Genomic DNA, 57671 nt, shown 5'->3' on the forward strand with positions numbered 1-57671 from the left:
GCCGTGTACACCCAGCCTGATCGCCCGGCCGGTCGTGGACAAAAGCTGATGCCCAGCCCGGTCAAGCAGCTGGCGTTACAACATGACATCCCGGTGATGCAGCCGCCAACGCTGCGTGACCCGGCGGCACAGGCTGAACTGGCCGCGCTCGCGCCGGATTTGATGGTCGTGGTCGCTTACGGTCTGATCCTGCCGCAAGTGGTGCTGGATATTCCGCGCCTGGGCTGCATCAACAGCCACGCGTCGCTGCTGCCACGCTGGCGCGGGGCGGCACCGATTCAGCGTGCGGTGCAGGCCGGTGATGCCGAAAGTGGCGTGACCGTGATGCGCATGGAGGCAGGCCTGGACACCGGGCCGATGCTGCTCAAAGCCGTGACGCCGATTACCGCGCAAGACACCGGCGGCACGCTGCATGATCGCCTGGCCGAAATCGGTCCGCCGGCGGTGTTGCAGGCTATTGCCGGGCTGGCGGATGGTTCGCTGGTCGGTGAGGTTCAGGACGACAGCCTGGCCAACTACGCTCACAAACTGAACAAGGATGAAGCGCGCATCGACTGGAGCCGTCCGGCCGATGAACTGGAGCGTCTGGTCCGCGCCTTCAACCCATGGCCGATCTGCCACAGCACGCTGAACGACGAAACCCTGAAAGTGCTGGCGGCCGATCTTGCCGAAGGGCAGGGCATGCCGGGGACCATTCTCAGCGCCAGCAAGGACGGCCTGATCGTCGCCTGCGGCCAGAACGCCTTGCGCCTGACCCGTGTGCAACTGCCGGGCGGCAAACCGTTGAATTTCTCTGACCTGTTCAACAGCCGCCGCGAGAAATTCGCCATCGGCACGGTGCTCGGCCAATGAATCCGCGTCTGGCCGCCGCCAAGGCACTGGCTGCAGTGCTCAGTGGCAAGGCGTCGCTGAACAGCTCGCTGCCCACGCAGCTGGACAAGGTCGAGCTGCGTGATCGCGGTCTGACCCAGGATCTGGCATTTGGCACAGCACGCTGGCAGCCGCGTCTGTCGGCGCTGGCCGCCAAACTGTTACAAAAGCCGTTCAAGGCTGCCGATGCCGATGTCGAGGCGCTGCTGCTGGTGGGCCTTTATCAGCTGTTTTACAGCCGCATCCCTGCGCATGCGGCCATTGGTGAAACCGTTGGCTGCGCCGACAAGCTGAAAAAGCCATGGGCCAAAGGCTTGCTCAACGCCGTGCTGCGTAATGCACAACGCGATGGCGAGGCGCTGCTGATAGAGCTGGAACACGACCCGGTGGTGCGCACCGCCCACCCGCGCTGGCTGCAAAAAGCCCTGAAAGCGGCATGGCCGGAACAATGGGAAGCCATCTGCGCAGCCAACAACGCGCACCCGCCGATGATTTTGCGGGTCAATCGCCGTCACCACAGCCGCGATCAGTACCTTGAGCTGCTGAGTACTGCCGGGCTTGAAGCCAGTGCCTGCACGTTCAGTCAGGACGGCATCGTGCTGGCCGAACCGTGTGACGTGCGCTCGCTGCCCGGCTTTGCCGAAGGCTGGATCAGCGTTCAGGACGAAGCCGCGCAACTGGCCGCCGACCTGCTGGAACTGGCCCCAGGCCAACGTGTGCTCGACGCCTGCTGCGCGCCGGGTGGCAAGACCTGCCATCTGCTGGAAGTGCAGCCCCAACTGAGCGCCGTGGTGGCCGTGGACCTGGAAGCCAAGCGCCTGGTGCGCGTGCGTGAAAACCTCGACCGGCTGGGCCTCGACGCAGAGCTGATCGCCGCCGACGCCCGCGACACGGCAAGCTGGTGGGACGGCACGCCGTTCCAGCGCATCCTGCTCGACGCGCCGTGCTCGGCCACCGGCGTGATTCGTCGTAATCCGGACATCAAGCTGACCCGCCAACTGGACGACATCGCCGCACTCGCAACCTTGCAGGGCGAACTGCTCGACGCGCTATGGCCTACGCTGCAAGTGGGCGGCATGCTGGTATATGCGACCTGCTCGACGCTGCCGACCGAAAACACCGACGTTATCGAAGCGTTTCTGGCCCGGACGTCGGGGGCCAGAGAGCTGGATATCGCCGGGCAGGCCGGGCAGCCAGCGGCCGGCATCAAGCAGGCGCATGGCCGCCAGTTGCTGGCCCAACAGGGTGGTCACGATGGTTTTTACTACGCCAAACTGATCAAGATCGCAGCGGCGCGGGAGTAAGCAGGTGAAAATCATCATTCTCGGTGCAGGTCAGGTCGGCGGTACGCTGGCCGAGCATCTGGCGGGCGAAGCCAACGACATCACGGTGGTCGACACCGATGGCGACCGCTTGCGCAATCTGGGCGACCGTCTGGACATCCGCACCGTGCAGGGCAAAGGCTCGTATCCGGCGGTGCTGCGCCAGGCGGGTGCCGATGATGCCGACATGCTGGTCGCCGTCACCAGCAGCGATGAAGCCAACATGATTGCCTGTCAGGTGGCCTACACGCTGTTCCATACGCCCACCAAGATCGCGCGGATTCGCGAGTCGGCCTATCTGACGCGCGCTGGCCTGTTCGACAAGACCGCAATTCCGGTCGACGTATTGATCAGCCCGGAACAAGTGGTGACCAATTACATCAAGCGGCTGATCGAATACCCCGGCGCGTTGCAGGTGATCGACTTCGCGGAAGGCAAGGCGCAACTGGTCGCAGTCAAAGCCTATTACGGCGGGGCGCTGGTGGGTCAGCAATTGCGTCAGTTGCGCGCGCACATGCCCAATGTCGACACGCGCATTGCAGCGATCTACCGGCGCGACCGGGCGATCCTGCCACGGGGTGACACGGTCATCGAAGCCGACGACGAAGTGTTTTTCATCGCGGCCAAGGCTGATATTCGTGCAGTGATGGGTGAATTGCGGCGGCTTGACGAAAACTACAAGCGCATCGTCATCGCAGGCGGCGGCAACATCGGTGAGCGCTTGGCCGAGGCCATTGAAAGCCGTTATCAGGTCAAGATCATCGAAATGAACCCGGCGCGCTGCCGCTATCTGTCGGAGAACCTCGACAGCACGGTGGTGCTGCAAGGCAGCTCCTCGGACCGCGACCTGCTGCTGGAAGAGAACATCGGCAACACCGACCTGTTCCTGGCCCTGACCAACGACGACGAGGCCAATATCATGTCTTCGCTGCTGGCCAAACGGCTGGGCGCTCGCAAGGTGATGACGCTGATCAATAACCCGGCCTACGTCGATCTGGTGCAGGGCGGCGAGATCGACGTTGCGGTCAGCCCGCAACTGGCCACCATCGGCACGCTGCTGGCCCATGTGCGGCGCGGCGATATCGTCAGCGTGCACTCGCTGCGCCGTGGCGCGGCGGAAGCCATCGAAATCGTCGCGCACGGCGATTCGAGGTCCAGCAAGGTGGTCGGCCGCGCCATCAAGGACATCAACCTGCCAACCGGCACGGCGATTGGCGCAATCATCCGCGACGAGCAAGTGCTGATTGCCCATGACATCACGGTGATCGAGTCCGGCGACCACGTGATCATGTTTCTTGTGGATAAAAAGTGTATCCGCGAAGTCGAGCGGCTGTTCCAGGTAGGGCTGAGCTTTTTCTGAACAGCGGCCAGACTGACTGAACCACTTGCCGACCGGGCCGGTCGGCAACGCTCGTCGATCAAGCCGAATTCTCTCTGGGTGCGTGTATCACAGACACACGCACCATGCCTTCACGGGCTTTATCAGGGAGAACACACGCAATGTCCGAATCCGAAAATTCCCGGGCCCCACTTCAAGGCTCACAGACCGACGGCTCGGCCGCTGGCGGCTGGCCCGCACTGAACGCAGTCAACAAGCATTTGCTGCATCAGCACGTGCTGCTCAAGGGCAACCGCACCCTGCTGTCCATGAACAAGCCCGACGGCTTCGACTGCCCCAGCTGTGCCTGGCCAGACCCGAAGAAGCCGCACACCTTCGAATACTGTGAAAACGGTGCCAAGGCGCTGGCCTGGGAGTCGACCAAAAAACGCGTCACGCCCGAGTTCTTCGCCCAACACACCGTCAGCGAGCTGGCGACGTGGAGCGATCACGACCTGGAAGACCAGGGCCGCATCACCGAACCGATGCGCTATGACGCGGCCAGCGACAAATACCTGCCCGTCACCTGGGATGAGGCTTTTGCCGAGATCGGTGAGGAGCTGCGCCATTTGAGCGACCCATGGAAGCTGGAGCTGTACACCTCCGGGCGCACCTCGAACGAAGCAGCGTTCCTGTATCAGCTGTTTGGCCGGATGTACGGCATGGCCAATTTCCCTGACTGCTCGAACATGTGCCACGAGACCACCAGCGTGGCGCTGCCCGAGTCGATCGGGGTCGGCAAGGGCACCACGACGCTGGAGGATTTCGAAAACGCCGACGCGATTTTCATCATCGGCCAGAACCCCGGGACCAACAGCCCGCGCATGATGTCCGAGCTGCACGCCGCCGCACGTCGGGGCGCCAGCATCATCTCGTTCAACCCGCTGCGCGAAAAAGCGCTGGTGCGCTTTGCCTCGCCGCAGGACCCGCGTGACATGCTCAGTCGCAGCGGCGTGAAGATCAGCTCTCAGTATCATCAGGTGAGAATCGGCGGCGACATGATTGCGCTGCAGGGCGTCTGCAAAGCGGTCATCGAAGCGGATGACGTGGCGCAGCGGGAAGGCCTGCCGCGCGTGCTGGACGTGGATTTCATTGCAGAACACACCCACGGCCTGGAGCGCTACGCAGACTACTGCCGACAGCTGCCGTGGGACACCATCGAGCGGCATTCGGGCCTGACGCGTCAGGCCATGGAAGACATCGCGGCGGTCTACATGCGTTCGGAGCGGGTCATTCGCTGCTGGGGCATGGGCGTCACTCAGCACAAACGTGGCGGCGACGCGATGCAGCAAATCATCAACCTGCTGCTGTTGCGCGGCAACATCGGCAAGCTCGGTGCGGGCGCCTGCCCGATTCGTGGCCACTCCAATGTGCAGGGCGACCGGACCATGGGCATCTACGAAATAGCAGGCGAGCCGTTTCTGGCCAGCATGAGCAAGGTGTTCGGTTTCGAGGCGTCGAGAAAAGGCGGGCATGACGTGGCCGAAGCCTGCGAAGCGCTGTTGCGCGGCGAGGTAGAGGCGTTCATTTCCATGGGCGGCAATTTCTTTCGCGCCATTCCGGACATCGACGTGATCTGCCCGACCGTCAGCCGCTTGAGAATGACCGTACTGGTCAACACCAAGCTCAACCGCAGCGCGACGGTGCATGGTCAGAAAGCCTTTTTGCTGCCATGCGTCGCACGTTCGGAACTGGACATACAGAACGGCGTGGCGCAAACCATCACGGTCGAAGACTCGATGTCGATGGTGCACGGGTCGACCGGCATGCTGGAGCCTGCGTCGAAACACCTGATTTCCGAAGTGGCCATCATCGCCGGTATCGCCAAGGCGACGCTTGCGCCCAACCCCAAGGTGGACTGGGACAGCTACGTGAACCACTACGGCCGAATTCGCGACAAGATCGAAGAAGTAATGCCCGAGCAGTTTTACGACTTCAATCAGCGCATCCTCGAGCCCGGCGGTTTCCGCTTGCCCAACGGCGCCAGCGAGCGTCAGTGGAACACTGAGTCCGGGAAGGCCAACTTTCTCTTCCCTGAAGGCATCTACGACGAAGACGACACGCCGCCGGGCGCCGAGCATCTGCAGTTGATGACGATCCGCAGTCATGACCAGTTCAACACCACGGTGTACTCCAACGATGACCGCTACCGGGATATCTACGGTGACCGCATGGTGGTGATGCTCAACCCGCAGGACATCGAGCGGCTGGGGCTGAAGGCCGGGGATTACATCGAGTTTCAGACGGCGCTGGACCTGAGCACGCCGCGGCGCGCACCGGGCTTCAAAGTCATCCCCTTCGATGTGCCGCAAGGCTGCTGCGCCGCGTACTACCCGGAAACCAACGGCCTGCTGCCCCTGGCCAACCGCGACAGCCGCAGCAACACACCGGCGGCGAAGTCCATCCCGGTGAGCCTGGTGCGGATGAGCTCGGAGGGCATGCAAGTGGCATTGGAGCGGCGTGGGTTGATAGCGGCGGCAAGTTAGCGCTCAGCGTTACAGCAAGGGTGGGTACATCCATAGGAGATGTACCGTCCCTGGCATCGCCTTCGCGAACAAGTTCGCTCCCACGCCCTTCGGGCAGAAGCCCACTCAACTATCGTGCGGCGCTCCGCGTCGCATGCCGTTCTGGACGCTCCGCGTCCGATTTTTTCTAATACCAGCGCGCCTCACCCGCCGGGCGCTTCTTGAAGCGTTTCATGGTCCACATGTACTGGCTCGGGTAGGCCCGCACGTATTTCTCGACCACTTTGCTCATCGCCGCTGCCGACGTTTCGGCGTCGGTGCTGTACATCGCTTCGGGAGCCGCCTCCAGCACAACCTTGTAGCCCGAGCCATCCGGCAGGCGCATGGCGTGCAGGAACACGCCGACTGCCTTGCCACCGGCGAGCATGTTCGGCACGAACTTGCTGGTCAGCGCCTGAGTGCCGCAGAACGGCACGAAGATACCGGCTGATTCTGCCGGCTCCGGATCGGCCGGAATACCCACCGAGCCGCCTTTGCGCACTTCCTTGATGACGCTGAGAATGCCTTCCTTGGTCGACGCCGCCACCCGGTTGCCCAGTTGCACGCGCTGCTTGCGTAGCAGGTCATCCACCGCCTTCAACTTGGGCGGACGATAGAAGATGATCGGCTTGCACTGGCTGCAATAGAAATGATTGAGCACTTCCCAGTTGCCCAGGTGGCTGGTAATCCCGACCACGCCCTTGCCAGACGCCAGCGCGTCCTTGAGCACATCGAGCCCTTCGACTTCACGCACCAGATTGATCGATTTCTGTGCAGGCCAGATCCATGCGCAGGCGCTTTCGGTGAGCGTCTTGCCGATGTCCATCAGGCTGCGGCCAACGAGCTTTTCCAGCTCGGGCTCGCTCAGCTCCGGAAAACACTTGGACAGATTGATCCGTGCCACTTCGCGCGAGCGGTTGGGCAGCTTCCACATCAACCAGCCGATGGCCGTGCCAACCCACTGCACGGCTCGCCAAGGCAGCAGGGCAAACAATCGCAGTGCGCCGACCATGACGGCGCCTTTGAACTTATCCACAGATGACTCCCAGATTCTCGAGGCGGGTAGTGTAACGTCAGCGGCTCAGGATCGCGTACCGATCACAATCGACTGTGTGGTCCATGACCATGCCGCTGGCCTGCATGTAGGCATAACAGATGGTCGGGCCGACAAACGTGAAACCGGCTTTTTTCAGCGCCTTGCTCATCGCCTCGGCTTCAGGGGTAATGGCCGGCACTTCGCTGCGCTCCTTGAAATGATTGATCTTTGGCTGCCCGCCGACAAATGACCAGAGCAGGCCGACCGGGTCTTCCAGCGCCAGCCAGGCCCGTGCATTGGTACGCACGGCCTTGAGCTTGAGACGATTGCGGATGATCGTCGGATCAAGCATCAACGCTTCGATTTCGGCGTCGCTCAATTGCGCCAGCCGCTCGACGTCGAAGCCATGCAGCACCTCGCGGTAACGCGCCCGACGCTTGAGAATCGTGATCCACGACAGCCCCGCCTGGAACCCTTCGAGCAAAAGCAACTCGAAGAGCATCTGCGCATCGCGCAGCGGCACTCCCCACTCCTGATCGTGATAAGCGATGTACAGGGGGTCTTCGTTGCACCAAAAGCAGCGTGTCATAGGGCTCCCAAGAGTGGACGTGCGGCCGAATCGGGTATACTCCCGCTCTTTGAATCGCAGCCCAGCACAGGTGAAATTTGTGAGCCAGCCTACGCCAGCCGTGCGTACCTTCCAAGACTTGATCCTCGCCCTCCAGCAATACTGGGCAGAACAAGGTTGCGTGGTACTTCAGCCCTACGATATGGAAGTAGGCGCCGGCACGTTCCACACTGCCACGTTTCTGCGCGCCGTAGGCCCGGAAACCTGGAATGCCGCTTACGTACAGCCAAGCCGTCGCCCGACTGACGGCCGTTACGGCGAGAATCCGAACCGCCTGCAGCATTACTACCAGTTTCAGGTAATTCTCAAGCCGAACCCGGACAACTTCCAGGAACTGTACCTGGGCTCGCTCAAGCACATCGGCCTCGATCCGCTGGTGCATGACGTGCGTTTTGTCGAAGACAACTGGGAATCGCCTACTCTGGGCGCCTGGGGTCTAGGCTGGGAAATCTGGCTCAACGGCATGGAAGTCTCGCAGTTCACCTACTTCCAGCAGGTCGGCGGCCTGGAGTGCTACCCGGTCACGGGCGAAATCACTTACGGCCTCGAGCGTCTGGCGATGTACCAGCAGGGCGTGGACTCGGTCTACGATCTGGTCTGGGCTGACGGCCCGTTCGGCAAAGTGAGCTACGGCGATGTGTTCCACCAGAACGAGGTGGAGCAGTCGACCTACAACTTCGAACACGCCAACGTCGACAAACTGTTCGAACTGTTCGATTTCTACGAAAGCGAAGCCGCGCGCCTGATCGAGCTGGAATTGCCGTTGCCGGGATACGAAATGGTTCTCAAGGCCTCGCACACCTTCAACCTGCTGGATGCCCGTCGCGCGATTTCCGTGACTGCGCGTCAGCAATACATCCTGCGCGTGCGCACGCTGGCCCGTTCGGTGGCTCAGGCCTACCTGCAAGCCCGGGCCCGTCTCGGCTTCCCGATGGCGCCGCCCGATCTACGCGATGAAGTATTGGCCAAGCTGGAGGCAGCGCAATGAGTGCTCAAGATTTTCTGGTCGAACTGGGCACCGAAGAACTGCCACCCAAGACCCTCGTTTCCCTGGCCGACGCCTTTCTGGCCGGTATTGAAAAGGGCTTGCAGGGCGCAGGTCTGACCTACAGCGCCAAACAGGTCTACGCCGCACCGCGTCGTCTGGCTGTGCTGATTACCGAACTGTCCACGCAACAACCGGACCGCAGCGTCAACCTCGACGGCCCGCCGCGTCAGGCCGCGTTTGACGCCGACGGCAATCCGACTCAGGCGGCACTGGGCTTCGCCAAGAAGTGCGGCGTCGACTTGAGCGAGATCGATCAAAGCGGTCCGAAACTGCGTTACAGCCAGACCATCCTCGGCAAGCCGACCCTGTCGCTGCTGCCGACCATCGTCGAAGACTCGCTGAACGACCTGCCGATTGCCAAGCGCATGCGCTGGGGTGCTCGCAAGGAAGAGTTCGTGCGACCAACCCAATGGCTGGTCATGCTGTTCGGTGATCAGGTCGTCGATTGCACGATCCTCGCCCAGAGCGCCGGTCGTCACTCTCGCGGCCACCGTTTCCACCATCCGGAAGACGTGCGTATTTCCTCGCCTGCCGGTTACCTCAGCGACCTGCGCGCGGCCTATGTGCTGGCCGACTTCAACGAACGTCGGCAGATCATCAGCAAGCGCGTCGAAGAGTTGGCCACCCAACAGGAAGGCACAGCCATCGTGCCGCCAAGCCTGCTGGATGAAGTCGCCGGTCTGGTCGAGTGGCCAGTGCCGCTGGTGTGCTCGTTCGAAGAGCGTTTCCTCGAAGTGCCGCAAGAAGCCCTGATTACCACCATGCAGGACAACCAGAAGTATTTCTGCCTGCTGGATGTCGATGGCAAGCTGCTGCCGCGTTTCATCACGGTCGCCAACATCGAAAGCAAGGACCCGGCTCAGATCATCGCCGGTAACGAGAAAGTGGTTCGTCCGCGCCTGACCGATGCCGAGTTCTTCTTCAAGCAGGACAAGAAGCAGAAGCTGGAAACCTTCAACGATCGCTTGAAGAACGTCGTGTTTCAGGCCCAACTGGGCAGCGTGTTCGACAAGGCCGAGCGTGTATCGAAGCTTGCCGCCTACATCGCCCCGCGCATCGGCGGCGACGCCCAGCGTGCGGCGCGCGCAGGTCTGTTGTCCAAGTGCGACCTGTCGAGTGAAATGGTCGGCGAGTTCCCGGAGATGCAGGGTATCGCCGGTTATTACTACGCCAAGGCCGATGGCGAGGCAGAAGATGTCGCGCTGGCGCTCAACGAGCAGTACATGCCACGCGGCGCAGGCGCCGAACTGCCGACCACGCTGACCGGCGCTGCGGTGGCCATTGCCGACAAGCTCGACACGCTGGTCGGCATCTTCGGTATCGGCATGCTGCCCACCGGCAGCAAAGACCCGTATGCCTTGCGCCGTGCGGCGCTGGGCATCTTGCGTATCCTGATCGAGAAAAAACTCGATCTGAACCTCGTCGAGACCGTGAAGTTCGCGGTCACGCAGTTTGGTACGAAGATCAAGCCAGCCGGTCTGGCGGAGCAGGTGCTCGATTTCATCTTCGACCGTCTGCGTGCGCGCTACGAAGACGAAGGTGTCGATGTGGCGACCTACCTCTCCGTGCGTGCCCTGCAACCTGCTTCGGCGCTGGATTTCGATCAGCGTGTTCAGGCGGTTCAGGCGTTCCGCAAACTGCCACAGGCCGCTGCACTGGCCGCAGTGAACAAGCGTGTATCGAACCTCTTGAGCAAGGCCGAGGGCAGCATTGCCCAGACCGTCGAGCCCAAGTATTTCGACAACGCCAACGAGTTCTCGCTGTACTCGGCGATTCAGCAGGCTGACCATGCGATTCAGCCAATGGCTGCCGAGCGTCAGTACAGCGAATCGCTGGCGCGTCTGGCGATGTTGCGTGAGCCGGTCGATGCGTTCTTCGAAGCGGTAATGGTCAACGCGGAAGACGCCAACGTGCGCGCCAACCGTTATGCCTTGTTGTCGCGTCTGCGCGGCCTGTTCCTCGGCGTTGCCGATATCTCGCTGCTGGGCTGACAAGGGTTCGATGGTGAAACTGCTGATACTGGATCGGGACGGCGTGATCAATCACGACTCCGACGCTTATATAAAGTCGGTGGAGGAATGGCTGCCCATTCCCGGCTCGATCGAGGCTATCGCAGACCTGAGCAAGGCCGGCTGGACGGTGGCGGTTGCTACCAACCAGTCCGGTATTGCCCGAGGTTATTACGACCTGGCCACTCTGGACGCCATGCATGCGCGTTTGCGCGAACTGGTGGCGGAGCAGGGCGGCGAGGTGGGTTTGATCGTCTATTGCCCGCACGGGCCGGATGAAGGCTGTGACTGCCGCAAACCCAGACCCGGCATGCTGCGAACCATCGCTCGTCACTACGCGGCCGAGCTCAAGGGTCTATGGTTCGTAGGCGACAGCAAAGGTGACCTGCAGGCCGCGTTGGCCGTCGATTCCCAGCCTGTGTTGGTGTTGACCGGCAAAGGCCGCAGGACGATGGACGGAGACGTGCCTGACGGCACACTGATTTTTGACGATCTGGCGGCGGTTGCCGCAGAACTTATCCACAACAGCGCTTCACTGAACAGCTGACCCATCAGGTTCGGAACGCTCCAGGAGCGGGCACCTGCCCGTACGGTAAACGTAACTATGTCGATCATGCAGGCAATCAGGACTTTCTTCTTTTACCTGTTGCTGGGCACCAGCTCGCTGCTGTGGTGCACATTGAGCTTTTTCATCGCGCCTTTTCTGCCGTTCAAAGCCCGCTATCGCTTCATCAACGTCTACTGGTGCCGCTGCGCACTCTGGCTGACCCGGGTGTTCCTGAACATCAAGGTTGAAGTGGCCGGTGCAGAAAACGTCCCGAAAACGCCCTGCGTGATCATCTCCAACCACCAGAGCACGTGGGAAACCTTCTTTCTCTCGGCGTATTTCGAGCCGTTGAGCCAGGTCCTCAAGCGTGAGTTGCTGTACGTGCCGTTCTTCGGCTGGGCCATGGCCATGCTGCGCCCGATCGCCATCGATCGTGAAAACCCGAAAGCGGCCTTGAGGGAAATCGCCAAGAAGGGCGACGAACTGCTCAAGGACGGTGTCTGGGTGCTGATCTTCCCGGAAGGCACACGCGTGCCTTACGGCCAGGTCGGCAAATTCTCGCGCGGCGGCACAGCACTGGCGGTCAACGCTGATCTGCCAGTCCTGCCGGTCGCTCACAACGCCGGCAAATACTGGCCTCGAGATGGCTGGGCGAAGAGACCCGGCACCATCCAGGTGGTGATTGGCGAGCCGATGTATGCCGAAGGCACCGGCCCCCGCGCTATTGCTGCCTTGAACGACCGTGTTCAGACCTGGAACGAAGACACGCAACGCGCGATGGGCACGCCGGTCACGCCTGCAACCACTGCAGAAAAAGTCCCGGCGTGATTTTGTGGATAACCTGTGCACGGTTTTTGGAAAAGCATTGTAAAACCGTTATAAGTGCCTAATTGTGCAGCTTATTTCTCAACGTGCTTAGCACGTCGAAAACGTGCATAAGTTTTAGTGATGTACAAAAACCGACCTTTTCGAGGTCGGTTTTTTAGTGGCGCGCGATTAACCGTTGCGTCGTTCATTCCAGAAAAAAAACTGGCGGGCCGGGAAGAATTTTCCTCAAGTAGGAATTTTCTTACATGTGTGTGGTCTGTTTCACGATGGTTACACCTGATGTCACTTAGCCGCTATCCGGCATGACGTTGACTGTCGTATCGACCAACCCCGAGTAGGCGTAACTCTCGCCTCCAGCGCTTTTAATGGAATATTTATGCTTGCCTCCAAAAGGACATGGCTGAGTCTGTGCGCGTTATTGTTGGCCATGGAAGCGTTGACGCCTGTTCAGGCCGCGACCCCCGGTGAACAGGACCTCATACGTGATCGCCAGGACCGTTTGCTCGAAGAGCAACGCCGCCGCCTGGAAGAGCTCAAGGACCTGCCCGGCAAACAGACCACGCCAACAGCGCCTGTCGCCCCGGCCGACACCCGCTGCTTCACGATCAACCGCATCGAACTCAAAGGCGCTGACGCACTGTCGCCCGCTGAACGTGATGCGCTGATCACACCGTTTCAGGGCAAATGCCTCGGCGTGGCCCAGCTCAACGAACTGCTCAAGGCCATTACCGACCATTACATCGAGAAAGGTCTGGTGACCACTCGTGCCTATCTGCCGCAGCAGGATCTGTCCAAAGGCGACCTACAAGTGCTGGTCATCGAGGGCAAGCTGGAAAAACTGCGCAGTGACGCTGACAGCGGTCTGTCGGATCGCGAACTGGCCATGACCTTTCCCGGACAGGAAGGGCACGTGGTCAACCTGCGCGAAATCGAGCAGATGGTAGACCAGCTCAACCGTTTGCCTTCCAATCAGGCGCAAATGGAGCTGACCCCAGGCCAGGCCGTAGGTGGCAGTGACGTACTGGTCAAGAATGCTCCGCAAAAACCCTGGCGCGCCAGCCTGTCACGCAACAACGAAGGCCAGCGCAGTACCGGCGAGCAGCAGTGGAACGTCGGCCTGGACTGGGACAGCCCGCTGGGCCTTGCCGACCAATTGAGCCTGCGCGGCGGGCATGACGCCGTCAGCGACCATCAACAGGGGTCGCACAACGGCCTGCTGTCGTACAGCTTGCCGTGGGGCTGGTGGACCTTCAGCTACCTGTACAGCGAAAGTGAATACCGCTCGCAAACCCAGGCTGACGGCTTCAAGTTCAAGCAGGATGGCGACAGCCAGAACCATCAGTTCCGTGCCGAACGCGTCATTCACCGTGACTCGGTCAGCAAGACCTCGCTCAACGCCGGTCTGGCGTACCTGCGCACCAACAACTATCTCGACAACAGCAAGATCGGCGTGAGCAGCAATCGCATCACCGAAGCACAATTCGGCATCAACCATGGCCGACGGGTCGGCTCGGCGTTCGTCAACATCGACCTGGGCATGCAGCAGGGCATCGGTTTGCTGGACGCGCAAGGCAATCACGATCCGGGGCCGGGCGAAGCTGATGCGCGTTACCGCAAATACACCGGCACCATCAGCTACCTGCACCCGTTTCAGCTGTGGGGCGAGAACCTGGCGTTCACCAGCCTGGCCACCGGACAGCGCAGTGAAGACGTGCTGTTCAGCCCGCAACGCCTGAGCCTCGGCGGATCGTCGTCGGTGCGCGGCTACAAAGATGAGTTTCTGTCCGGCGACAGCGGCGGCTACTGGCGCAACGAAATACGCCTGACCCGCCCGGTAACCCTCGACTGGTTGCGGCCAGTGTTCGTCGAGTACGGCGCTGCGGCGGGTTACGATCAGGGCGTGATCAGCAATGACCGTTACAACGGTCAGGAACACGGGCGGCTGTCCAGCAACTCGTTCGAGCTGTTTACCCGCGGCCAGCACGTCGCCGCGTCTGTCACCTTTGCTCACTCTCTGGAACGTCCCGACGTCATCGAGCGCGAAGCGCCGATCTATTTCCGCGTGGACTTTTTCCTTTAACAACGCCGCTCCTGATAACACTGCCCCGAGGTTACTCACATGGACGTTCATCAACTGGCTCTGCTGGCACGTCAGCCTTCTGCTGCGCTGACCGAACGCCCACGTTTCTGGGGTATCCCCAAACGCGGCATCGCGCTGATCCTCGCCAACGCACTGTTCTGGCAGCCGCTGCTGGTGCAAGCCGAAGGCATCGCGGTCAGCGGCACCACCAACACCTCGGTAGGCCAGGCTGGCAATGGCGTGCCGGTGATCAACATCGCCGCGCCCAACGGTGCCGGGCTGTCGCATAACCAGTACCAGCAGTACAACGTCGACAGCAAAGGCGTGATTCTCAACAACGCGACCAATGCCACCCAGAACACCCAACTGGGCGGCATTATCGTGGGCAACAAGAATCTTGGAGGCACTGCCGCCCGAACGATTCTCAACGAAGTGACCGGAGCCAACGCCAGCCAGCTCAGCGGTTACACGGAAGTCGCGGGGCAGTCGGCGCGGGTGATCGTGGCCAACCCCTATGGCATCAGTTGCAACGGCTGCGGCTTTATCAACACTCCGCAAGTCACGTTGACCACCGGCAAGCCGGTGCTGGACGCCAATGGTCAGTTGAATCGCTTCAACGTGCAGGGCGGCAGCGTGTCCATTGATGGCGTAGGCCTGAATGCGGACAACGTCGATCAGTTCGACATCATCACCCGCAGCGCGAAAATCAACGCCGAGCTGCATGCCAAACGCCTGAACATCATCGCCGGCCGCAACGACGTCGATGCGCAGACGCTCAATGCCACACCGCTGCCAGACGACGGCAGCGCCAAACCCGAGCTGGCGATCGACTCCTCGGCGCTGGGCGGGATGTACGCCGGGGCGGTGCGGCTGGTTGGCACTGAGGCGGGCGTCGGCGTTCGGCTTGCCGGAGACCTGGCGGCCAGCGGTGGCGATATCAATATTGATGCCAACGGCAAGCTGACCATGAATCAGACCGCAGCCAGCGGCAACATCGTTGCCAAGGCTCGCGATATCACCGTCACCGGTCCGGCCTACGCCGGTTCACAGCTGACGCTCAATGCGTCAGGCACACTGACCAACAGCAGCGATCTGGTAGCCGCTCAGGCGGTGAATATTGATGCCGCGCAACTGAGCAACACCGGCGTCATCGAATCCGGGATCAACGCCGACAACACACGCAACAGCACGGGCACCTTGAGCCTGCGTGCCCGCAACATCGTCAATCAGGGCACCCTGGCCGCCAGCAGCACACTCAGCGCCATCGTCAGCGAAACGCTGGATAACCGCGCCGGGAAGATCGTTTCGGAAGGCACGCTGACGGCAAGCGCGGCGCGCCTCGACAACAGCAACGGCCAGCTCTCCAGCGCCGGTGAGCAACTCGTCACCGCCAGCGAAAGCCTGGACAACTCCGCCGGGCAACTGGTGACTGACGGCGCGCTGACTGTAAGCAGCGCACGTCTGAACAACAACGGCGGCACGCTGAGCGCTGCTCAGGCCCTGAACATCAATTCGGCACAGCTCGACAACAGCGCGACCAGCCGGATCACCAGCGGCGCGGCACTGACGCTGAACACCACCGTACTCAACAACCTTGGTGGCCTGATTTCCGGCTGGCAGGGCGTGACCCTGACCGGCGACCGCTTCGACAACAGCGCAGGCACGCTGGTCAGCAACACCGACATGACACTCGCCCTGAATGGCGCCTTCACCAATACCAACGGCACCGTGGTCAGCACTTCAGGCATGACCCTTGACCTGCCGGGCGCGCTGAACAACAGCAATGGCACGATTGTCAGCGGTGCGGATCTACTGCTGCGGCGCGGCGGCACAGTGACCAACAACAATGGTCGGCTGACCAGTCAGGGCCTGATGACCCTGTTTGCCAATACCCTAGATAACAGCAACAACGGCACGCTTGCCGGCAGCGCAGTCTCGATCACGTCCAGTGGCGACGTGCTGAACGGCAACAACGGGCTGATCGACAGCCGCACCGGCACGCTCGGGCTGAACGCTGGCGCGCTGAACAACGACGGCGGCATCGTGCAAAGCGCTAACACACTGACGTTGGCGACCGGCAATGGCGCCGCCAGCAACGTGGGTGGCAGCCTCATCGCGCAGTCGGGTGACCTGTCGATCACCGGTGCCAGCGTCGACAACAGCGCGGGTGTGCTGGCCAGTCTGGCCGGAAACGTGAATACCGACCTTGCCGGCGTGCTGCGCAATGGCCTTTCAAACGCCAAAGGCGGTGTCATCCAGGGCCAGCGCCTGCTGCTGACCGCCCGTGGTGGCATCGATAACAACGGCGGCAGCATCGCCGCCCAACAAGGCGACGCACTGATTCAGGCGTCGACCTTCGATAACCGTAACGGCGCCTTGTCGGCCACTGGCCTGGTGCAAGTGCGCGGCGACAGCTTCGATAACAGCGGTGACCAAGGCGGCCAGGTGGCAGGTCGCGATATCGATTTCGACCTGTCCGGCGCATTGAACAACCGTCAGGGCATTATCGAAAGTGACAACAGCCTGCTGCTCAAGGCAGCCAGCCTGGACAACACGCAAGGACAACTGCGCGCGCTGGGCAGCGGTGGTTCCACCGCACTGAGCCTGAGCGGCGCGCTGGACAACAGCCGTGGCACGCTGGAAAGCGCGAGCAGCAATCTGCAATTCGCCCTCGGCAGCCTGGTCAATACCGACGGCTCCATTCTGCACGTCGGCCAAGGCGCTCTGGGCCTGAGCCTGGCCCTGCTGCAAAACGCAGGCGGCAGCATTTCCACCAATGGCACCCTGGCCCTGACCGGCGACAGCTGGACCAACAGCACCACGCTGCAAGCGGCCAACCTGGACCTGAACATCGGCAGCTTCACCCAGCTCGGCGGCGGGCAGTTACTGGCAGCCAACAGCTTCATCGGGCGCGGTGGCAACTGGACCAACGACGGGCGCATCGCCAGCGACGGTACGCTGGACGTGCGCCTGACCGGTGCCTACAACGGCGCAGGCAGCATGACCAGCCTGGGCGCTTCGACGCTGAAGGCCGCGCAACTCAACCTGACCGACGCCAACGCGCGGCTGGCCAGCGGCGCTGCCGGTGTCATCGATATCGATGGCATCCTCAACAACAGCGGGCGCATAACGGGCAACACCGACCTGCAAGTGAACGCGGGCACCCTCAACAACTTCGGCACCCTGGGCGCGGGCGGCAATCTGTCCGTCAGCACCCCGACACTGCTGAACCAGAACGCGCTGATCTTCAGCGGCGGCAATACCTCGCTGCTGGTCAATGATTTCACCAACCAGTACGCCGATGTGTACAGCATGGGCAATCTGCAGATCAGCCGCGATGCCGCAGGCGCGTTCGCCAACAGCATCGTCAACCGCTCTGCCACGCTGACCAGCGACGGCAGCATGCTGCTGGCCGCCAACACGGTTCAGAACATTCGTGACGTGCTGTCGGTCAAGGACTCCGGCATCTACAGCGCTCGCATCGACGAACTGTCCTGCTCCACTCCGGGCACCGGCAATCTGGATTGCGACGGCGGCAAGGAGCACCACGTCTGGAAGATCCAGCAACTGGAAAAGCTGGAAGTGACTGCCGCCAGCGCCGCCTCGAGCATCACCGCTGGTGGCAACATGACACTGGCCGGTGGCGACTTCCTCAACAGCAGCAGCTCGCTGGCCAGCGGCGGGGCGTTGACCGCTACGTTCAACAACTTCAACAATGTGGGCGTGGTCACCGGCCAGACCGAGAACGACCGCATCTTCGTCTCCCGCCGTACCCGCGACGATGACCGTTGGGATGAAGACGCCAGGCTGTTCAACCTGCGCTATTCGCAGGACAGCCCCCGCTACGACCCGAATAACCTGGGTGGCTTGCAAGCCGCGATGAGTAACTTCATCGCGATCACTGAGCGTGACGTCCCAGAGCTTGAAACCAACCGCCAGCTCGCCTCCGATGCCACGACCTACGCCGCCATCATCCAGGCCGGCGGCCCGGTCAGCATTACCGCAGGCAACAACTTCGACAACAGTGTCGTGCGCGGCGGCTTCACTTACGTCAGCGGCGGCACACGCACGGACACCACAGCGCCGGGCACCGACTATGCGACGGTCGTGACGCTCAATCGCCAATTGCCGCCCGACCTTGCGCAGCAGCAGGTCAACCCGACGGCGCTGCCAGGCTTCAGCCTGCCGACCGGGCAGAACGGCCTGTTCCGCCTGAGCGACACGCAAAACAGTGCGAGCCTGCCCGGCAGCGGCGCGCAACTGCTGAGCGCTGCCACGGCCCCCCAGCCCCATCCTTATCTGATCGAGACCAACCCGGCGCTGACCGACCTGCGGCAGTTCTTGAGCTCCAGCTATTTGCTCGACACCGTCGGCTACAACCCCGACGCCGCCTGGAAACGCCTGGGCGATGGTTATTACGAGCAGCGCCTGATTCAGCAAGCGGTCATCGCGCGTACCGGGCAACGCTTCATCGACGGTCTGACCAGCGACGAAGCCATGTACAAGTACCTGATGGACAACGCCATCGCCAGCAAAAGCACGCTGGACCTCAGCGTTGGCGTGGCGCTGACCGGCGAGCAGGTCGCGGCCCTGACCCACGACATCGTCTGGATGGAAGATCAGGTCGTGCGCGGCGAACACGTGCTGGTGCCGGTGCTTTACCTGGCCCAGGCCAACAATCGACTGGCCAACAACGGCGCGCTGATCCAGGGCGGCGACCTGTCGCTGATTGCGGGCAACAACCTGACCAACGTTGGCACGCTCAGAGCGACCAGCACCCTCAACGCCCGCGCTGGCAACAGCCTCATCAACGAAGGCCTGATCCAGACCAATGAGCGTCTGAACCTGAGTTCCGGTAACGACCTGATCAACCGCGCGGGAGGCGTTGTCGCCGGTCGTGACGTGACCCTCAGTTCCGTGAATGGCGACGTGAGCAACGAGCGTAGCGTTACCCGCCACCAGAGCGCGGTCGGCAACTCCACGTGGCGCAGAGACTTCGCCAACAACGCCGCCCGCGTCGAGGCCGCCAATGACCTGACCGTCAGCGCCGGGCGCGACGTCAACAACAGCGGCGTATTGCAGGCCGGGCGCGACGTGACCCTGCTGGCTGACCGCGACGTCGCGATCAACGCGGCACAGCTCCAGCAAGGCCGCACCGACGGACCGAATCACGTACGCACCAGCACCACCCAACTGGGCGCCAGCGTAAACGCCGGCCAGGACGTTGCCGTGCAGGCGGGTCGTGATGTAGGTGTCACCGCCAGTCGTGTGGACGCCGGACGGGATATGGCCTTGCGCTCTGCTGGCAACATTGCGCTGGAGTCGGCAGCCAACCAAAGCGAGTACATCTCGCGAAGCAAAAAAACCAAACTGGAAACCCGCACGGTCAATCAGCAGGCCAGCGACCTCAACGCGGGCGGTAACCTCTCGGCAGAGGCCGGGCAAAACCTCGACATCGTCGCCAGCCGGGTCACGGCAGGCGGAAACGTTGGGCTGGATGCCGCGCAGGACATGACCATCGCGTCGGCCAAGGACGAGAACTCGTACTTCTACTCGAAAAAGAGCAAAAGCTCGTTCGGACGCAGCAGCAGCAAACAGCAGGAGAGCTACGACAGCACCAACATGGCCTCCGAGGTCAACGCCGGTCAGGACCTCACCGTCAATGCCAGCAAGGCCGCCGACGGCAGCGTCAACATCAATGGCGGTCGTGACGTCAGTGTGATCGGCAGCAAGCTGTCGGCAGGCAACGACCTGGTACTGGGCGCCACCAACGATGTGGCGGTGCTCTCGGGCGTCGAAGAACACGGGGCGTACAGCAAGAAGACCAAGTCCGGTTTCCTCGGCCTGTCGAAAAGCGGAAAAAGCCAGCTGAAGACCAGCGCCACGCAGGTCGGCAGCGAGCTGAACGCTGGCGACGATGTGGTGCTTGCGTCCGGCAAGGACGTGCGGCTGCGCGCCAGTGAAATCGGCGCGGGCAATGACGTGGACGTCAGAGCCGGTCTGCTGGACAAGACCGGTGATATCAATCTGGTCTCGGCCAACGACCAGGCCTACAGCCGCAGCGAGGAGTACAAGAAGAAAACCGGCCTGTCAGTGTCTGGCGGTTTCCTCTCCATCTCGTCGGCCAAGGAAGCCGGCCGCGTCGCACAGAGCAGCACCAGCGTCGGCAGCCAGGTCAAAGCCGTGCGCGATGCCGATCTGCAAGCCGAGCGCGACATCAATGTCATCGGCAGCAGCATCAACGCAGGCGGCAACGTGCGCATGAGCGCCGGTCAGGACGTCAATGTGCTGGCCGCGCAGAACAGCACCTCCAATCAGGATTGGGAAAAGAACCGGCAGACCGGCATCGGTGTGTCCTCCAACGCCAACGGCGTGACGTTCTTCGCAGGCGTTGATCGCACTAAAGAGAAAAACCGCCTCGAACAACAGACCGCTGCCGCCAGCCAGATCCGCGCCGGTGAAAACCTGGCGGTCGATGCCAGGCGCGACATCAATCAGGTCGGCTCCGACCTGGAAGCCGCCAACAATGTCGACCTGAAGGCCGGGCGCAACATCAAAATCGATGCGGCGCGCGAGTCGCAACTGATCGAACAGCAGCGCGAAAGCTCGCGCAACGGCCTCAGCCTGAGCGTCAACCACAACTACGGCAGCACCCGGGATGCCGTGAGTGGCGCAGGCAAAGGCGACGACGCGGTCAGCAAGGGGTCGAGCACGCTCAGGGCAGTGGACGGGGTTTCGCAGTTCCTGTCAGGCCCCACGGCTGACGCCAAGCTGGGCAACAGCAAGCAGAGCACCAGCCAGCAGGTCATCGAAGAAACCAACCGCGCCTCGACCCTCAGCGCTGGCAACGACGTGAACCTGTCGGCGAACAACGCCGTGCAGGTCACCGGTGGCCAGCTTCAGGCCGGCCGCGACATCAACGTCACAGGCCAGGACTTCACCCTCGATGCCGCCAGAGGCCGCTACAGCCAGGAAACCCGCGAGCGTCAAAGCTGGGGTGGCATCCACGGCGGCACCAGCGGCGGCTTCAAGCTCGGCATCGGCGGCAGCAACGGCATCGCCAGCGGTGACCAGAGTCAGGAGTCTTCCACCGTCACCGCCCTGCAAGCCGGGCGCGACATCAACCTGCAAGCCCGCAACGACCTCAACCTGATCGGCACCCAGGCGCAGGCACAGCGCAACATCGACCTGCGCGCCGGCAATAACCTCAATATCCGCGCCGCCCAGAACAACAGCAGCACCGACAACACCCGCAAAAACGGCGGCGGCGAAGCCGGCATCGCGGTAGGGCCGGGCGGTATCGGCGTCTACGCCAGCGTCAACATCGGCAAGGGCGACCTGGAACGCGAAGGCTTGCAGCAACAGGAAGCCTATCTGTACGCGGGCAACCGCTTGGGCTTCACCAGCGGCCAGGACACCAACATCGGCGGCGCCACCCTGCGTGGCAACGACGTGGTCGGGCGCGTAGGCCGCGACCTCAACGTCACCTCACTCGCCAACACCGGCAAGGTCGAAGGCAAGGAATACGACCTCAGCGCCACCGTGGTCGTCGGCTTCGGCGGCAGTGTCAGCGGCTCGGCGGGCTATGGCCGCACCAACGGCTCGACCAACTGGATCGAGCAACAGACCAGCATCACCGGCAAAGACCAGGTCGACATCCGCACGCAGAACCACACCCAACTCGACGGCGCACTCATCGCCTCAGATACCGGCAACCTCAAGCTCGACACCTATACCCTCGGCTTCAGCGACATCGCCGGTAAGGACAAAGAACACGGCTACTACCTCAACGTCGGCGGCTCCTACGGCAACAGCAGCGGCGCCGTTCAGGACCCGAGCCAGGTCAGCAAAGGTAAACAAGGCCAGAACGGCTGGAGTGTGGAGGGCTGGAACTACGAGAAGGACCGTCAGCAGGTCGTGCGCGGTACGGTTGGGGCTGGGGACGTGGTGGTGCGTGGCGATGCAGCGACGGGCAAGGACTCGACTGCCGGGCTGAATCGCGATGTGGATAAAGCGTACGAGATCACGCGCGATGATGAGCATCGGACTGATTTGTATGTGACGAAGAGTTCGTTGGAGGCGGTTTCTGATCCTTCCGGAACTGTAGAAGCCTGGAAAAACGACATAAAGAATTACCCGGGCAGGTCCATTGACCTGTTGAATGCTACGAACGTCCTTGTCAGCGGACCCGTGTCGGCCGCCGAGCAGATCTGGAACAATATCCAAGCGCAGAACGTATCGCTAGAAGATGTTCCGGACGATGTCAGAAAACAATACGGTGACGAGCTTGCGCTTAACCTGACGAAAACTTTCGTACAAAACGGTAGGAATACTGACGATATTAAAAACCTGTCTCAGAACGATGTCGCTGTCATCCAGAGTTTTAAAAGCCGTTTTTCAGAGTTCAATGCACAGCAAGTAGCCTGCGATTCGACCGGCAACTGTGGTTCTGGCGCTGACGCGTCGGCTGGCAACATCAAGTACCTGCATTATCAAGACAAGGATGGCGTAAACAGAGTCGCACGACTACAGGATGTCAGCTCGAATACTCCGGGAGGAAAGTTACTGGACCAGGCCGAGCGCCTGCAGAGCTATATGGACCAGCTGCCTACAGAGCAAGCTGCGCTTCTTGGGTTAGGCGTTCAGGCGGTCATGGGGCCGGCAAAAATGGCCTTGGGAATGGCCGGTAACGTCGTGCTCGACAAACTGTTTGGTGAGCAAATCGCTGCGGCCAAGGACTCCATGGCCAAAACAGTAGCGAGCGAACTGAGCGGCAAGGATCGGGATGATCTGGTAAGCAGCGATGACAAGCTGAAAGAACTGTATGGCCTTAATGCGAATGATCAGAAAGGGGATGTCTACGTACGAGGCGCGACCACGCTGATCAACATCGCCCTCGGCACCGCAGGCGTTACGGCGGGTGTTGCAGGCGCAAGACTGATAAAAAATACAGCCGGAAACGGATCGAGTGTCGGCGCGAGCAGGCCAGATGACCTAGTCAAAGTAGGCGTTGATCCTGACTGGAACAAAGCATCCAGCCCCATCAAGACACCGGAACGGGCCAAGCTCCCGTCGTATTACCGCGAAGACAGCTCGGCCAACTCCGCCTTCAACAAGACTGGCAATTTGCCTGACGGCTACCGACGTGTGATCAATACACGGACAGGCAACGTTGAGGTTGTGGGGCCCGATGGCGTGTTTTACTTCGAGATGCCTGGAGGTGGACTCAAGCCCAAGGCTGGGGGTAATCTGGCCCAGTTGGTGAAGGCTGAGGCGGATATTGCTGGGGGGAAAGGATTCGCTAATTTCCCAGAGGGAATGAGCGTCAATCCAGATATAAAAAATCACTTGAGTAGCTTTGATGGGCTGACTCAGAAAAAAGGGATAAGTGGCACTCACAATCTTGAAGCTTTTTCCCAAGCTGTAACTCAGAACGGTGCCAAGGTCGTTGATCAGATTCCAGGGGCAGTAAATGGAATTTCTGAAATAAAATATCAAATACCAGCATATGACCGAGCCGGAAATGTGATTGGCTATAAGTCGGAGATATTTACTAAAACTGTTTACGATCCTAAGGTTTTTACTGACTCCCAAATGTTAGACCTTGGTCAGCAGGCTGCCGCAAGTGGCTACAACTCAGCAGTCTCACAGGGAGTAAGAGAGTACACGGCAACTGCAGGCGGTGTGAAATTTAGAGTTTACCTAGACGGTAAAACGGTAAGAAACTTTTTCCCGGAGGCCAATTAAAATGTCTATTGATTTTTCTAGTGAAAATCTTAAATCTGAGTATCTCTTCGAGACTATTGACCCTGAAAAAGATAAGTTTAGTATCGTTAAGGAATTCTTTAACTCCATCTATATGAGTCAAAAATTTTTGTATGGACTGTCCTTGATGGCTGAAGGTGTTGGTTTCTGTTTTGACGAAACCTATTTTCATTTTCCTGACTTGGAAAGCTCAAGCGATGAATTGAGATTTGAAGGCTTGATGTTCGGTGTGTTTGATGGGGAAGTTATTGTTTCTGAAGTGGATGGTTATAACCTCACTAGGTTAGCGTGTGAAAAGTACCTTCAGCATCATCCGGAAGATATGTCAAAGATAAATGACTTACTCGCCAAGCTTCCTATTTAAGCTTTTAGTTTATGCTCACCTCGCATCGAAATACGGTTTCAATCTTGCAATACCTTAACTTTAATAAAGCAATTTACTAGCTAGCTCTTTAATAATAAAACCTTATATATTACTGGCGACTAAGGAGACGCTGAACAATTAACCCGTTCGCACCGTCCCCATTTCCAAGCCGGTTTTTTTCAACCTGCCGACCTTATTTTACGTTTCTCGAGCAGATTTCTGCCCTCATTTTGCTGAAAGGCGGGCCAGTCCCGCCTTTCAGACGGATTTATCCTGCCGTCTGTTGTAAATACCGCTTGGCCAGCATCAGATTGGCCAACCCAAACAAACTGAACAACTGCGCTGTATTCTTTTCCAGCCCACGGTAGCGAACCTTGCGATGATTGAAGCGCACCTTGATTACCTGGAAGGGGTGCTCGACCTTGGCACGCAGTTGCGCCTTGGCATATTCAATTTTGCGCTTGACCCGATACAGCACGCTGCCTTCGCCGTGCTGCTTGTAACTGCTTGGCCGTTCTGCAATCGACCAGATAACGTCCCGTTCAGCATGCTCCGGTCGCTTGGCCGCACCGGTGTATCCAGCGTCACCCGAAACATAGGTTTCGTCACCGTGAAGCAACTGGCCAACCTGGGTGACATCCGCCACGTTAGCGGCCGTCCCTACTACGCTGTGCACCAGCCCCGACGTGGCGTCTACACCAATGTGGGCCTTCATCCCAAAGTGCCATTGATTGCCTTTCCTGGCCTGATGCATCTCAGGATCACGCTTGCCTTCTCGGTTCTTGACCGAGGGCGGCGCGGCGATCAGAGTAGCGTCGACGATAGTGCCTTCCTTGAGCAGCAGCCCCCGGCTGGCCAGATGCTGGTTAATCGTTTCAAACAGCAGCCGGGTTAGCTGATGGACTTCCAGCAAGCGGCGAAAACGCAGCAAGGTGGTGGCATCCGGTGCAGACTCGCGACCCAGGTCGATACCCATAAAACCGCGGATGGCCTGGCTGTCGTAGACGGCATCTTCGCAACCTTCATCGGAGAAACCGAAACACTGCTGCACGACGTACATGCGCAACATGCGCGACACCCCTATCGCAGGGCGTCCGCGCTTGCCTGCGGTGTTGCTATAAAACGGCGCCACTTGCGCCTCCAGCAGGGCCCAGGGCACCAACTGTTCAAGGTCAGCCAGGAAGCGATCTCGGCGAGTCTGCTTTTTCTTGCCGGTATATTCGAGTTCGGAGAAGGTCTTCTGCACGCGCGTAACGCTCACGGAGAGGGAGGCTGTTGAAGGAACTTAGTGTGCCAAGGGTGGGGACAGTTGGCTATTTTTGCAGCGCCTCCCTAAGGAGACGCTGAACAATTAACCCGTTCGCACCGTCCCCATTTCCAAGCCGGTTTTTTTCAACCTGCCGGCCTTATTTTACGTTTCTCGAGCAGATTTCTGCCCTCATTTTGCTGAAAGGCGGGCCAGTCCCGCCTTTCAGACGGATTTATCCTGCCGTCTGTTGTAAATACCGCTTGGCCAGCATCAGATTGGCCAACCCAAACAAACTGAACAACTGCGCTGTATTCTTTTCCAGCCCACGGTAGCGAACCTTGCGATGATTGAAGCGCACCTTGATTACCTGGAAGGGGTGCTCGACCTTGGCACGCAGTTGCGCCTTGGCATATTCAATTTTGCGCTTGACCCGATACAGCACGCTGCCTTCGCCGTGCTGCTTGTAACTGCTTGGCCGTTCTGCAATCGACCAGATAACGTCCCGTTCAGCATGCTCCGGTCGCTTGGCCGCACCGGTGTATCCAGCGTCACCCGAAACATAGGTTTCGTCACCGTGAAGCAACTGGCCAACCTGGGTGACATCCGCCACGTTAGCGGCCGTCCCTACTACGCTGTGCACCAGCCCCGACGTGGCGTCTACACCAATGTGGGCCTTCATCCCAAAGTGCCATTGATTGCCTTTCCTGGCCTGATGCATCTCAGGATCACGCTTGCCTTCTCGGTTCTTGACCGAGGGCGGCGCGGCGATCAGAGTAGCGTCGACGATAGTGCCTTCCTTGAGCAGCAGCCCCCGGCTGGCCAGATGCTGGTTAATCGTTTCAAACAGCAGCCGGGTTAGCTGATGGACTTCCAGCAAGCGGCGAAAACGCAGCAAGGTGGTGGCATCCGGTGCAGACTCGCGACCCAGGTCGATACCCATAAAACCGCGGATGGCCTGGCTGTCGTAGACGGCATCTTCGCAACCTTCATCGGAGAAACCGAAACACTGCTGCACGACGTACATGCGCAACATGCGCGACACCCCTATCGCAGGGCGTCCGCGCTTGCCTGCGGTGTTGCTATAAAACGGCGCCACTTGCGCCTCCAGCAGGGCCCAGGGCACCAACTGTTCAAGGTCAGCCAGGAAGCGATCTCGGCGAGTCTGCTTTTTCTTGCCGGTATATTCGAGTTCGGAGAAGGTCTTCTGCACGCGCGTAACGCTCACGGAGAGGGAGGCTGTTGAAGGAACTTAGTGTGCCAAGGGTGGGGACAGTTGGCTATTTTTGCAGCGCCTCCCTAAGTCTGTAATTTTTATACTTTGGCGGCCCCAAAATCTTGGTTATTCGGCAGTTGCGAACATCCTACGCTGTTGTCGGCTTGATTATTTGACGCGAATTAGATCTTGTTCCGCAGACAAAACCCTCAACATCAAAGCCGCCCAGAACAACTGCATAACCGACAACACCCGCAAGAACGGCGGCGGCGAAGCCGGCATCGCAGTGGGGCCGGGCGGTATCGGCATCTACGCCAACACCGGCAAGGTCGAAGGCAAGGAATACGACCTCAGCGCCACCGTGGTCATCGGCTTCGGCGGCAGTGTCAGCGGCTCGGCGGGCTATGGCCGCACCAATGGCTCGACCAACTGGATCGAGCAACAAACCAGCATTACCGGCAAAGATCAGGTCGACATCCGCACGCAGAACCACACCCAACTCGACGGCGCACTCATCGCCTCCGACACCGGCAACCTCAAGCTCGACACTAATACGCTGGGCTTCAGCGACATCGCCGGTAAAGACAAGGAACACGGCTACTACCTCAACGTCGGCGGCTCCTACGGCAACAGCAGCGGCGCCGTTCAGGACCCGAGCCAGGTCAGCAAAGGCAAACAGGGCCAGAACGGCTGGAGTGTGGAGGGCTGGAACTACGAGAAGGATCGTCAGCAGGTCGTGCGCGGCACGGTTGGGGCTGGGGACGTGGTGGTGCGCGGCGATGCGGCAGCGGGTAAAGACTCGACTGCCGGGCTGAACCGCGATGTGGATAAAGCGTACGAGATCACCCGCGATGATGAGCATCGGACTGACTTGTATGTGACCAAGAGTTCGGTGGAGGCGGCTGCCAATCCAAAACAGGCCCTTGAGCAGTGGCAACGGAGTGCGGCGCTCTACGGAGAGAACAGTCGCAACACTATAGAAAAGCTGATCGACGTGCTTGTGATAGCTGCGCAACTTCCTCAGGACGTCGCGACAGGTAAAGGCACGCTACCTGCGCGAAAGCAGATCGCAGTCACTGAGTTGAGACAGCAACTTGCCAGTCTGGATGCAAGCAAACGATCGGAAGGCATCAGGACCGTGCTCCGCAACACGGCTCAAACGGACATAGAGCCACTCGTCGCACGTATCACCGAACTGGGTGAAGATAATGCTAACGAAGCGTTAAGAACGCTGGGGCTGCTGGCTTCTCTGAACAGACCCAACGACGGCAGATCAAATTTTGTACCGATAGCACTGGGGGCAGGGGTTGCCGTTGCGCTAGCTGCCGCCTTGACTACCACAACGGCAACGCCTGAAGGTCAGGAGCGATTGAGGGAAGCAGCTAACGCGGTTGCGAAAGCGGTAGCCCAGTCAGGCGAATCTGTCGACATGCAGGCCGCGATTTCTATCAGGATATGGAAGTCCCTGTTTATCACAGGCTTCCCGATTCATCTGCTCGGCGACGATAACTCCAGACTGGTAACCCCGATTGTCGAAGCTGAGCGTGCCAACCCGTCCAGTGATGGGTATGCTGCCGGGACGACGCCTGCGACTCCCAATTCTACAGGTGGGAGCGAGATCGCTGATCAGACGCCGACGGACTACTCAAGGCCTGTCGAGACGCTTCCGGCGCCTGGGGTGATGAATCAGGAGGGTGTCAATGGCGATGGCGAGGATCAGATTAATGATGCTCTAGACGGGATCAGCACTGATATCCATGCTGGACAGGAAGGACCTGCTAAGTATCCTCTGAAAAAGCCCATTTTTTTGGAGAGGAACCGGGCTGGAGCGCCTGTATTTACTGGCTTCGACTTTTGAAGAAAAGGCTTTTTCAGACCTTCCCTAAGGAGGCGCTGATTTATTCGATTTTTCGTCCCTGCAACGCTCTGGAGGCCTTGATTTATCTGGGGGCAACAGCTGGGTTTTAGAATAAATCAGCGTCTCCCTAACGCTCTTAATAGGCCAAGGTTCATTGCGGACTCTGCCGGTAACACTATTGATCTAGACTTTACAGAGGGCCTCAAGGAAACAAATGTGACGGTCACGGGAACGCGTGGTGGAGTTCAGTATCCTTTACAAGGGCAAACACCAAATTCTTATGCAAATCTTGGGAATGGGCATGTTGTTGTCTATGGTCCTGAGGGGCGTGCACTGTACGATGTGTCTAGCTCTCGAATTAAGGTGGTCGAATGGAACCAAGCCCCGAATGGAACATATTTCCCCAAGAAGGGAAATGATACGAAAGCTTTTGAGGGAAATGTTCCTCAGTCGGTTCTTGATAGCTTAGGATTGAATTGATGAAAGTTTATGAGGGTAGTATTTCTAAAGAGTCGTTAAATCTGTTTGTTTCGGATATCGGCTCCGGAGAGTTTTTTTCATATGTAGGACACTTAGTTTCATTGGAGCAAGCGATTTCTGTTCTAGGTTTACTTTCTCCTGACTTTGTCGAGCTTGATGGTCACGTCTTTTGGCTCCCTAACGCTCAACAATACAAAGCGCAAGAAGTTAATTTGAAAGGACTGGTCGAGACCGACGCTGGCATATTGAAACAAAGTGCATCACGCAAAGACGTTGAACGATATAAAAACATTTTTTCAATAAACCAGTTTTTTTCAAAGTGGGAAGATGCGTCGAGCCGACCTATATTCAAGGTTGGCCTATCGGAAGAAGATTATCGTCTTTGCCATTTATTTGCCCAGCAGATTACTAAGTATTGGAAGCGCGCGTTATCAGACTGCTTTCCAGAGAAGGTGTTTCAGTTTGAAATTTCTGATGATCTTCTCGATGAATATGGAGTTTGCCTGACATTTTGGCAGCCGTAGCTTTAACAAAAGAGGACAAAGTAAGAAGAGCAAATCTGCAGATATGACATTGCAACCATAGATAAGTTAAATGCCATCAATACTTTATAAGTTTGGTAATAAATTAAAATTCGGTGCGATACCGAATCCGATTGAGTGGCTGATAATTTCAGATGATCGATATGAAAAATTTCAAGGGACTGTTGATTCAGAAAGGGTTTTTCAAGCGATGAATGGTGTTCTTAAATTCTCTAGCCGCGGAAGGTTATCGATATTTTGGAATGGCTTTCATTCGGTTTCTACTTCATGTTTTCCAGAATAGTTAAATACTCTTAGTTGGGTCGAAGGAAAAAGTAATTTACTAAAACCCAAGTCTGATTTTCCTCCAACGCCAACGGCGTGACGTTCTTCGCAGGCGTTGATCGCACTAAAGAGAAAAACCGCCTCGAACAACAGACCGCTGCCGCCAGCCAGATCCGCGCCGGTGAAAACCTGGCGGTCGATGCCAGGCGCGACATCAATCAGGTCGGCTCCGACCTGGAAGCCGCCAACAATGTCGACCTGAAGGCCGGGCGCAACATCAGGATCGATGCGGCGCGTGAGTCGCAACTGATCGAACAGCAGCGCGAAAGCTCGCGCAACGGCCTCAGCCTGAGCGTCAACCACAACTACGGCAGCACCCGGGATGCCGTGAGTGGCGCAGGCAAAGGCGACGACGCGGTCAGCAAGGGGTCGAGCACGCTCAGGGCAGTGGACGGGGTTTCGCAGTTTCTGTCAGGCCCCACGGCTGACGCCAAGCTGGGCAATAGCAAGCAGAGCACCAGCCAGCAGGTCATCGAAGAAACCAACCGCGCCTCGACCCTCAGCGCTGGCAACGACGTGAACCTGTCGGCGAACAACGCCGTGCAGGTCACCGGTGGCCAGCTTCAGGCCGGCCGCGACATCAACGTCACAGGCCAGGACGTCACCCTCGATGCCGCCAGAGGCCGCTACAGCCAGGAAACCCGCGAGCGTCAAAGCTGGGGAGGCATCCACGGCGGCACCAGCGGCGGCTTCAAGCTCGGCATCGGCGGCAGCAACGGCATCGCCAGCGGTGACCAGAGTCAGGAGTCTTCCACCGTCACCGCCCTGCAAGCCGGGCGCGACATCAACCTGCAAGCCCGCAACGACCTCAACCTGATCGGTACACAGGCGCAGGCACATCCATCAGAAGTCGAGGTTGGACACGGCCAACGCATTACTTTCGATGAAGTCACGGCGTGGCTCGACCGCATCACCCATGAGGGTGTTGAAGATCTGGTCAGCGCCGATGGCGTCTTCGATGGTGACTTTCAGCATGCGGCGCACGCTTGGGTCCATGGTGGTTTCCCAGAGTTGATCCGGGTTCATCTCGCCCAGTCCTTTATAGCGCTGGATGGTGTGGCGCTTTGTGCTTTCGGCCATCAGCCAGGCGAGGGCTTCCTTGAACTCAGTGACAGGCTTTTTACGCTCGCCACGTTGTACGTAGGCACCTTCTTCCAGAAGCGTGCTGATCTGCGCGCCCAGTGCGGTAACGGTCTTGTAATCGTTGCTGCCGAAGAAGTCACGGTTGAAGGTGACGTAGTTCGAAAGGCCGTGAGAGATCAGTTCGACCTCAGGCAGCCAGACATTACGTTCACGGTCTTCGCGCAGGCTGGCTTTGTAGACCAGGCCCGACTTCTCACCCATACGCAGGCGCGCGTCGAACAGTGCCAACCAGGCTTGCATGCCCTCGTGATCTGAAAGCTGCTCAAGCGTGATAGGCGGCAGATAGACGAAGTGCTCGGTCAGTTCCTGAGGGTACAGACGCGACAGGCGCTTGAGGGTCTTCATCACCATGCGGAAGTCGTTGACCAGTTTCTCAAGCGCAGTGCCAGAGATACCCGGGGCCGATTCGCTGAGGTGCAGGCTGGCGTCTTCAAGAGCCGACTGGGTCATGTATTCTTCCATGGCCTCGTCGTCTTTGATGTACTGCTCTTGCTTGCCTTTCTTGACCTTGTACAGCGGTGGCTGAGCGATGTAGATGTAACCGCGTTCGATCAGCTCCGGCAATTGACGGAAGAAGAAGGTCAACAGCAGGGTACGGATGTGCGAGCCGTCGACGTCAGCATCGGTCATGATGATGATGTTGTGATAACGCAACTTGTCGATGTTGTACTCGTCACGGCCAATGCCACAGCCCAGCGCGGTGATCAAGGTGCCCACTTCCTGCGAGGAGATCATCTTGTCGAAACGCGCTTTTTCAACGTTCAGGATCTTACCCTTGAGAGGCAGGATGGCCTGGGTTCTGCGGTTACGTCCCTGCTTGGCTGATCCGCCAGCAGAGTCCCCTTCCACCAGATACAGTTCGGAGAGGGCAGGGTCTTTCTCTTGGCAGTCAGCCAGTTTGCCCGGCAGGCCTGCGATGTCCAACGCGCCTTTACGGCGAGTCATCTCACGGGCCTTACGCGCGGCTTCACGGGCGCGAGCCGCATCGATCATTTTGCCGACAACCGCTTTGGCTTCGTTCGGGTTTTCCAGCAGGAAGTCGGAGAAGTATTTGCCCATCTCCTGTTCGACTGCGGTTTTGACTTCGGACGAAACCAGCTTGTCCTTGGTCTGCGAACTGAATTTCGGGTCAGGCACTTTGACCGAGATAATCGCGGTCAAGCCTTCACGCGCATCGTCACCGGTGGTCGCGACCTTATGTTTCTTGGCCAGACCTTCCTGCTCGATGTAGTTGTTCAGGTTACGCGTCAGTGCCGAACGGAAACCCACCAGGTGAGTACCGCCGTCGCGCTGTGGAATGTTGTTGGTGAAGCACAACAGGTTCTCGTTGAAGCTGTCGTTCCACTGCAGGGCAATCTCGACACCAATGCCGTCATCGCGCTGGACGTTGAAGTGGAACACTTCGTTGACCGGCGTCTTGTTGGTATTCAAGTATTCAACGAACGCACGCAGACCGCCTTCGTACTTGAACAGTTCTTCCTTACCGCTGCGCTCATCCTTGAGGACGATGCCGACACCGGAGTTCAGGAACGACAGTTCACGAATACGCTTGGCCAGAATATCCCAGCTGAAGTGGATGTTCTTGAAAGTGTCAGCAGAAGGCTTGAAGTGAATCTGTGTGCCCGTAGTGTCGCTCTCGCCAACGATTTTCATCGGTTCTTGTGGAACACCGTGAACGTAGGTCTGCTCCCAGATTTTGCCGCTACGGCGGACCGTCAACAGCAGAAGCTCTGACAGGGCGTTAACCACGGATACACCTACACCGTGCAAGCCGCCGGATACCTTGTAGGAGTTGTCGTCGAACTTACCGCCGGCGTGCAGCACGGTCATGATGACCTCGGCTGCCGACACGCCTTCTTCTTTATGCACATCTACCGGAATACCGCGGCCGTTGTCGCGCACGGTGATAGATTCGTCTGGGTGGATGATGATGCTGATGTCGTCGCAATGGCCTGCCAATGCTTCGTCGATCGAGTTATCAACCACCTCGAACACCATGTGGTGCAGACCGCTGCCATCGTCTGTATCACCGATGTACATTCCGGGACGCTTGCGTACGGCATCGAGCCCTTTCAGCACTTTAATGCTGGTCGAGTCGTACGTTTGGTTTTCGCTCATGCAATCACTCCCGATGGTCGTGGGTCTGGGTGATACGGCCATGTTCCACGTGGAACAAAGCAACTGGCGTATCCGTCTGCCAGCCTTCCCTCAAAAATTCTTGATCTACACAGGTGATAAAAACCTGGCAGCGTAATTCTTCCAGCAAGCGGCAAAGCGCCTGGCGATGATGCTCGTCCAGCTCGGACGGCAGGTCATCAACCAGATAGATGCATTGGCCGCGACGGACCTGGCTGACCAAATGCCCCTGAGCAATACGCAATGCACAGACCACCAATTTCTGCTGACCACGTGACAAGATATCTGCCGCGTTATGAGCACCTAATCTAAGGCGCAAATCCGCTCGTTGGGGTCCCGCCTGGGTATGGCCCATTTGCTGATCTCGATTCAGGGAAGAGGCAAGCACTGTGCTCAGTTCTTTCTCTTTGTCCCATCCTCGGTAGTAGCTGAGGGTCAAACCTTCAAGCTCGACAAGTTCGCTCAACGTCTGCTCAAAGACTGGCTTCAGTGCCTTGATATAGGCACGACGAAATTCGTCGATTTCGTCACTTGCCAGACACAGTTCCCGGTCCCATGCCGCCTGCGAAGCGGCGTCAAGTGTACCATGCCGAAGCCACGAGTTTCGCTGCTTGAGGGCCTTCTGAAGGCGCTGCCAGGTGGCCATGAAACGAGGTTCCACGTGGAACACTCCCCAGTCCAGAAACTGTCTGCGAATCTTTGGAGCGCCTTCCAGCAGGCGAAAGCTGTCCGGATTGATCAATTGCATTGGCAGTATTTCAGCGAGCTGGGCAGCACTACGCGCATTTTGACCGTCAATGCGGATCTGAAACTCGCCTTGACGATCGCGTGAAACACCCAGATTGCTGTGGCCGCCTTTTGCAAGATCGACTTGCCCAAAGACCGTACATGCAGGCTGTTCGTACTGAATGACGGGGAGCAAGCGGCTGCCGCGAAACGAACGGGCGATACCCAGCAAATGGATGGCTTCAAGAACGCTGGTTTTTCCGCTGCCGTTGGCGCCGTACAGGATATTGATACGCGGGGAGGGGGAGAGGGTCACCGGGTGCAGATTGCGCACCCCGGTGACCGAGACGCGACTAAGAGACATATAGGTTGCGCTGAGCATGAAGTTACAGGCGCATCGGCATGACGACATAGGCAGAATCATCGTTGTCCGATTCCTGCACCAGTGCGCTGCTGTTCGAGTCAGACAGAATCAGGCGTACCTGTTCAGTGGTCATGACACCTAGTACGTCGAGCAGGTAGCTCACGTTGAACCCGATCTCCAGCGAATCGCCGTTGTACTCGACGCTGATTTCTTCTTCCGCTTCTTCCTGCTCTGGGTTGTTGGCCTGAATCTTCAATTGACCACTGGCCAGTTGCAGGCGAATGCCGCGGTACTTTTCGTTGGACAGGATCGCGGTACGGCTGAAGGCTTCACGCAGCGCCTGACGATCACCCAGCACCAGCTTGTCACCGCCCTTAGGCAGAACGCGCTCGTAATCAGGGAATTTGCCGTCTACCAGTTTCGAGGTGAAGGTGAACTCGCCAGTGGTGGCGCGAATGTGATGCTGGCCCAGAACGATGCTGACCATACCGTCCTGCTCGGTCAGCAGGCGCGCCATCTCGAGGATGCCTTTACGAGGCACAATGACCTGGTGACGATCCGCGTGTTCGATATCGGCAGACATCGAGCACATTGCCAGGCGGTGACCGTCGGTAGCGACTGCTCGAAGGATGCCTGCGCTGACTTCCAGCAGCATGCCGTTGAGGTAATAGCGAACGTCCTGTTGCGCCATCGCAAAGCTGGTGCGCTCGATCAAGCGGCGCAGTTTGCTCTGCACCAGATTGAAGGTCAGCGAACCCGGGCCTTCTTCCACTGTAGGGAAATCGTTGGCAGGCAAAGAAGACAACGTAAAACGGCTGCGACCGGCTTTGACAATCAGCTTGGAGTCATCGAGTTTGATATCGATCAGCGCATCGTTGGACAGGCTTTTACAGATGTCCATCAGCTTGCGTGCAGGGACGGTGATTTCGCCGGGTTCAGCAGGCTCTTCGAGCTGTACGCGGCCCACCAGTTCGACTTCCAGATCAGTACCGGTCAGCGACAATTGCTGACCTTCGACGACCAGAAGCACATTGGAAAGAACCGGCAAGGTCTGGCGGCGTTCAACCACGCCGGCGACCAATTGCAGGGGTTTCAACAGGGCTTCGCGTTGAATGGTGAAATGCATGGTCTAGTCCCTTGCCTTAATAAGCTGCGCTGGCGTCATCACGTGGTCAGCGTTCGCAGCAGGTTCTTGTAATCCTCACGGATATCCGCATCGGACTCCTTGAGTTCGTTGATCTTTCGGCACGCGTGCAAAACGGTCGTGTGGTCTCGCCCACCAAAGACATCGCCGATTTCCGGGAGGCTATGGTTGGTGAGCTCCTTGGAGAGCGCCATGGCCACCTGCCGAGGTCGGGCCACGGAACGTGAACGACGCTTCGACAACAGATCGGATATCTTGATCTTGTAATACTCGGCGACCGTACGCTGAATGTTATCCACACTCACCAGCTTGTCCTGAAGCGCCAACAAGTCCTTCAGTGACTCGCGAATCAGCTCGATGGTGATATCACGGCCCATGAAGTGCGAATGTGCAATGACACGCTTGAGCGCACCTTCTAGCTCGCGGACGTTGGAACGAATGCGCTGGGCAATGAAGAACGCTGCGTCATGGGGCAGATCGACCTTGGCCTGATCCGCCTTCTTCATGAGAATCGCGACGCGTGTTTCAAGCTCTGGAGGCTCGACAGCGACGGTGAGGCCCCAGCCAAAGCGTGACTTGAGGCGTTCTTCAAGCCCTTCGATTTCTTTTGGATAGCGGTCGCTGGTCAGAATGACCTGCTGTCCGCCTTCCAGCAGCGCGTTGAACGTGTGGAAAAACTCTTCCTGCGAACGTTCTTTGCGCGCAAAAAACTGGATGTCATCGATCAGCAACGCGTCAACCGAACGGTAGAAGCGCTTGAACTCGTTGATCGCATTGAGCTGCAAGGCCTTGACCATGTCCGCGACGAAGCGCTCCGAATGCAGGTAAACGACCTTGGCGTTCGGGTTCTTCTTCAGCAGATGGTTACCCACCGCGTGCATCAAGTGAGTTTTACCAAGACCTACACCACCATAAAGGAAGAGCGGGTTGTAGCCGTGCTTCGGGTTATCGGCAACCTGCCAGGCCGCTGCGCGGGCCAGCTGGTTGGATTTACCCTCGACGAAATTCTCGAACGTGAACGTACGATTCAGGTAACTGGTGTGTTTGAGCGCGCCTTCCACCTGGACAGTACGTTGCTCGGCACGGGCAGGCGCTTGCTGTGAGCTGGCGCCGGCCATCGGGTCAAAGCTGTCACGCGATGGCTCATTGTGTGTCACGACGTTATGCACAGGCGCCGGCGTTGCAGCGGCGGGCGCGGCAGGTGCAGCCATGGCAGGGGCCGCAGACGAAGCACTGCTGACCGAGTTGGCAGACAACGCCTGAGACGCTGCGGCCGCCAACGGAGCATTCGGAGCGGCACGCGGTGCAGAGCTGCGCTTGCTTCCTATTAATAAGGAAAGGGCAGGCGCCATGCCTTGACCGTGTTCGCCAAGAAGCTCAAGCAAACGACCGAGGTATTTTTCATTGACCCAGTCAAGAACGAAACGGTTAGGTGCGTACACACGCAACTCGTCGCCTTCGGCTTCGACCTGTAGCGGACGGATCCAGGTGTTGAATTGCTGGGCAGGCAGCTCCTCGCGCAAAAGCTCCACGCACTGCTGCCAAAGTTCCACTGACACGGATATCCCCTGAGTTGAAAGCCGGTGAGGCAAAAACAGCCGCCATTGTAACGATCCAGGAGCGACTTATCCACATGTAGCTTGCTCGCTGAGGGCTATAAATCAACGATTTATAGCGTCGTGACACGACAAACGGTCACTTCCTAAGGGCTGTGGATAAACCCGCGTCAGCCCGTTGCATAAGTCGGGCTCAAACTCTGTGCATAACTGGCCTGTGGATAAAACGTCATTCCATACACAGCTTTTCCGACAGCGCAGCACAGGCTCAGCACCGTTTCTCGACAACCTTTCGGATCGCTGTACGCAGCAGTTTTGTTGGCTGTCAGAGAGTTATCCACAGAAATCGTCGACGTAAGAGTTATAAGCTTTATAAAGAAGCTTTAAATACTCTCTTTCTTTTATTTCTATAAGTGGGTGATGAGGAGGCGCCTCGTGTCGCCGGAAAACCTCGAATTGCTCATAAAAGGCATGTAAGAAGAAAAGCTGGTTGGAAATTGACCTGCGGGCCCGCTTTCTCTAGAATCCCCGGTCTCTTAAAACGGGGGCCATTCCGGCCCGTAGTGGACGAACCAGGTAACACGCCATGAAACGTACTTTCCAACCCAGCACTATCAAGCGCGCCCGCACCCACGGTTTCCGTGCACGCATGGCCACCAAAAACGGCCGCGCAGTCCTTTCGCGTCGTCGTGCCAAAGGCCGTAAGCGTCTGGCAGTTTGATAAACCGGCCAAGGAGGTGAGTCGAGACTTCAGTCGGGAAAAGCGTTTGCTGACACCCCGGCATTTCAAGGCTGTCTTTGACTCCCCTACCGGCAAGGTTCCGGGGAAAAATCTCCTGCTCCTTGCGCGCAACAACGACCTTGACCATCCCCGTTTGGGGCTTGTGATCGGTAAAAAGAGCGTCAAGCTCTCCGTCGAGCGCAATCGCTTGAAACGCCTGATGCGCGAATCATTTCGCCAACACCAAGACAGTTTGGTCGGTTGGGATATCGTTATCGTCGCGCGTAAAGGTTTGGGTGACGTAGAAAACCCTGAACTGATTCAGCATTTCGGCAAGCTCTGGAAACGTCTGGCGCGTAGCCGACCCACTCCGGAAGAAAAGTCCGAACCTGCAGGGGTAGACAGTACCGATGCGTAAACTGGCACTCGTTCCGATCCAGTTTTATCGCTATGCCATTAGCCCGCTGATGGCCAGTCACTGTCGTTTCTACCCCAGTTGCTCCTGCTACGCGTATGAAGCCATCGAAAATCATGGCCTTTTGCGCGGCGGCTGGCTGTCAATTCGTCGCCTGGGTCGCTGTCACCCGTGGAATCCCGGTGGTTATGACCCGGTTCCAGCTGTCCCCACCTCCCGTTCTTCTTCGATGGCCGAGTAATCATGGATATTAAACGCACGATCCTGATCGTTGCCCTGGCAATCGTGACCTATGTCGGGGTTCTGAAATGGAACCAGGACTACGGTCAGGCTGCCATGCCGACCCAGAATGTTGCAGCCAGCAACACCGCACCGGGCATTCCGGATACGGCTGCTGGAAATAATGGTTCTGCAAGTGCCGATGTTCCAAGCGCCACTGCCAACACCACCAGTGCAGCGCCTCTTGAAACTCCGGCCGTAGCCAGCAAAGACCTCATTCACGTCAAAACCGACGTGCTTGATCTGGCGATCGATCCGGTAGGTGGTGACGTCGTTCAGCTTCGTCTGCCTCTGTACCCGCGTCGTCAGGATCGTCCTGATGTGCCGTTCCAGCTGTTCGATAACGGCGGCGAGCGTACTTTTCTGGCGCAAAGCGGCCTGACGGGCACCAATGGTCCTGATGCACGTGCCGCCGGTCGTCCGGTTTATTCCTCCGCGCAAAAGACTTATCAACTGGCTGACGGCCAGGATTCGATGGTCGTGGAGCTGAAATTCTCGGAAAACGGCGTCAATTACATCAAGCGCTTCACGTTCAAGCGTGGTTTTTACGATCTGGTCATGACGTACGTTGTGGATAACCAGAGCGCTCAGCCTTGGGCCGGTAACCTGTTCGCGCAATTGAAGCGCGACGCCAGTTCCGATCCTTCGTCGACTACCGCAACCGGTACTGCCACCTATCTGGGTGCGGCACTGTGGACTGCGGCCGAGCCGTACAAGAAAGTGTCGATGAAAGATATCGACAAGGGCCAGGTCAAGGAAACAGTGCAAGGTGGCTGGGTTGCATGGCTGCAGCATTATTTCGTGACCGCGTGGATACCTGATCACAACGCCACCAACCAGGTTCAGACCCGTAAAGACAGCCAGGGCAATTACATCATCGGCTTCACCAGCCCGACCTTGTCGGTTGCGCCGGGTGCGCAGGGTGAAACCAGTGCCACGCTGTACGCAGGTCCAAAAAGCCAGGCGGTGCTCAAAGAGTTATCCCCAGGTCTGGAGCTGACAGTCGACTACGGTTTCCTGTGGTTCATTGCCCAGCCTATTTTCTGGCTGCTGCAACATATTCACGCAATCCTCGGTAACTGGGGCTGGTCGATCATCGTTCTGACCATGCTGATCAAAGGTCTGTTCTTCCCTCTGTCTGCTGCCAGCTACAAATCCATGGCGCGTATGCGGGCCGTTGCTCCGAAGCTGGCACTGCTGAAGGAACAACATGGCGATGATCGCCAGAAAATGTCCCAGGCGATGATGGAGCTGTACAAGAAAGAAAAGATCAACCCGCTGGGCGGATGCTTGCCGATTCTTGTGCAAATGCCGGTTTTCCTTTCGCTGTACTGGGTACTCCTGGAAAGCGTGGAAATGCGTCAGGCTCCATGGATACTGTGGATAACTGACCTGTCGATCAAAGACCCGTTCTTTATCCTGCCGATCATCATGGGCGCAACCATGTTCATCCAGCAGCGCCTGAACCCGACTCCACCGGATCCGATGCAGGCCAAGGTCATGAAACTGATGCCAATCATTTTCACGTTCTTCTTCCTGTGGTTCCCTGCCGGTCTGGTTCTGTACTGGGTTGTGAACAACACCCTGTCGATTGCACAGCAGGCCTACATCACTCGCAAGATCGAAGCCGCTACAAAGAAAGCTGCTGTCTGATCTAACCTGTGAATAAGTTAAACAAGACGCCCCTAGTGGGGCGTTTTGCTATACGCCATTGTCCAGGAGGCGGACCATGAACGTTCCTCGTGAAACCATCGCCGCCATTGCAACTGCTCAAGGGCGGGGCGGTGTCGGTATCGTGCGCGTCTCGGGCCCTTTGGCTGGCAAGACTGCGCAGGCGATGATCGGCCGAACGCCGAAACCACGATATGCGCATTACGGACCGTTTTCTGATGACGCGGGTGAAGTGCTCGATGAGGGGATTGCGCTGTATTTTCCCGGCCCTAATTCATTCACAGGCGAGGATGTACTGGAGCTTCAGGGCCACGGCGGCCCGATCGTTCTAGACATGCTGCTGCAACGCTGCCTGCAATTGGGCAGTCGTCTGGCGCGTCCAGGTGAATTCAGTGAACGTGCGTTTCTCAATGACAAGCTCGATCTTGCCCAGGCTGAGGCAATCGCCGATCTGATCGAGGCAAGTTCTGCACAGGCTGCGCGCAATGCTTTGCGTTCGCTGCAAGGCGCGTTCTCCCAGCGTGTGGATAACTTAACCGAGAAACTGATCAGCCTGCGTATCTACGTCGAGGCGGCAATCGACTTTCCGGAGGAGGAAATCGACTTCCTCGCTGATGGCCACGTACTCACCATGCTCGACGATGTACGTCTTGAGTTATCCACAGTGCTGCGCGAAGCCGGGCAGGGGGCGTTACTGCGTGACGGCATGACGGTCGTGATCGCCGGTCGCCCTAACGCAGGCAAATCAAGCCTGCTGAATGCGTTGGCGGGCCGGGAAGCAGCCATCGTTACCGAGATTGCCGGCACGACGCGTGACGTGGTGCGCGAACATATCCACATCGATGGCATGCCGCTTCACGTGGTCGACACAGCAGGCCTGCGCAACACGGAAGATCAGGTAGAGATGATCGGCGTGCAACGCGCGCTCAAGGCCATCGGGGAAGCTGACAGAATTCTGCTGGTGGTGGATGCCACCGCCCCGGAAGCTGTGGATCCCTTTGCATTGTGGCCCGAATTTCTGGAACAGCGGCCTGATCCGGCAAAAGTCACGCTGATCCGTAACAAGTCTGACCTGAGTGGCGATCACGTAGGCTTATTCACAAGTGACGATGGCCACGTCACGATCAGCCTGAGCGCCAGGTCGGGTGGTGAAGGTCTGGAACTGCTCCGTGAACACCTCAAAGCCTGCATGGGCTATGAGCAGACCTCTGAAAGCAGCTTCAGCGCCCGTCGACGCCACCTTGAAGCGCTGCGTCACGCCAGTCATTCTCTGGAGCACGGCAGGGCACAGTTGACCCTGGCAGGCGCTGGCGAGCTGCTAGCCGAAGATCTGCGTCAGGCTCAACAGTCGCTCGGTGAGATTACTGGAGCGTTCAGCTCAGACGACCTATTGGGCAGGATCTTCTCCAGCTTCTGCATTGGCAAATGAGCTGCCTGGTCTGCTGAAAAAAGACAGGCATGACCGTCCCCGGTCATGCCTTTCCGTGTGAACAGAGGTTATTTTCTACGGAAATCTGTTCCAACCTCGTCTCATCAAGCCCCTTATTCCTCTTCAACCGATCTTTTTCGCGCGTGAGTAGCGTCGCGAAATGGATTCGCTCGAGCATTTTTCAGCACTTCGCGTATTTTTTTGTGGATTAAGCTCTGTGAATAACCGCCCTTCAGCCCAGTGGGTAAGCAGGGGTCAAACCTGAAGATAAACCGCCCTGTGGACAAGTGGCACTTTTATCAACAGGCTCAGGACGGTTATCCAAGCCCCTTATCGGTACATGACCACAGACTTTAGAATCTCTGTACACACTGAAAATAAGTGCTTTCAGCAATCTATCCACAGAAATCATGCTCAGTAAGAATAAGCTTTAAAACAAGGCTTTATAAACTTTCTTTCTTTTTTATTTTCTTTATTCGTGAGTTTTCCACAGCTGGTTAAATTTTGTCCAACGGGTTTCATTCAGGTGGGGTAAGTCCCTATACTTGTCAGCTATCCCAATTTCTCATCGACAACAGGCACGAGGTGCGTGGTGGATTTCCCTTCCCGTTTTGAAGTGATCGTCATCGGTGGCGGTCATGCCGGTACCGAAGCCGCACTGGCGTCGGCACGCATGGGTGTCAAAACCCTGCTGCTGACGCACAACGTGGAAACACTCGGACAGATGAGCTGCAACCCTGCCATCGGTGGCATCGGTAAAAGTCATCTGGTCAAGGAAATCGACGCACTCGGCGGCGCCATGGCGATGGCTACTGACAAGGGGGGTATTCAGTTTCGCGTGCTGAACAGCCGTAAAGGCCCGGCAGTGCGAGCAACCCGCGCCCAGGCAGACCGCGTGCTGTACAAGGCCGCTATTCGCGAAACGTTGGAAAACCAGCCAAACCTGTGGATATTTCAACAGGCCTGCGATGACCTGATCGTCGAACAGGACCAGGTTCGCGGTGTGGTCACCCAGATGGGCATGCGCGTCTTTGCTGACTCAGTGGTTTTGACCACCGGCACGTTCCTTGGTGGACTTATCCACATTGGCATGCAGAATTATTCGGGAGGTCGCGCAGGCGATCCACCCTCGATCGCGCTTGCACAACGCTTGCGTGAACTGCCGCTGCGTGTCGGCCGTTTGAAAACCGGTACTCCGCCGCGCATCGACGGCCGCTCTGTGGATTTCTCGGTCATGACCGAACAGCCGGGCGATACACCTATTCCGGTCATGTCGTTCCTGGGTTCCAAGGAACAGCATCCGTCACAAGTCAGCTGCTGGATTACCCACACCAACGCGCGCACTCACGAAATCATCGCGTCCAATCTGGACCGATCGCCGATGTATTCCGGTGTGATCGAAGGCATTGGCCCGCGTTACTGTCCGTCGATCGAAGACAAGATTCATCGCTTTGCCGACAAGGAAAGCCATCAGGTCTTCATCGAGCCAGAAGGTCTGACCACACACGAGCTCTATCCGAATGGCATCTCCACGTCGTTGCCGTTCGATGTTCAGCTGCAGATCGTGCGCTCGATTCGCGGGATGGAAAACGCACACATCGTTCGCCCCGGATACGCCATCGAATATGATTATTTCGACCCGCGTGATCTGAAATACAGCCTGGAAACCAAGGTCATCGGCGGCTTGTTTTTTGCCGGTCAGATCAATGGCACCACGGGGTACGAAGAGGCGGGCGCTCAAGGTTTGCTGGCCGGAACCAACGCGGCCCTTCGTGCACAAGGTCGAGACAGCTGGTGCCCGCGTCGCGATGAGGCCTACATCGGCGTATTGGTCGATGACCTGATTACGCTGGGTACTCAAGAACCCTACCGGATGTTCACTTCGCGTGCGGAGTACCGTCTGATCCTGCGCGAGGACAACGCCGATCTGCGCCTGACCGAAAAAGGTCGCGAGCTGGGTCTGGTCGACGATGCGCGCTGGGCCGCGTTCTGCACCAAGCGCGAAAGCATCGCGCTGGAAGAACAGCGCCTGAAAAGCACCTGGGTGCGTCCCGGCACTGAGCAGGGCGACGCGATTGCCTCGCACTTCGGTACGCCGCTGACTCACGAATACAACCTGCTCAACCTGTTGACCCGTCCGGAAATCGACTACGCCAGCCTGATCGCCATCACTGGCGAGGGCTGCACCGATCCGCTGGTGGCCGAGCAAGTCGAGATCAAGACCAAATACGCCGGTTACATTGACCGGCAGCAAGACGAAATTGCCCGCCTGCGCGCCAGTGAAGACACCCGTCTGCCGGAAGATATCGATTACGCCGGAATCTCCGGTTTGTCGAAAGAAATTCAGAGCAAGCTGGGGATAACTCGGCCTGAAACGCTCGGGCAGGCTTCACGCATCCCGGGTGTCACACCTGCGGCGATATCGCTGTTGATGATTCATTTGAAAAAACGCGGCGCGGGCCGTCAGTTGGAGCAAAGCGCTTGAGTTCTATGGTCACCCCGCAACATGCCCAAGAGTTATCCACCGGTGCCCGTGAATTGGGGATCGATCTTTCCCAGGCGCAACATGACCAATTGCTCGCTTATCTGGCGCTGTTGATCAAGTGGAACAAGGCTTACAACCTGACTGCAGTGCGTAATCCGGACGAAATGGTTTCAAGACATCTGCTCGACAGCCTCAGCGTGGTGCCCTTCATCGAAGGCACTCGCTGGATGGACGTCGGCAGCGGCGGTGGAATGCCTGGCATTCCCATGGCCATCCTGTTTCCAGAGCGACATGTTTCGCTGCTGGACAGCAACGGCAAGAAAACCCGGTTTCAGACACAGGTCAAACTGGAGCTGAAACTGGACAATCTTGAAGTTATCCACAGCCGTGCGGAAAATTATCAGCCTGATGCGCCGTTCGACGGGATCATCTCCCGAGCCTTCAGCAGCCTTGAAGACTTTGCCGGCTGGACTCGCCACATGGGCGACGCCAATACTCGCTGGTTGGCGATGAAAGGTCTGCATCCTGCCGATGAACTGGTAGCATTGCCCTCGGATTTTCACCTCGATAGCGTACACGCCTTGACCGTTCCGGGTTGCCAAGGCCAACGCCATCTGCTGATACTGCGCCGCACGGCATGACTGGGAACACAAGCAAGAATGGCTAAGGTATTCGCGATAGCGAACCAGAAAGGTGGGGTCGGCAAGACCACCACATGTATCAACCTCGCCGCGTCACTGGTCGCGACCAAGCGCCGTGTGCTGTTGATCGATCTCGATCCCCAGGGCAATGCGACCATGGGCAGCGGTGTGGATAAACACAACCTGGAAAACTCGGTCTATGACCTGTTGATCGGCGAATGCGATCTGGGCGAGGCCATGCAGTTTTCAGAGCATGGTGGTTATCAACTGCTTCCGGCCAACCGAGATCTGACGGCGGGCGAAGTGGTGCTGCTCGAAATGCAGATGAAAGAGAGCCGTCTGCGCAACGCGCTCGCGCCGATCCGGGAGAATTACGATTACATCCTGATTGATTGCCCGCCGTCGCTGTCGATGCTGACGTTGAACGCTCTGGTTGCAGCGGATGGCGTAATTATCCCCATGCAATGTGAGTACTTTGCGCTCGAAGGTCTCAGCGACCTTGTGGATAACATCAAGCGCATCGCCGAACTGCTCAACCCGCAGTTGAAGGTCGAAGGTCTGCTGCGCACCATGTATGATCCGCGCCTGAGCCTGATCAACGATGTTTCCGCGCAGCTCAAGGAACACTTCGGTGAGCAGCTCTATGACACCGTGATCCCGAGGAACATCAGGCTGGCCGAGGCACCGAGTTTCGGTATGCCGGTGTTGGCTTATGACAAGTCCTCGCGCGGCGCACTGGCGTATCTGGCGCTGGCAAGTGAACTGGTTCGTCGTCAACGTCGCGGCGCGAAAACCGCTCAGCCAACCTAAGGAATTCCCATGGCCGTCAAGAAACGAGGTCTCGGACGTGGGTTGGACGCACTTCTGAGCAGTCCAACCGTCAGTTCGCTGGAAGAGCAGGCCGTCAAGGCTCCGCCAAGTGAGTTGCAGCATGTGCCGCTGGACCTGATCCAGCGCGGCAAGTATCAGCCGCGCCGTGACATGGACCCGCAGGCACTGGAAGAACTCGCGCAGTCGATCAAATCACAAGGCGTTATGCAGCCGATCGTGGTGCGCCCGATCGGCAATAACCGCTTTGAAATCATCGCCGGTGAACGTCGCTGGCGGGCGAGTCAGCAGGCCGGCGTCGAGACGATTCCAGCGATGGTTCGCGATGTGCCGGATGAGACCGCAATTGCGATGGCATTGATCGAGAACATTCAGCGCGAAGACCTGAATCCGATCGAAGAAGCCATGGCATTGCAGCGTTTGCAGCAGGAATTTCAGCTGACCCAGCAGCAGGTTGCAGATGCTGTGGGCAAATCGCGGGTCAGCGTGGCGAATTTGTTACGTCTGATTGCATTGCCTGAAGTCATCAAGACCATGCTGTCGCACGGCGATCTCGAAATGGGGCACGCTCGCGCACTGCTTGGCCTGGGCGAAGACCGGCAGGTTGAAGGGGCGCGACACGTTGTCGCACGCGGGCTTACTGTGCGTCAGACCGAAGCGTTGGTCAGGCAGTGGCTGAGCGGCAAACCGGAGGCGGCAGAACCGGCCAAGGCCGATCCTGACATCAGCCGGCTCGAACAGCGTCTGGCCGAGCGGCTGGGCTCTGCGGTGCAAATCCGCCATGGGCAGAAGGGCAAGGGTCAGCTGGTGATCCGTTATAACTCGCTGGATGAGCTTCAGGGTGTGCTTGCCCACATCCGCTGAAACAATTGCTCTGTAGCGTATAGTCGGAAATCACTACCCGACTGTTGAATAGGGGCTGAACCGCCCCTATACTCTGCGCGCATTTTGTCGGCACAAATTATGCCAAGTTATTGATTATGGCGACCGACATCAGAGGAGCAGTTGCGATGGAATCCCGCATGCCAGACCGCTTGCCGTTCTATCGCCTGGCGGTTTTTCCGTTATTGCTGGCTCAGTTGATCGTCCTGCTCATCGCCGCTTTGGTGCTGTGGCAGTGGCTAGGAGTCGTGGCGGGATACTCGGGACTCTGCGGAGGCCTGATCGCCTGGCTGCCCAATTTATACTTTGCTCACAAGGCATTCCGGTTTTCCGGGGCCAGAGCAGCGCAAGCCATCGTCCGGTCGTTCTATGCCGGCGAGGCAGGCAAGCTGATTTTCACGGCAGTGCTTTTTGCATTGACGTTCGCAGGTGTGAAGCCATTGGCGCCGCTGGCTGTATTCGGCGTGTTCATGTTGATCCAGGTGGTCAACTGGTTCGCTCCCCTGCTTACGAGAACAAGACTTTCGAGACCTTAGGGCGTTTGAGGCAACCATGGCAGAGCAAACAGCTTCGGGCTATATCCAGCACCACTTGCAGAACCTTACATTCGGGCACCTGCCCAATGGCGATTGGGGCTTTGCCCACACCGCAGCAGAAGCCAAGGAAATGGGCTTCTGGGCTTTCCACGTCGATACCCTCGGCTGGTCGGTTGCGTTGGGTCTGATTTTCGTTCTGATCTTCCGCATGGCGGCCAAGAAGGCAACTTCCGGTCAGCCAGGCGCCCTGCAGAACTTCGTTGAAGTTCTGGTCGAGTTCGTCGACGGCAGCGTGAAGGACAGTTTCCACGGTCGCAGCGCGGTAATCGCGCCACTGGCTCTGACCATCTTCGTCTGGGTTTTCCTGATGAACGCGGTCGACCTGGTACCGGTTGACTGGATTCCACAGCTGGCGATGCTGATTTCCGGTGACGAGCACATTCCATTCCGTGCCGTTCCGACCACTGACCCTAACGCTACACTGGGCATGGCGCTGTCGGTCTTCGCACTGATCATTTTCTACAGCATCAAGGTCAAGGGCATCGGCGGCTTCATCGGCGAACTGACCCTTCACCCGTTTGCCAGCAAGAACATCCTCGTTCAGGCCTTGTTGATTCCGGTCAACTTCCTGCTGGAATTCGTGACGCTGATCGCCAAGCCGATTTCTCTGGCTCTGCGTCTGTTCGGCAACATGTATGCTGGCGAGCTGGTCTTCATTCTGATCGCCGTGATGTTCGGCAGCGGTCTGTTGTGGCTCAGCGGTCTGGGTATTGTTCTGCAGTGGGCGTGGGCTGTGTTCCACATCCTGATCATCACCCTGCAGGCGTTCATCTTCATGATGCTGACCATCGTCTACCTGTCGATGGCTCACGAAGATAACCATTGAGATTCGTCTCGCGACGCGTCTGATGACCGTCTCGCCAGTGGCGAGGCGGTGCCCGCAAGGGCTGATGTAAAAATGATTTTGTTTTACCGCTTCAATTAATAAAACCTAACCAATACGACGTAAAAGTCGGGAGGAAAGATGGAAACTGTAGTTGGTCTAACCGCTATCGCTGTTGCACTGTTGATCGGCCTGGGCGCACTGGGTACTGCAATCGGTTTCGGCCTGTTGGGCGGCAAATTCCTGGAAGGCGCTGCGCGTCAACCGGAAATGGTCCCAATGCTGCAAGTCAAAATGTTCATCGTTGCGGGCCTGCTCGACGCCGTGACCATGATCGGTGTCGGTATCGCTCTGTTCTTCACCTTTGCGAACCCCTTCGTTGGTCAACTCGCTGGCTGATCACTCGAATTTTCGAGCTGATTGGTGTGATGGACAACGAACGAGCGAGGTGTTGGCGTGAACATTAATGCAACCCTGATTGGTCAGTCCGTTGCGTTCTTCATCTTTGTGCTGTTCTGCATGAAGTACGTGTGGCCTCCGGTCATCGCTGCTTTGCACGAACGTCAGAAGAAGATCGCGGATGGACTGGACGCTGCTTCCCGAGCAGCTCGCGACCTGGAGCTGGCCCAAGATAAAGTGGGTCAACAACTGCGCGAAGCTAAAACTCAAGCAGCCGAGATCATTGAGCAAGCCAAGAAGCGCGGTACTCAGATTGTCGACGAGGCCCGTGATACGGCACGCGTTGAAGCTGACCGTGTGAAGGCTCAGGCTCAGGCCGAGATCGAGCAGGAACTGAACAGCGTCAAAGACGCCTTGCGCGCCCAGTTGGGTAGCCTGGCAGTCAATGGTGCAGAGAAGATTCTGGGCGCCACAATCGATCAAAACGCGCACGCGGAGCTGGTTAACAAACTGGCTGCTGAAATTTAAGCGAGGGCGATCATGGCAGAACTGACCACGTTGGCCCGACCTTACGCGAAGGCGGCCTTCGAGCATGCGCAGGCCCACCAGCAACTGGCCAATTGGTCAGCCATGCTCGGCCTGGCTGCTACGGTGTCGCAAGATGACACCATGCAGCGCATGCTCAAGGCCCCGCGACTGACGAGCGCACAAAAGGCCACCACTTTTATTGAAGTGTGTGGCGACAAGTTCGATGCCAAGGCACAGAATTTCATTCACGTCGTTGCTGAAAACGACCGTCTCCCGCTTCTGCCGGAGATCGCCGAACTGTTCGACCTGTACAAGGCCGAGCAGGAAAAATCGGTCGATGTGGATGTGACCAGTGCTTTTGCATTGAACCAAGAACAGCAAGACAAACTCGCCAAGGTTCTCAGTGCACGGCTCGGCCGGGAAGTGCGCCTGCATGCTGCGGAGGATGCCTCTCTCATAGGGGGTGTCGTAATCCGCGCCGGCGACCTGGTTATCGATGGCTCAGTTCGCGGCAAAATCGCGCAACTAGCCGAAGCATTGAAATCTTGAGTTTGAAGGGGCAGCAGAGCAATGCAGCAACTCAATCCTTCCGAAATAAGTGAAATCATCAAGGGTCGCATCGACAAGCTCGATGTAACCTCCCAAGCCCGTAACGAAGGCACAGTCGTCAGCGTATCTGACGGCATCGTGCGGATTCACGGTCTGGCCGACGTAATGTACGGCGAGATGATCGAGTTTCCGGGCGGCGTCTACGGTATGGCGCTGAACCTTGAGCAAGACTCCGTAGGTGCCGTTGTACTGGGCGCTTACACGACTCTGGCTGAAGGCATGAGCGCCAAGTGCACTGGCCGCATCCTCGAGGTTCCGGTAGGTAAGGAACTGCTGGGTCGCGTTGTCGATGCACTGGGTAATCCAGTTGACGGCAAAGGTCCGCTGAACAACACCGAGACCGATGCGGTCGAGAAAGTTGCTCCAGGCGTGATCTGGCGTAAGTCGGTAGACCAGCCTGTACAGACTGGCTACAAGGCTGTCGATGCCATGATTCCTGTCGGCCGTGGCCAGCGTGAGCTGATCATCGGTGACCGTCAGATCGGTAAAACCGCTCTGGCCATCGACGCAATCATCAACCAGAAGAACAGCGGCATCTTCTGCGTCTACGTAGCGATCGGTCAGAAGCAATCGACCATCGCCAACGTGGTTCGCAAGCTCGAAGAAAACGGCGCACTGGCTAACACCATCGTTGTGGCTGCAAGTGCTTCCGAATCCGCTGCGCTGCAATTCCTTGCACCGTACTCGGGTTGCACCATGGGTGAATTCTTCCGCGACCGCGGTGAAGACGCGCTGATCGTTTATGACGATCTGTCCAAGCAAGCAGTGGCCTACCGCCAGATTTCCCTGCTGCTGCGCCGTCCGCCAGGCCGTGAAGCTTACCCAGGCGACGTGTTCTATCTCCACTCCCGTCTGCTGGAGCGCGCATCGCGTGTTTCCGAAGAATACGTAGAGAAGTTCACCAATGGCGCAGTGACCGGCAAAACCGGTTCCCTGACCGCATTGCCGATCATCGAAACCCAGGCTGGCGACGTTTCCGCGTTCGTTCCGACCAACGTGATTTCCATCACTGACGGTCAGATCTTCCTGGAATCGGCCATGTTCAACTCCGGCATTCGCCCGGCTGTGAACGCCGGTGTTTCGGTATCTCGTGTGGGTGGTGCCGCTCAGACCAAGATCATCAAGAAGCTTTCCGGTGGCATCCGTACCGCTCTGGCTCAGTACCGTGAACTGGCGGCATTCGCCCAGTTCGCGTCTGACCTGGACGAGGCGACCCGCAAGCAACTTGAACATGGTCAGCGCGTTACCGAGCTGATGAAGCAGAAGCAATACGCACCAATGTCGATCGCTGACATGGCGCTGTCGCTGTATGCCGCTGAGCGTGGGTTCCTGACTGACGTCGAAATCGCCAAGATCGGCAGCTTTGAACAAGCGCTGATTGCTTACTTCAACCGCGATCACGCCGATTTGATGGCGAAGATCAACGTGAAGGGTGACTTCAATGACGAAATCGATTCTGGCATGAAAGCCGGTATCGAGAAGTTCAAGGCCACCCAAACCTGGTAAGCCGCAGCGGGGGCCGCAAGGCTCCCGCTTGCTAACCTGATAGGTGTTACATGGCAGGCGCAAAAGAGATTCGCAGCAAGATTGCGAGCATCAAAAGCACGCAAAAGATCACCAGCGCCATGGAAAAAGTGGCGGTCAGCAAAATGCGCAAGGCTCAAATGCGCATGGCTGCTAGCCGTCCTTACGCGGAGCGCATTCGTCAGGTGATTGGTCACCTGGCAAACGCCAACCCGGAGTATCGCCACCCGTTCATGATCGATCGCCCGGTAAAGCGCGTCGGTTATGTCGTTGTGAGCAGTGACCGTGGTCTGTGTGGTGGCTTGAATACCAACCTGTTCAAGACTCTGGTCAAGGACATGGCGGTGAACCGTGAAAACGGTGTAGAGATCGATCTGTGCGTGGTCGGCAGCAAAGGTGCGGCATTTTTCCGCAACTTCGGCGGTAACGTCGTCGCTGCGATCAGCCACCTGGGCGAAGAGCCGTCGATCAACGACTTGATCGGCAGCGTCAAGGTGATGCTGGATGCCTACCTGGATGGCCGTATTGATCGCCTGTCCGTGGTATCCAACAAGTTCATCAACACCATGACCCAGCAACCCACCGTGGAGCAGTTGATTCCGCTGGTGGCAACCCCGGATCAAGGGCTCAAGCACCACTGGGACTATCTCTACGAACCCGACGCCAAAGAGCTGCTGGACGGCCTGATGGTTCGCTACGTGGAATCGCAGGTGTACCAGGCGGTGGTCGAGAACAACGCAGCTGAACAAGCAGCGCGGATGATCGCGATGAAGAACGCCACAGACAACGCCGGTGATTTGATCAGTGATTTGCAACTGATCTACAACAAGGCGCGTCAGGCAGCGATCACCCAAGAGATCTCGGAAATCGTCGGCGGCGCTGCCGCGGTTTAACGGTTCAAATATTAGAGGAACCAGCTAATGAGTAGCGGACGTATCGTTCAAATCATCGGCGCCGTGATCGACGTGGAATTCCCACGCGATAGCGTACCGAGTATCTACAACGCGCTGGAAGTTCAAAGCGCGGCAGGAACCACCCTGGAAGTTCAGCAGCAGCTGGGCGACGGCGTGGTTCGTACCATTGCGATGGGCTCTACCGAGGGCTTGAAGCGTGGTCTGGAAGTAACAGACTCTGGCGCAGCCATCTCCGTACCGGTCGGTAAAGCGACACTGGGCCGGATCATGGACGTGCTGGGCAACCCGATCGACGAAGCTGGCCCGATTGCCACCGAAGAGCGTTGGGGCATTCACCGTCCTGCACCGTCCTTCGCTGAGCAAGCTGGCGGCAACGACCTGCTGGAAACCGGCATCAAGGTTATCGACCTGGTCTGCCCGTTCGCCAAAGGCGGTAAAGTCGGTCTGTTCGGTGGTGCCGGTGTCGGCAAGACCGTAAACATGATGGAACTGATCCGTAACATCGCCATCGAGCACAGCGGTTATTCCGTGTTCGCCGGTGTGGGTGAGCGTACTCGTGAGGGTAACGACTTCTACCACGAGATGAAGGATTCCAACGTTCTGGACAAAGTGGCACTGGTTTACGGTCAGATGAACGAGCCGCCGGGGAACCGTCTGCGCGTGGCACTGACCGGTCTGACCATGGCCGAGAAGTTCCGTGACGAAGGTAACGACGTTCTGCTGTTCGTCGACAACATCTATCGTTACACCCTGGCCGGTACTGAAGTATCCGCACTGCTGGGCCGTATGCCTTCCGCAGTAGGTTACCAGCCGACCCTGGCTGAAGAGATGGGCACGCTCCAAGAGCGCATCACTTCGACCAAGAATGGTTCGATCACCTCGATCCAGGCCGTATATGTACCCGCGGACGACTTGACTGACCCGTCGCCAGCGACCACGTTTGCCCACTTGGACGCCACCGTCGTTCTGTCCCGTGACATCGCCTCCCTGGGTATCTACCCAGCGGTAGATCCACTGGATTCGACTTCGCGCCAGCTGGACCCGAACGTTATCGGCCAGGAACACTACGACACCGCTCGCGGCGTTCAGTACGTGTTGCAGCGCTACAAAGAGCTGAAAGACATCATTGCGATTCTGGGTATGGACGAGCTGTCGGAGACCGACAAGCAGTTGGTTAACCGTGCTCGTAAGATCCAGCGCTTCCTGTCCCAGCCTTTCTTCGTGGCAGAAGTCTTCACCGGTGCTTCGGGTAAATACGTTTCCCTGAAAGACACCATTGCTGGCTTCAAAGGCATCCTCAACGGTGACTACGACCACTTGCCAGAACAAGCGTTCTACATGGTCGGCGGCATCGAAGAAGCGATCGAGAAAGCCAAGAAACTGTAATCCCGGCGCCCGGCAACGGGCGCTAATTAGGTTGAGGCAAGCAAATGGCTATGACAGTCCATTGCGACATCGTCAGCGCGGAAGGGGAAATCTTCTCCGGTCTGGTCGAGATGGTGATTGCGCACGGCAACCTGGGTGATATCGGTATCGCTCCAGGCCACGCGCCGCTGATCACCGATCTGAAACCCGGCCCGATCCGCTTGATCACGCAGGGTGGGGAAGCGGAGGTGTTTTACATCTCCGGTGGTTTCCTTGAGGTTCAGCCGAACATGGTCAAGGTGCTTGCCGACACTGTGCAACGTGCTGCCGACCTGGACGAAGCATCTGCTCAGGCCGCTGTTTTGGCTGCCGAGAAGGCTTTGAACGAAAAAGGCGCGGACTTCGACTACGGATCTGCAACTGCTCGTCTGGCCGAGGCTGCAGCTCAGCTGCGCACCGTTCAGCAAATTCGCAAGAAGTTCGGCGGCTAATCTGCCGGCTCCTGTGCGCGATTGAGAAAAAGGGTAGCTTCGGCTACCCTTTTTCTTTTTTCAGAATTCCTCTCTCAAGTCAGCCCGCCCATGGCCCGGTTGCCGCTTAGTTGGTAGTCCTATCATGTCCCTCGATATCGTTATTCTCGCTGCTGGCCAAGGTACCCGGATGCGTTCCGCGCTGCCCAAGGTTCTGCATCCGGTAGCAGGCAACTCCATGCTTGGCCATGTTATCCACAGCGCCCGTCAGTTATCTCCAATCGGCATCCATGTGGTGATCGGGCATGGTGCGGACATCGTGCGCGAGCAACTGGCAGATGATGACTTGAATTTCGTGATGCAGGATAAACAACTGGGCACTGGTCACGCGGTGGCTCAGGCGCTGTCCGCGATGACGGCTGAAACCGTATTGATTCTGTACGGCGATGTACCGCTGATCGAAGTGGAAACACTTCAGCGCCTGCTCGAGCTGGTGACACCCAAGCAACTCGGCTTGTTGACTGTGAAGCTGGATGACCCCACGGGCTACGGTCGTATAGTTCGTGACGATCAGCAACGCGTCTGTGCCATCGTCGAGCACAAGGACGCCACTGATGCGCAGAAGGCAATCAACGAGGGCAACACCGGTATTCTCGCGGTGCCTGCCATGCATCTGGAAGACTGGCTCGGCCGTCTTTCCAACAATAACGCGCAGGGCGAGTTCTACCTGACCGACGTGATCGCCATGGCAGTAAATGACGGCCTGATGGTGGCTACCGAACAGCCTTACGATGCGATGGAAGTGCAGGGCGCCAATGATCGCAAACAGCTTTCGGAGCTTGAGCGTCATTATCAGATGCGCGAAGCCCGTCGTTTGATGGCGGCTGGTGTGACATTGAGAGATCCAGCGCGTTTCGACGTGCGTGGCGAAGTCAGCGTCGGTCGTGATGTGTTGATCGACATCAATGTGGTCCTGGAAGGCAAGGTCGTCATCGAAGACGACGTGGTGATCGGCCCCAACTGCGTTATCAAGGACAGCACCTTGCGCAAGGGGGTCGTCGTCAAAGCCAACAGCCACATTGAAGGCGCACTATTGGGCGAGGGCAGTGATGCCGGCCCGTTTGCGCGCTTGCGTCCAGGCAGTGTGCTGGGGGCCAACGCGCATGTGGGTAACTTTGTCGAGCTGAAGAATGCGAGCTTGGGCGAGGGCGCCAAAGTCGGTCATCTGACTTACCTGGGCGACGCTGAAGTCGGGGCGCGCACCAACATTGGCGCAGGCACCATCACCTGTAATTACGATGGCGCGAACAAGTACAAGACGACATTGGGCGCCGACGTGTTCATTGGCTCCAACAACTCGCTGGTCGCCCCTGTGGATATCCTGGATGGTGCAACCACGGCTGCCGGCTCGACCATCACTCAAAACGTCCCGGCTGAACAACTGGGCGTCGCCCGTGCCCGCCAGCGCAACATCGAGGGCTGGAAGCGCCCGGTGAAGATCAAGAAAAACTGAGTTATCCACAGCCCCGAGAAAATAACGATCCCTAGGAGCGGACTTGTCCGCGAAGGCCATCTCACGTCTTGGAATCTTTGTGAATAGTTTTCGCGGACAAGTCCGCTCCCACGAAATGCATCCTGGGCTGGTCCAGCGGGCCTATGCATACCTCTGAAAACGGAGCACTGGAACGGGAATTACAAGAATCTCGTTCCTCATGCTCCACTGAGAATGCACTGCCAAACCCTTCAGCATTGACCAAACCCAAAAAATAGGTTTTGATTGCCTTCGTTATCTTTCAAAACGAAACTTAAGGCAGTCATGTCGAAGCGCAATACACCACAACGTCGTCACAACATTCTTGCCTTGCTCAACGAGCAGGGCGAAGTCAGTGTTGATGAGCTGGCGAAGCGTTTTGAAACTTCTGAAGTTACGATTCGAAAGGATCTGGCGGCGCTGGAATCCAACGGTCTTCTGTTACGTCGTTATGGCGGCGCGGTGCCGCTGCCTCATGAACTGATCGTTGAAAGCAGCCAGCCGGTATCCCGTTATAAGCAGGCCATCGCCCGTGCTGCCGTCGCTAGAATTCGCGAACACGCGAGAATCGTCGTCGACAGTGGCAGCACCACCGCCGCGTTGATTCCTGAACTGGGTCAACAGCCCGGCCTGGTAGTGATGACCAATTCTCTCCACGTCGCGCGCGCCCTGACGGATCTGGAACACGAGCCCGTTCTGTTGATGACGGGCGGAACGTGGGACCCGCACTCCGAATCCTTTCAGGGCCAGGTCGCCGAACAGGTGCTGCGCTCCTACGACTTCGATCAATTATTCATCGGTGCAGACGGCATCGATCTGTCGCGCGGCACCACCACTTTCAATGAGCTGCTGGGCTTGAGTCGGGTCATGGCTGAAGTCGCCCGGGAAGTGGTGGTGATGGTCGAAGCCGACAAGGTCGGTCGCAAGATCCCCAACCTGGAGCTGCCCTGGAGCAGCATCCATACCCTTATCACAGATGCTCGCCTGCCCATCGAGGCACGCGAACAGATACAAGCCCGCGGCATCACATTGATTTGTGCCGCTGTCAGCTAGGAGATAACCATGTGTGGAATCGTCGGCGCCGTTGCTGAACGTAATATCACGGCCATTTTGCTCGAAGGCCTCAAGCGCCTTGAATACCGCGGTTATGACAGCGCGGGCGTGGCAGTCTTCAGCAACGAAGGCACCCTTGAGCGCCGCCGTCGCTCTGGCAAGGTCAGTGAGCTGGAACAGGCACTTGCCGGCGAGCCGCTGATCGGTCGTCTGGGCATTGCCCACACGCGTTGGGCGACCCACGGCGCCCCGTGTGAGCGTAACGCCCACCCACACTTCTCGGCCGACACGCTGGTAGTTGTCCACAACGGCATCATCGAGAATCACGAAGCGCTGCGTGAACAGCTGAAAAGCCTGGGTTACGTCTTCGCATCCGATACCGACACTGAAGTCATCGTCCATCTGCTGCACCACAAGCTCAAGGACACCGCCGATCTGGCGGTTGCCCTGAAGGCTGCGGTGAAAGAACTTCACGGTGCTTATGGGCTTGCGGTCATCAATGCCGCGCAGCCGGATCGCCTGCTGGCCGCTCGCAGTGGCAGCCCGCTGGTTGTCGGCATGGGCCTGGGTGAAAACTTCCTGGCCTCCGACCAACTGGCGCTGCGTCAGGTCACTGACCGTTTCATGTACCTGGAAGAGGGCGACATCGCCGAGATCCGTCGCGACAGCGTGCAGATCTGGAACGTCGACGGTGTGTCGGTCGAGCGCGAAGTGGTGCAATACCATGAAGGCGCCGAAGCCGCCGACAAGGGTGAGTATCGTCACTTCATGCTCAAGGAAATTCATGAGCAGCCCAAGGTCGTACAGCGCACCCTCGAAGGTCGCCTGGGGCAACAGCAAGTGCTGGTCCACGCATTTGGTCCACAGGCTGCCGAACTGTTCGCCAAAGTACGCAATGTTCAGATCGTGGCGTGTGGCACCAGCTACCACGCCGGCATGGTCGCGCGTTACTGGCTTGAAGGCCTGGCCGGCATCCCTTGCCAGGTCGAAGTGGCCAGCGAGTTCCGCTACCGCAAAGTCGTGGTTCAGCCGGACACTCTGTTCGTCTCGATCTCGCAGTCCGGTGAAACCGCCGACACCCTCGCAGCGCTGCGCAACGCCAAGGAACTGGGTTTTCTGGCCAGCCTGGCGATCTGCAACGTCGGCATCAGTTCACTGGTGCGGGAATCCGACCTGACCCTGCTGACCCAGGCTGGCCCGGAAATCGGCGTGGCATCGACCAAGGCCTTCACCACCCAATTGGTCGCCTTGTTGCTGCTGACCCTATCACTCGGCCAGGTCAAAGGTTCGTTGGAGGAGGGCGTTGAAGCGCAACTGGTCGAGGAACTGCGTCGCCTGCCAACCCGCCTCGGCGAAGCGCTGGCAATGGACGGCACGGTCGAGAAAGTCGCCGA

At 58.1% G+C, this 57671-nt stretch carries 41 protein-coding genes and 2 pseudogenes (2 of these 43 cut by a window edge); 35 read left to right on the forward strand and 8 right to left on the reverse strand.

Going from position 1 to position 57671, the window contains the following annotated elements:
• The 4 genes from fmt to BLT55_RS21880 all read left to right on the forward strand — a co-directional run.
• On the forward strand, positions 1 to 852 hold the 3' portion of the coding sequence (gene fmt / locus BLT55_RS21865; RefSeq protein ID WP_055000202.1) for a methionyl-tRNA formyltransferase. Its footprint begins 93 nt before the window's first position; only the last 852 of its 945 coding nucleotides appear in the window; its start codon lies beyond the left edge, outside the window; the stop codon is at positions 850 to 852.
• On the forward strand, positions 849 to 2174 hold the full coding sequence (gene rsmB / locus BLT55_RS21870; RefSeq protein ID WP_055000203.1) for a 16S rRNA (cytosine(967)-C(5))-methyltransferase RsmB: 1326 nt from the start codon (positions 849 to 851) through the stop codon (positions 2172 to 2174). Before fmt ends, rsmB begins: the two co-directional genes overlap by 4 nt.
• A gap of 4 nt (positions 2175 to 2178) precedes the next feature.
• Positions 2179 to 3552, forward strand: a complete 1374-nt coding sequence (gene trkA / locus BLT55_RS21875; RefSeq protein WP_007248388.1) for a Trk system potassium transporter TrkA — start codon at positions 2179 to 2181, stop codon at positions 3550 to 3552.
• 140 nt (positions 3553 to 3692) lie between these two features.
• On the forward strand, positions 3693 to 6056 hold the full coding sequence (locus BLT55_RS21880; RefSeq protein ID WP_074800887.1) for an FdhF/YdeP family oxidoreductase: 2364 nt from the start codon (positions 3693 to 3695) through the stop codon (positions 6054 to 6056).
• Positions 6057 to 6222: 166 nt separating this feature from the next.
• Here BLT55_RS21880 and BLT55_RS21885 read toward each other — a convergent pair whose 3' ends face one another.
• Entirely contained in the window at positions 6223 to 7110 is an 888-nt protein-coding gene (locus BLT55_RS21885) for a lysophospholipid acyltransferase (protein ID WP_007252376.1), read from the reverse strand.
• Positions 7111 to 7147: 37 nt separating this feature from the next.
• Positions 7148 to 7699 carry a DNA-3-methyladenine glycosylase I gene (locus tag BLT55_RS21890; RefSeq protein WP_055002016.1) on the reverse strand — a complete coding sequence of 184 codons (552 nt, stop codon included), beginning with the start codon at positions 7697 to 7699 and terminating at the stop codon, positions 7148 to 7150.
• 79 nt (positions 7700 to 7778) lie between these two features.
• On the opposite strand from BLT55_RS21890, the gene glyQ reads away from it, so the two are divergent.
• The 7 genes from glyQ to cdiI all read left to right on the forward strand — a co-directional run bounded on the left by glyQ (position 7779) and on the right by cdiI (position 24379).
• Positions 7779 to 8726: a glycine--tRNA ligase subunit alpha gene (gene glyQ / locus BLT55_RS21895; protein ID WP_055002015.1), complete on the forward strand. Its 948-nt coding sequence runs from the start codon at positions 7779 to 7781 to the stop codon at positions 8724 to 8726.
• A complete protein-coding gene (glyS, locus tag BLT55_RS21900; RefSeq protein ID WP_055002014.1) occupies positions 8723 to 10777 on the forward strand; it encodes a glycine--tRNA ligase subunit beta in 2055 nt (684 codons plus the stop codon). The genes glyQ and glyS overlap by 4 nt, the downstream gene beginning before the upstream one ends.
• 10 nt (positions 10778 to 10787) lie before the next feature.
• Entirely contained in the window at positions 10788 to 11342 is a 555-nt protein-coding gene (gene gmhB / locus BLT55_RS21905; protein WP_162235002.1) for a D-glycero-beta-D-manno-heptose 1,7-bisphosphate 7-phosphatase, read from the forward strand.
• Between the two features lie 57 nt (positions 11343 to 11399).
• Positions 11400 to 12170 (forward strand): lysophospholipid acyltransferase family protein, encoded by a 771-nt coding sequence (locus BLT55_RS21910; protein ID WP_055002013.1) that lies wholly within the window; start codon positions 11400 to 11402, stop codon positions 12168 to 12170.
• A gap of 427 nt (positions 12171 to 12597) precedes the next feature.
• Positions 12598 to 14250, forward strand: a complete 1653-nt coding sequence (locus tag BLT55_RS21915; RefSeq protein ID WP_074801477.1) for a ShlB/FhaC/HecB family hemolysin secretion/activation protein — start codon at positions 12598 to 12600, stop codon at positions 14248 to 14250.
• A gap of 39 nt (positions 14251 to 14289) precedes the next feature.
• Positions 14290 to 23997, forward strand: coding sequence for a hemagglutinin repeat-containing protein (locus tag BLT55_RS31125; RefSeq protein WP_083379504.1), 9708 nt, complete (start codon positions 14290 to 14292; stop codon positions 23995 to 23997).
• A gap of 1 nt (position 23998) precedes the next feature.
• Positions 23999 to 24379: a ribonuclease toxin immunity protein CdiI gene (gene cdiI / locus BLT55_RS21960; RefSeq protein ID WP_139206430.1), complete on the forward strand. Its 381-nt coding sequence runs from the start codon at positions 23999 to 24001 to the stop codon at positions 24377 to 24379.
• A gap of 268 nt (positions 24380 to 24647) precedes the next feature.
• On the opposite strand, the gene BLT55_RS21965 is transcribed toward cdiI, so the two are convergent.
• Positions 24648 to 25625: an IS5 family transposase gene (locus BLT55_RS21965; RefSeq protein WP_007247761.1), complete on the reverse strand. Its 978-nt coding sequence runs from the start codon at positions 25623 to 25625 to the stop codon at positions 24648 to 24650.
• A gap of 235 nt (positions 25626 to 25860) precedes the next feature.
• The gene (locus tag BLT55_RS21970; protein WP_007247761.1) at positions 25861 to 26838 is read right to left on the reverse strand and encodes an IS5 family transposase; all 978 of its coding nucleotides are present in this window, start codon (positions 26836 to 26838) and stop codon (positions 25861 to 25863) included.
• A 196-nt stretch (positions 26839 to 27034) separates the two neighbouring features.
• Here BLT55_RS21970 and BLT55_RS21975 point away from each other — a divergent pair.
• The 3 genes and pseudogenes from BLT55_RS21975 to BLT55_RS21995 form a co-directional block, all read left to right on the forward strand.
• A pseudogene (locus BLT55_RS21975) lies at positions 27035 to 28699 on the forward strand (hemagglutinin repeat-containing protein); the annotation flags it as partial.
• A 479-nt stretch (positions 28700 to 29178) separates the two neighbouring features.
• Entirely contained in the window at positions 29179 to 29703 is a 525-nt protein-coding gene (locus BLT55_RS21985) for a hypothetical protein (protein WP_054998695.1), read from the forward strand.
• Between the two features lie 360 nt (positions 29704 to 30063).
• Positions 30064 to 30882 (forward strand): annotated as a pseudogene (locus BLT55_RS21995) (hemagglutinin repeat-containing protein); the annotation flags it as partial.
• A 6-nt stretch (positions 30883 to 30888) separates the two neighbouring features.
• On the opposite strand, the gene gyrB reads toward BLT55_RS21995, so the two are convergent.
• From gyrB to dnaA, 4 genes are read right to left on the reverse strand one after another with little or no spacing between them, the layout of a single operon-like run.
• Positions 30889 to 33306, reverse strand: coding sequence for a DNA topoisomerase (ATP-hydrolyzing) subunit B (gyrB, locus tag BLT55_RS22000; protein ID WP_007252363.1), 2418 nt, complete (start codon positions 33304 to 33306; stop codon positions 30889 to 30891).
• Between the two features lie 4 nt (positions 33307 to 33310).
• The gene (gene recF, locus BLT55_RS22005; protein WP_054998638.1) at positions 33311 to 34414 is read right to left on the reverse strand and encodes a DNA replication/repair protein RecF; all 1104 of its coding nucleotides are present in this window, start codon (positions 34412 to 34414) and stop codon (positions 33311 to 33313) included.
• A 22-nt stretch (positions 34415 to 34436) separates the two neighbouring features.
• On the reverse strand, positions 34437 to 35540 hold the full coding sequence (gene dnaN / locus BLT55_RS22010; protein WP_054998634.1) for a DNA polymerase III subunit beta: 1104 nt from the start codon (positions 35538 to 35540) through the stop codon (positions 34437 to 34439).
• Between the two features lie 38 nt (positions 35541 to 35578).
• Positions 35579 to 37117 carry a chromosomal replication initiator protein DnaA gene (gene dnaA / locus BLT55_RS22015; protein ID WP_054998633.1) on the reverse strand — a complete coding sequence of 513 codons (1539 nt, stop codon included), beginning with the start codon at positions 37115 to 37117 and terminating at the stop codon, positions 35579 to 35581.
• A gap of 583 nt (positions 37118 to 37700) precedes the next feature.
• Between dnaA and rpmH the strand changes: the two genes are divergently transcribed.
• The 21 genes from rpmH to glmS form a co-directional block, all read left to right on the forward strand.
• On the forward strand, positions 37701 to 37835 hold the full coding sequence (rpmH, locus tag BLT55_RS22020) for a 50S ribosomal protein L34 (protein WP_002551315.1): 135 nt from the start codon (positions 37701 to 37703) through the stop codon (positions 37833 to 37835).
• A gap of 16 nt (positions 37836 to 37851) precedes the next feature.
• On the forward strand, positions 37852 to 38253 hold the full coding sequence (rnpA, locus tag BLT55_RS22025; RefSeq protein WP_005768230.1) for a ribonuclease P protein component: 402 nt from the start codon (positions 37852 to 37854) through the stop codon (positions 38251 to 38253).
• Positions 38246 to 38491 carry a membrane protein insertion efficiency factor YidD gene (gene yidD / locus BLT55_RS22030; protein ID WP_002551313.1) on the forward strand — a complete coding sequence of 82 codons (246 nt, stop codon included), beginning with the start codon at positions 38246 to 38248 and terminating at the stop codon, positions 38489 to 38491. The genes rnpA and yidD overlap by 8 nt, the downstream gene beginning before the upstream one ends.
• A gap of 2 nt (positions 38492 to 38493) precedes the next feature.
• Entirely contained in the window at positions 38494 to 40182 is a 1689-nt protein-coding gene (yidC, locus tag BLT55_RS22035) for a membrane protein insertase YidC (RefSeq protein WP_054998632.1), read from the forward strand.
• Between the two features lie 76 nt (positions 40183 to 40258).
• The gene (gene mnmE / locus BLT55_RS22040) at positions 40259 to 41629 is read left to right on the forward strand and encodes a tRNA uridine-5-carboxymethylaminomethyl(34) synthesis GTPase MnmE (protein ID WP_054998631.1); all 1371 of its coding nucleotides are present in this window, start codon (positions 40259 to 40261) and stop codon (positions 41627 to 41629) included.
• A gap of 592 nt (positions 41630 to 42221) precedes the next feature.
• Positions 42222 to 44114: a tRNA uridine-5-carboxymethylaminomethyl(34) synthesis enzyme MnmG gene (gene mnmG, locus BLT55_RS22045; RefSeq protein ID WP_054998637.1), complete on the forward strand. Its 1893-nt coding sequence runs from the start codon at positions 42222 to 42224 to the stop codon at positions 44112 to 44114.
• A complete protein-coding gene (gene rsmG, locus BLT55_RS22050; RefSeq protein ID WP_054998630.1) occupies positions 44111 to 44755 on the forward strand; it encodes a 16S rRNA (guanine(527)-N(7))-methyltransferase RsmG in 645 nt (214 codons plus the stop codon). Before mnmG ends, rsmG begins: the two co-directional genes overlap by 4 nt.
• An 18-nt stretch (positions 44756 to 44773) precedes the next feature.
• Entirely contained in the window at positions 44774 to 45565 is a 792-nt protein-coding gene (locus BLT55_RS22055) for a ParA family protein (RefSeq protein ID WP_007252354.1), read from the forward strand.
• A 9-nt stretch (positions 45566 to 45574) separates the two neighbouring features.
• On the forward strand, positions 45575 to 46447 hold the full coding sequence (locus tag BLT55_RS22060) for a ParB/RepB/Spo0J family partition protein (RefSeq protein WP_054080122.1): 873 nt from the start codon (positions 45575 to 45577) through the stop codon (positions 46445 to 46447).
• Positions 46448 to 46593: 146 nt separating this feature from the next.
• Positions 46594 to 47001 carry a F0F1 ATP synthase subunit I gene (locus tag BLT55_RS22065; protein WP_054998629.1) on the forward strand — a complete coding sequence of 136 codons (408 nt, stop codon included), beginning with the start codon at positions 46594 to 46596 and terminating at the stop codon, positions 46999 to 47001.
• 16 nt (positions 47002 to 47017) lie between these two features.
• Positions 47018 to 47887: a F0F1 ATP synthase subunit A gene (atpB, locus tag BLT55_RS22070; RefSeq protein ID WP_007252350.1), complete on the forward strand. Its 870-nt coding sequence runs from the start codon at positions 47018 to 47020 to the stop codon at positions 47885 to 47887.
• Positions 47888 to 48025: 138 nt separating this feature from the next.
• Entirely contained in the window at positions 48026 to 48283 is a 258-nt protein-coding gene (atpE, locus tag BLT55_RS22075) for a F0F1 ATP synthase subunit C (protein ID WP_002555987.1), read from the forward strand.
• A 57-nt stretch (positions 48284 to 48340) separates the two neighbouring features.
• Complete coding sequence (locus BLT55_RS22080) at positions 48341 to 48811, forward strand: F0F1 ATP synthase subunit B (protein ID WP_054998628.1); 471 nt, start codon at positions 48341 to 48343, stop codon at positions 48809 to 48811.
• Positions 48812 to 48823: 12 nt separating this feature from the next.
• A complete protein-coding gene (locus BLT55_RS22085; RefSeq protein WP_054998627.1) occupies positions 48824 to 49360 on the forward strand; it encodes a F0F1 ATP synthase subunit delta in 537 nt (178 codons plus the stop codon).
• A gap of 21 nt (positions 49361 to 49381) precedes the next feature.
• Complete coding sequence (atpA, locus tag BLT55_RS22090; RefSeq protein WP_002555984.1) at positions 49382 to 50926, forward strand: F0F1 ATP synthase subunit alpha; 1545 nt, start codon at positions 49382 to 49384, stop codon at positions 50924 to 50926.
• Positions 50927 to 50976: 50 nt separating this feature from the next.
• Complete coding sequence (gene atpG, locus BLT55_RS22095; protein ID WP_007252347.1) at positions 50977 to 51837, forward strand: F0F1 ATP synthase subunit gamma; 861 nt, start codon at positions 50977 to 50979, stop codon at positions 51835 to 51837.
• Between the two features lie 27 nt (positions 51838 to 51864).
• The gene (atpD, locus tag BLT55_RS22100; protein WP_002555982.1) at positions 51865 to 53244 is read left to right on the forward strand and encodes a F0F1 ATP synthase subunit beta; all 1380 of its coding nucleotides are present in this window, start codon (positions 51865 to 51867) and stop codon (positions 53242 to 53244) included.
• Between the two features lie 44 nt (positions 53245 to 53288).
• The gene (locus BLT55_RS22105; protein WP_054998626.1) at positions 53289 to 53714 is read left to right on the forward strand and encodes a F0F1 ATP synthase subunit epsilon; all 426 of its coding nucleotides are present in this window, start codon (positions 53289 to 53291) and stop codon (positions 53712 to 53714) included.
• A 124-nt stretch (positions 53715 to 53838) separates the two neighbouring features.
• On the forward strand, positions 53839 to 55206 hold the full coding sequence (gene glmU / locus BLT55_RS22110) for a bifunctional UDP-N-acetylglucosamine diphosphorylase/glucosamine-1-phosphate N-acetyltransferase GlmU (protein ID WP_054998625.1): 1368 nt from the start codon (positions 53839 to 53841) through the stop codon (positions 55204 to 55206).
• A gap of 303 nt (positions 55207 to 55509) precedes the next feature.
• Entirely contained in the window at positions 55510 to 56277 is a 768-nt protein-coding gene (locus tag BLT55_RS22115; RefSeq protein ID WP_054998624.1) for a DeoR/GlpR family DNA-binding transcription regulator, read from the forward strand.
• A 9-nt stretch (positions 56278 to 56286) separates the two neighbouring features.
• Positions 56287 to 57671, forward strand: the 5' portion of a protein-coding gene (glmS, locus tag BLT55_RS22120) for a glutamine--fructose-6-phosphate transaminase (isomerizing) (RefSeq protein ID WP_054998623.1). It continues 451 nt past the right edge of the window; 1385 of the gene's 1836 nt are visible here — the first part of the coding sequence; it begins with the start codon at positions 56287 to 56289; the stop codon falls past the right edge of the window.

Source organism: Pseudomonas cannabina, assembly GCF_900100365.1.
Taxonomy (GTDB): domain Bacteria; phylum Pseudomonadota; class Gammaproteobacteria; order Pseudomonadales; family Pseudomonadaceae; genus Aquipseudomonas; species Aquipseudomonas cannabina.

Bases quoted from the DNA above. Each gene is read 5' to 3' on its own strand.
- atpB (WP_007252350.1), top strand. From the start codon at position 47,018: ATGGCAGAGCAAACAGCTTCGGGCTATATCCAGCACCACTTGCAGAAC.
- BLT55_RS22105 (WP_054998626.1), top strand. From the start codon at position 53,289: ATGGCTATGACAGTCCATTGCGACATCGTCAGCGCGGAAGGGGAAATC.
- atpE (WP_002555987.1), top strand. From the start codon at position 48,026: ATGGAAACTGTAGTTGGTCTAACCGCTATCGCTGTTGCACTGTTGATC.
- rpmH (WP_002551315.1), top strand. From the start codon at position 37,701: ATGAAACGTACTTTCCAACCCAGCACTATCAAGCGCGCCCGCACCCAC.
- BLT55_RS22085 (WP_054998627.1), top strand. From the start codon at position 48,824: ATGGCAGAACTGACCACGTTGGCCCGACCTTACGCGAAGGCGGCCTTC.
- BLT55_RS21915 (WP_074801477.1), top strand. From the start codon at position 12,598: ATGGAAGCGTTGACGCCTGTTCAGGCCGCGACCCCCGGTGAACAGGAC.
- gyrB (WP_007252363.1), bottom strand. From the start codon at position 33,306: ATGAGCGAAAACCAAACGTACGACTCGACCAGCATTAAAGTGCTGAAA.
- BLT55_RS21910 (WP_055002013.1), top strand. From the start codon at position 11,400: ATGTCGATCATGCAGGCAATCAGGACTTTCTTCTTTTACCTGTTGCTG.
- glmU (WP_054998625.1), top strand. From the start codon at position 53,839: ATGTCCCTCGATATCGTTATTCTCGCTGCTGGCCAAGGTACCCGGATG.
- atpD (WP_002555982.1), top strand. From the start codon at position 51,865: ATGAGTAGCGGACGTATCGTTCAAATCATCGGCGCCGTGATCGACGTG.
- dnaN (WP_054998634.1), bottom strand. From the start codon at position 35,540: ATGCATTTCACCATTCAACGCGAAGCCCTGTTGAAACCCCTGCAATTG.
- gmhB (WP_162235002.1), top strand. From the start codon at position 10,788: ATGGTGAAACTGCTGATACTGGATCGGGACGGCGTGATCAATCACGAC.
- BLT55_RS22060 (WP_054080122.1), top strand. From the start codon at position 45,575: ATGGCCGTCAAGAAACGAGGTCTCGGACGTGGGTTGGACGCACTTCTG.
- BLT55_RS21985 (WP_054998695.1), top strand. From the start codon at position 29,179: ATGAAAGTTTATGAGGGTAGTATTTCTAAAGAGTCGTTAAATCTGTTT.
- cdiI (WP_139206430.1), top strand. From the start codon at position 23,999: ATGTCTATTGATTTTTCTAGTGAAAATCTTAAATCTGAGTATCTCTTC.
- rsmB (WP_055000203.1), top strand. From the start codon at position 849: ATGAATCCGCGTCTGGCCGCCGCCAAGGCACTGGCTGCAGTGCTCAGT.
- BLT55_RS21880 (WP_074800887.1), top strand. From the start codon at position 3,693: ATGTCCGAATCCGAAAATTCCCGGGCCCCACTTCAAGGCTCACAGACC.
- mnmE (WP_054998631.1), top strand. From the start codon at position 40,259: ATGAACGTTCCTCGTGAAACCATCGCCGCCATTGCAACTGCTCAAGGG.
- BLT55_RS22055 (WP_007252354.1), top strand. From the start codon at position 44,774: ATGGCTAAGGTATTCGCGATAGCGAACCAGAAAGGTGGGGTCGGCAAG.
- atpA (WP_002555984.1), top strand. From the start codon at position 49,382: ATGCAGCAACTCAATCCTTCCGAAATAAGTGAAATCATCAAGGGTCGC.
- recF (WP_054998638.1), bottom strand. From the start codon at position 34,414: ATGTCTCTTAGTCGCGTCTCGGTCACCGGGGTGCGCAATCTGCACCCG.
- BLT55_RS21890 (WP_055002016.1), bottom strand. From the start codon at position 7,699: ATGACACGCTGCTTTTGGTGCAACGAAGACCCCCTGTACATCGCTTAT.
- BLT55_RS22065 (WP_054998629.1), top strand. From the start codon at position 46,594: ATGGAATCCCGCATGCCAGACCGCTTGCCGTTCTATCGCCTGGCGGTT.
- atpG (WP_007252347.1), top strand. From the start codon at position 50,977: ATGGCAGGCGCAAAAGAGATTCGCAGCAAGATTGCGAGCATCAAAAGC.
- BLT55_RS31125 (WP_083379504.1), top strand. From the start codon at position 14,290: ATGGACGTTCATCAACTGGCTCTGCTGGCACGTCAGCCTTCTGCTGCG.
- yidD (WP_002551313.1), top strand. From the start codon at position 38,246: ATGCGTAAACTGGCACTCGTTCCGATCCAGTTTTATCGCTATGCCATT.
- yidC (WP_054998632.1), top strand. From the start codon at position 38,494: ATGGATATTAAACGCACGATCCTGATCGTTGCCCTGGCAATCGTGACC.
- glyS (WP_055002014.1), top strand. From the start codon at position 8,723: ATGAGTGCTCAAGATTTTCTGGTCGAACTGGGCACCGAAGAACTGCCA.
- BLT55_RS22115 (WP_054998624.1), top strand. From the start codon at position 55,510: ATGTCGAAGCGCAATACACCACAACGTCGTCACAACATTCTTGCCTTG.